The sequence below is a fragment of the Pseudomonas sp. Z18(2022) genome (assembly GCF_036346535.1).
Taxonomy (GTDB): domain Bacteria; phylum Pseudomonadota; class Gammaproteobacteria; order Pseudomonadales; family Pseudomonadaceae; genus Aquipseudomonas; species Aquipseudomonas yamanorum_A.
Window position 1 is genome coordinate 114,216 of the sequence record NZ_JAOTOA010000012.1, and the last position, 54,715, is coordinate 168,930.

Below are 54,715 nucleotides of genomic sequence, written 5' to 3' on the forward strand. Positions count from 1 at the left end.
ACATCGGCCTGACCGCGATCAAGCTGGGCGAAGAAGCCCGGGTCGACCTGAAACGCTTTGACCTGGAAGCCAAGGGCAAAGAGATGAAGGACCTGCGCTACACCTGGAACCGCGGGACCCGTGACGGCTTGTCCCTGGAGATCCACGAAGCCGGCCAGGCCCCGATGGAGGAGCTGAAAGTCATCTCCGACGCGTGGCTGACCGGCAAGAACGTGCGGGAAAAGGGCTTTTCCCTCGGACGATTCAGCGACGACTATCTCAAGCACTTTCGTATTGCGATCATTCGCTTCGAAGGGCGCCCGGTAGCGTTTGCGAACCTGCTTGAGACCTACAGCCATGACCTGGCCAGTCTCGACCTGATGCGTGCGCACCCGGACGCGCCGAAGTTGACCATGGAATTCATGATGGTCGGCCTGATTCAACATTATAAGAACCATGGCTACGCCCGCTTCAGCCTCGGCATGGTGCCGTTGTCGGGCCTGCAACCACGACGTGGCGCCCCGCTGACCCAACGCCTGGGCTCGATGGTGTTCCGCCGTGGCGAGCAACTGTATAACTTCCAAGGCTTGCGCCGCTTCAAAGACAAGTTCCAGCCTGACTGGGAACCCCGTTACATGGCCGTGCCCGCAGGACTTGATCCGCTGGTGGCACTGGCCGATACCGCCGCCCTGATTGCGGGCGGCTTGACTGGATTGGTGAAACGCTGATGATTCGACGCTCCTGGCGGTATGTATTGGCCTTTGTAGTGCTGCTCGCCCTGGTCCTGGGTGGCGGCTATTGGTACTGGAACCGCCCTGCCCCGCAGCCCGCCCTGGAGCAATTGCCCCAGGCCGATGGCTCGGTCATGACGCGGGTAACCCCCGGCACTACCCCGAAGGCCCGCGTGGCCGTGGCCGTACTGGCCGACGAAACCCTGACCGACAGCCAACTGATCGCCCTCAGCCAAGGCGGCGCGGCGCAGATCGTCCAGGTGATCCTGCCCAAGGACGACTGCAAGCTGCAGGAACAAGCCCTGCAAACCGCCCTGGGCCAGCTTGCCGGCCCGGCGACCCTGGTCAGCGGCATCGGCCCTGGCGCATCCCTGGCCTGGCGCTGGCTGGCCGCACAGAACGACGACAAGGCCAACGCCATCTCCGTCGGCTTCGCAATCGCACAGCCAGGCTGCAATGACCCGCTGCCGAAAACCTCGGCCCACGGCAGCTGGCTGGTCGCCTGGAACGACAACCCTGACGACGATGCCGCCAGTTTCGTACGCGATACACCGCGCGCCACTACCAGCATCAGCGACTACGACGTTCACTACCCGCAAGTGCTGAACAACGAACTGCGCAAACAGCTGGTAGGTTCGGACAACGGCGGCCTGGCGATCCCGGTGGTCGAAGTGCCGGCTGGCCAGGCCAAGGACACGGTCACCCTGTTCCTCTCCGGTGACGGCGGCTGGCGTGACCTGGACCGCGACGTGGCCGGGGAAATGGCCAAGATCGGCTACCCGGTGGTCGGCATCGACACCCTGCGCTACTACTGGCAGCACAAGACCCCGGAACAAAGCGCCAAGGACCTCACCGAGCTGATGCAACACTACCGGCAGAAGTGGGGCACCAAGCGCTTCGTGCTGACCGGTTACTCGTTCGGCGCCGACGTGTTGCCGGCCATCTACAACCGCCTGCCGGAAAACGAGCAGCAGCGTGTAGACGCAATCATCCTGCTGGCCTTTGCCCGCACCGGCAGCTTCGAGATCGAAGTGGAAGGCTGGCTGGGCAACGCCGGCAAAGAAGCCGCCACCGGCCCGGAAATGGCCAAGCTGCCACCGGCCAAAGTGGTATGTATCTACGGTGCCGAAGAAGTCGATGAAAGCGGCTGCACCGACAAGACCGCTGTCGGCGAAGCCGTGAAGCTGCCTGGCGGCCATCACTTCGACGAGAATTACCCGGCGCTGGCCCAGCGCCTGGTGGACATCATCAATAAGCGTCAAGGCACCCCCAAGGCCGAATAAGCGCCCACAAAAAAGCCCCCGCTGCCGCAAGGCACCGGGGGCTTTTTGTTGATTGCCCGTAGCAGCTGTCGAGCCCCGGCGAGGCTGCGTCGGCAGCACCACCGCTTCACGGTCAGACCTCTGGACCGGGTCGCGCCCCTCGCAGCCTCGCCAAGGCTCGACAGCGGCTACGGGGGGACGCTGCCAGGGCTTACATTTCTACCTGGGTACCCAGCTCGATTACCCGGTTAACCGGCAGCTTGAAGAAGCGCAGGTTGCCGTTGGCATTCTTGAGCATGAAGGCGAACAAGCCCTCGCGCCAGCGCGCCATGCCTTTGATGCGGGAAGCGATCACGGTTTCACGGCTGAGGAAGTAGGTGGTGCGCATCGGGCTGAAGTCCAGGTCATCCAGATGGCACAGCTTCAGCGCCTCGGGCACGTCCGGCTCGTCGGTAAAGCCGAAATGCAGGATCACCCGGAAGAAGCCTTCGCCGTAGGCATCCACCTCGAAGCGGCGGGCGACAGGCACCCGCGGAATGTCCTCGTAGACCACGGTCAACAGCACCACTTGCTCGTGCAGTACCTGGTTATGCAGCAGGTTGTGCAGCAGTGCATGGGGCACGGCGTCGGGCCGCGCGGTGAGGAACACTGCGGTGCCCTGCACGCGATGGGGCGGCTGCACGCGGATACTGCTGATAAAGATCGGCAACGGCAGGCCGCCCTCGTCGAGGCGGTCCACCAACAGTTGCTTGCCACGCTTCCATGTCGTCATCAGGACAAACAGCACAATGCCCGCAAGTACCGGGAAGGCGCCGCCCTGGACGATCTTCGGCACGTTGGCCGCGAAGTACAGCCCGTCCACCAACAGGCAGCAGACCAGGACCGGTACTGCAAAGATCGGTGGCCATTTCCACAGCAGCAGCATCACTGCCGACACCAGGATAGTGGTCATCAACATGGTGCCGGTCACCGCTACGCCATAGGCCGATGCCAGTGCGTTGGAGGACTCGAAACCCAGCACCAGCAGGATCACGCCGACCATCAGCGACCAGTTCACCGCGCCGATGTAGATCTGGCCCTGTTCGGCACTGGAGGTGTGCTGGATATGCATGCGCGGGATGTAACCCAGCTGGATAGCCTGGCGGGTCAGGGAAAACGCGCCGGAGATGACCGCCTGGGACGCGATCACCGTGGCCAGCGTGGACAACACCACCAGCGGGATCAGCGCCCAACTCGGCGCCAGCAGGTAGAACGGGTTGCGCGCGGCTTCAGGATCGCCAAGCAGCAGGGCACCCTGGCCGAAATAATTGAGCACCAGCGCCGGCAACACCAGAATGAACCAGGCGCGGGCGATGGGTTTGCGGCCGAAGTGGCCCATGTCGGCGTACAGCGCCTCGGCACCGGTCAACGCCAGCACCACCGCGCCAAGGATGGCCACGCCAATGCCCGGGTGAGCCTCGAAGAAACGCACGCCCCACATCGGGTTCATGGCGTTGAGTACTTCCGGATGCTGGGTGATGCCGTAGGCGCCGAGGCCACCCAGCACCAGGAACCAGGTCACCATCACCGGCCCGAATAACTTGCCGATGCGATCGGTGCCGTGTTTCTGGATCAGGAACAGGGCCACCAGCACGACCAGAGCAATCGGCACGACCCACTTTTCCAGGCCATCGAACGCCAGTTCCAGGCCTTCCACCGCCGATAACACGGAAATCGCCGGGGTGATCATGCTGTCGCCGTAGAACAGCGCCGCGCCGCACAGGCCACAGACCACCAGGAAACTGCGCAATCGCTTGCGCTCGCCCGCCGCTCGTCGCGCCAACGCGGTCAAGGCCATGATGCCGCCTTCGCCCTGGTTATCGGCGCGCAGCACGAACAGCATGTATTTGATCGATACCACCCAGATCAGCGACCAGAAGATCAGCGCCAGGATCCCCAGCACGCCGTCATGGTTGACCTGAACCCCATAGCCGCCGGTAAACACCTCTTTAAGGGTGTAGAGCGGGCTGGTGCCGATATCGCCGTAAACCACCCCCACTGCCGCCACCAGCATGCCGATCGGCTTTGCGTTGGACTGCTCGGCACCTGCCGCCTGACTACTTGCCTGACCCATCAACCACTCCTGCCCTTTGACCTGCGGTCTTTTATAAACAGCGCGCCTGCTGCGGGCGCCTATGCTGTGCACAGCATGCGCTGCTTTACTTCTCGTTACAGACGATTTATTGACCGAGGAAATTCACTCAGGTGCAACGGCGCGAAGCATAGCGCAGCACTCGTCGTATTTCCCTGCATAAAGCTGGTCAAGAGCGATTCCCGTCGCTAGAATTGCGCACTTTTTGATCAGAGGCACACCAAGTGCCCATCCGCAGCCTTTCGTGCACGACTGGCGGCGTCATTCAATACCGAGGTTAGACATGTCCACCACCATCGCAAAAGCCAACCCCAAGGTCGGCTTTGTATCCCTGGGTTGCCCAAAGGCTCTGGTCGACTCCGAACGCATCCTTACGCAACTGCGCATGGAAGGTTATGACGTCGTGTCCACCTACCAGGACGCGGACGTGGTGGTGGTCAACACCTGCGGCTTCATCGACTCGGCCAAGGTCGAGTCCCTGGAAGTGATCGGCGAAGCCATCAAGGAAAACGGCAAGGTGATCGTCACCGGCTGCATGGGCGTGGAAGAAGGCGCTATCCGCAACGTGCACCCGAGCGTGCTGGCCGTGACCGGCCCGCAGCAGTACGAGCAAGTGGTCAACGCCGTGCACGATGTGGTGCCGCCGCGCCAGGACCACAACCCGCTGATCGACCTGGTGCCGCCACAAGGCATCAAGCTGACGCCGCGCCACTACGCCTACCTGAAGATTTCAGAAGGCTGCAACCACAGCTGCAGCTTCTGCATCATCCCCTCGATGCGCGGCAAGCTGGTGAGCCGCCCGGTGGGCGACGTCCTTGACGAGGCCCAGCGCCTGGTCAAATCCGGCGTGAAAGAGCTGCTGGTGATCTCCCAGGACACCAGCGCCTACGGCGTCGACGTGAAATACCGCACCGGTTTCTGGAACGGCGCGCCGGTGAAAACCCGCATGACCGAACTCTGCGAAGCCCTGAGCAGCCTCGGCGTCTGGGTGCGCCTGCACTACGTCTACCCGTACCCGCACGTTGACGAGTTGATCCCGCTGATGGCCGCCGGCAAGATCCTGCCGTACCTGGACATCCCGTTCCAGCACGCCAGCCCGAAAATCCTCAAGGCCATGAAACGCCCGGCTTTCGAAGACAAAACCCTGGCGCGCATCAAGAACTGGCGCGAGATCTGCCCGGACCTGATCATCCGTTCCACCTTCATCGTCGGCTTCCCCGGCGAAACCGAAGAAGATTTCCAGTACCTGCTGGACTGGCTGACCGAGGCCCAACTGGACCGCGTCGGCTGCTTCCAGTACTCGCCGGTGGAAGGTGCTCCGGCCAACCTGCTGGACGCGGCCATCGTTGCGGACGACGTCAAGCAGGACCGTTGGGAGCGCTTCATGGCCCACCAACAGGCCATCAGCTCGGCGCGCCTGCAACTGCGCGTCGGCCGCGAGATCGAAGTACTGATCGACGAAGTCGACGAGCAAGGCGCTGTTGGCCGTTGCTTCTTCGATGCGCCGGAAATCGACGGTAACGTGTTCATCGACGATGCCAGCGGCTTGAAGCCGGGCGACAAGGTCTGGTGCACCGTGACCGACGCCGACGAGTACGACCTGTGGGCTGAAAAGCGTGCATAAGATGTAAAGAATTGAAAAAGCCCTGCCTCTGGACAAGATGCGGGGCTTTTTTAGGTCTATCGTTTTGCCCATCGGCGCCAATTATCGGCAAGGGGCAGCGGGCATGCGTCAGCATTCGGTTATCCACACACCCAAATCCTGCGACTATCAGGAACTGACCCGGATCTGGGAGGCATCGGTGCGGGCCACCCATGACTTCCTGCCGGACAGTTACATCGAGTTGCTGAAAACCCTGGTGCTGACCCGCTACCTCGACGCGGTGATGCTGATCTGCACCAAGGACTCACGCCAGCGCATCACCGGGTTTGCCGGAGTGGCGGCGGGCAAGGTCGAGATGCTGTTCATCGACCCCGCACACCGTGGCCAGGGCCTGGGCCGGCAGTTGCTGCGCTATGCCATCGAGTGCATGAACGCCGACCAGTTGGACGTCAATGAGCAGAACCCGCAGGCCTTGGGCTTCTACTTCAAGCAGGGCTTCGAGGTGATCGGACGCACGGAGCACGACGGCATGGGCCAGCCTTATCCGTTGCTGCACATGCGCCTTAAACAGGTACAACAAGCTCGCAGCGGCTGACACAACAAGGATCAAATGTGGGAGCTGGCTTGCCTGCGATGCGGCTCCCCCGGTATGCCAGATACACCGAGGCGATGCCATCGCAGGCAAGCCAGCTCCCACAAAAAGCCACAGCGCCAAAATGGAGCCGGGATTAACCGGCGCCACACAGGTACAATAGCCGCCCCCTTTTGTTTCGGCCCTTGTCATGACTGAACCCCTACGCCTCTCCAAACGCCTCATCGAACTGGTCGGTTGCTCCCGTCGGGAGGCTGAGCTGTTCATCGAAGGCGGCTGGGTCACGGTGGACGGCGAAGTGATCGACGAGCCGCAGTTCAAGGTCACCACCCAGAAGGTCGAGCTCGACCCTGAAGCCAAGGCCACCGCGCCGGAGCCAGTGACCATCCTGTTCCACGCCCCCGCCGGCGTGGACGCCGAGACGGCCATGGCGTCGATCAACGCCGAGACCCTGTCGGAAGAACACCGCTTCAGCAAGCGCCCGCTCAAAGGCCACTTCCTGCGCCTGACCGCCAGCAGCGACCTGCAAGCCAAGGCCAGCGGCCTGCTGGTGTTCACCCAGGACTGGAAGATCTTGCGCAAGCTGACCGCTGACGCGAACAAGATCGAACAGGAATACGTGGTGGAGGTGTCCGGCGACATGGTCGCCCACGGCCTGAACCGCCTCAACCACGGCCTGACCTACAAAGGCAAGGAATTGCCGGCGGTGAAAGCCAGTTGGCAGAACGAGAACCGCCTGCGCTTTGCGCTGAAAAACCCGCAACCGGGTGTGATTGCCTTGTTCTGCGAAGCCGTCGGCCTGAAAGTCGTCGCCATTCGACGCATCCGCATCGGCGGAGTGTCCATCGGCAAAGTGCCGGTGGGCCAATGGCGCTATCTGTCCGGCAAAGAAAAGTTCTAAGACTTTTTTCGCCGCCGAATCTCTCGATACCGCCTGCCTGGGCGGTGTCCACAGTTGAATGACCAGGATTGCCCACATGATTCACAACGACGTACTGCGCAGCGTGCGCTACATGCTCGACATCAGCGACAACAAGATGGTCGAGATCACCAAGCTCGGCGGCATGGAAGTCACCAAGGACGACCTGCTGACCTACCTCAAGAAAGACGAGGAAGAAGGCTTCGTGTTCTGCCCGGACGAAGTCATGGCGCATTTCCTCGACGGCCTGGTGATCTTCAAGCGCGGCAAGGACGAAAGCCGTCCGCCGCAGCCGATCGAACTGCCGGTGACCAACAACATCGTCCTGAAGAAACTGCGGGTGGCCTTCGAACTGAAGGAAGACGACATGCACGCGATCCTCAAGGCCTCCGAGTTCCCGGTGTCCAAGCCTGAGCTGAGCGCGCTGTTCCGCAAGTTCGGCCACACCAACTACCGCACCTGCGGTGACCAGCTGCTGCGCAACTTCCTCAAGGGCCTGACCCTGCGCGTTCGCGCCTAAGCCCGTGAACTACAGCGTCTCGCCCATCGGCTTTGTCCGCTCCTGTTTCAAGGAGAAATTCGCCATCCCGCGCCAGCCCCAACTGGCGCCTGCCGCCCGGGGCGTGCTGGAGCTGGTGGCGCCGTTCGACCAGGGTGAGGCGGTGCAGGGTTTGGAACAGGTCAGCCATGTGTGGTTGCTGTTCCTGTTCCACCAGGCGCTTGAAGACAAGCCAAGGCTGAAAGTGCGCCCGCCGCGGTTGGGCGGCAACAAGTCCATGGGCGTGTTTGCCACCCGCGCGACACACCGGCCCAACGGTATCGGGCAGTCGGTGGTCAAGCTGGACAAGGTGGAGGACGGCCGCTTGTGGATATCCGGCATCGACCTGCTGGACGGCACGCCGATTCTCGACATCAAGCCCTATGTGCCGTACGCAGACATCGTTGACACCGCGAGCAACAGCATCGCCAGCGCCGCGCCGCAGCTGATTCCCGTGCAGTGGCTGAAGACTGCTCTGCAACAGGCGCAAGGACACGCTGAGCGCCTTGGCGAGCCATTGGTGGCATTGATCGAGCAGTGCCTGGCGCAGGACCCACGGCCGGCATACCAGACGCCGGGGCCGGAGCGGGAATACGGGGCGCAGTTCTGGGATGTGGATGTGCGGTGGCACTATCCCGAGGCGGGGATGATTTGTGTGCTGGAAGTGATTGCCGCCAAGTAAACCCCGGAAATGAAAAAGCCCGCATTGCCTGTGAAGGCAACGCGGGCTTTTTATTCACACCACAAAAGCAAATCGGTTCGCTTATTTCTCGACGAACGCACGCTCGATCAAGTAGTCACCCGGCTCACGCATCCGCGGGGAAACCTTCAGGCCGAAGCTGTTCAGCACTTCGCTGGTCTCGTCCAGCATGCTTGGGCTGCCGCACAGCATGGCGCGGTCGTCTTCAGGATTGATCGGCGGCAGGCCGATGTCGCTGAACAGCTTGCCGCTGCGCATCAGGTCGGTCAGGCGGCCTTCGTTTTCGAACGGCTCGCGGGTGACGGTTGGGTAGTAGATCAACTTGTCACGCAGGGCCTCGCCGAAGAACTCGTTCTGCGGCAGGTGCTCGGTGATGAATTCGCGGTAAGCGACTTCGTTGACGTAACGCACGCCGTGGCACAGGATCACTTTTTCGAAACGCTCGTAGGTTTCAGGGTCCTGGATCACGCTCATGAAGGGCGCGAGGCCGGTGCCGGTGCTGAGCAGGTACAAATGCTTGCCAGGCTTCAAATCGTCAAGCACCAGGGTGCCCGTCGGCTTTTTGCTGATGATGATCTCGTCGCCTTCCTTCAAGTGCTGCAACTGGGAAGTCAGCGGGCCATCCGGCACCTTGATGCTGAAGAACTCCAGATGCTCTTCCCAGTTCGGGCTGGCAATGGAGTAAGCGCGCATGAGCGGGCGGCCGTTGGGCTGTTGCAGGCCGATCATCACGAACTGACCGTTCTCGAAGCGCAGGCCCGGATCGCGGGTGCACTTGAAGCTGAACAGAGTGTCGTTCCAGTGATGAACACTGAGGACACGCTCGTGGTTCATGTTGCTCATGTACGGGGGACTCCTGGAAATGGGTCTGCGCCAACTGTTGGATGCGCAATTGCACAGCATTCTAATGGCGGCGACAATATCTGTTAACTGGATTATTAAGATAAGGGTTATCGGTTATATCGATATGCGATTTACTCTACGTCAACTGCAAGTCTTCGTCGCCGTCGCCCAGCAGGAAAGCGTCTCGCGCGCTGCTGGCCTTCTGGCCTTATCTCAATCCGCCGCCAGCACCTCGATCACCGAGCTGGAGCGTCAATCCAGCTGCCAATTATTCGACCGCGCCGGTAAACGCCTGAGCCTCAACGCCCTCGGTCATCAGCTATTGCCCCAGGCCGTGGCGCTGCTGGACCAGGCCAAGGAGATCGAGGACCTGCTCAACGGCAAGTCGGGCTTCGGCTCCCTGGCGGTGGGCGCCACGCTGACCATCGGCAACTACCTGGCCACGCTGCTGATCGGCAGCTTCATGCAGCAGCATCCCGAGAGCCAGGTGAAGCTGCATGTGCAGAACACTGCGCATATCGTGCATCAGGTGGCGCACTACGAAATTGATCTGGGTCTAATCGAAGGCGACTGCAGCCACCCGGACATCGAGGTACAAACCTGGGTGGAGGATGAACTGGTGGTGTTCTGCGCGCCCCAGCATCACCTGGCCAAGCGCGGCCAGGCCACCATGGAAGAGCTGACCCATGAGGCGTGGATCCTGCGGGAACAAGGCTCCGGTACGCGCCTGACCTTTGACCAGGCCATGCGGCATCACCGCAGCGCGCTGAATATCCGCCTGGAGCTGGAACACACCGAGGCGATCAAGCGGGCTGTGGAATCCGGATTGGGGATTGGCTGCATTTCCCGGCTGGCGCTGCGCGACGCCTTCCGGCGCGGCAGCCTGGTGCCGGTGGAAACCCCGGACCTGGACCTGGCCCGGCAGTTCTACTTCATCTGGCACAAGCAGAAGTACCAGACCTCGGCCATGCGCGAATTTCTGGAACTGTGCCGTTCCTTTACCGCCGGTGTGCAACGCAGCGACGAGATCGTGCTGCCGACAATCGCCTAGATCAGGATGACGGCCCACACCAGGGTAATGATGGTCAGCGCGACAAACTGGGCCGCGCTGCCCATGTCCTTGGCGTTTTTCGACAAGGGGTGCAGGTCCAGGGAAATCCGGTCGATCGCCGCTTCGACGGCCGAGTTGAGCAACTCGACGATCAACGCCAGCAGGCACACGGCAATCAGCAACGCGCGTTCCACCCGGCTGACGTTGAGGAAGAAACTCAGCGGGATCAGGATGACGTTGAGCAACACCAACTGACGAAACGCCGCCTCGCCGGTGAAAGCCGCACGCAGGCCATCCAGGGAATATCCCCCCGCGTTGAAGATACGTTTGATACCGGTTTGACCTTTGAAAGGCGACATAGAGTAGGCAACTGAGCAAAAAGATGTGGGGAAACTAGAGCAAGCAAAGTCAAAAAAACGTGAATGAACAGCGTCTTAATGCTGCGAAATTGACTCAAGTTGTTGCAAGAGCAGCGCTGCCTGGGTTCGCGTTCGTACACCCAGCTTGCGGAAGATCGCCGTGACATGGGCCTTGATGGTCGCTTCCGACACGCTCAGCTCATAGGCAATCTGCTTGTTCAGCAGCCCTTCGCAGACCATGGTCAACACCCGGAACTGCTGGGGCGTCAGGCTGGCCAGGCCATCACGGGCGGCCTTGGCTTCGTCGGAGACATTGATCTCTTCAAAGGCTTGCGGCGGCCAGGAGACGTCGCCGTCCAGCACCGTACGCACGGCTTTCTGGATATCTTCCATGGAGCTGGACTTGGGAATGAAACCGCTGGCACCGAACTCCTTGGAGCGCACCACCACCGACGCTTCTTCCTGGGCCGAGACCATCACCACCGGAATCTGCGGGTATTGCCCGCGCAGCAGCACCAGCCCGGAAAAACCGTAGGCACCGGGCATGTTCAGGTCCAGCAGGACCAGATCCCAGTCGGATTTTTCGGTGAGGCGGGTTTCCAGCTCGGCAATGCTGGCGACTTCGACGAGGCGTACATCCGGCCCCAGGCCCAGCGTGACCGCCTGGTGCAGCGCGCTGCGAAACAGCGGGTGGTCATCGGCAATCAGGATTTCGTATGTGGCCATTTATTAAATGATCCTGTTTTTTAGGGGGCACTGATGGGTTCAGTGCTCGCCAACGCGCAAGGTGGCTGCCAGGCCAGCAGTCACCAAAGGGCGCGCTCAACGTCAAAACACGACGTATCCAATCTGTGACAGCGCCCCAATCGGCGCCAAGCATGCCCAGCGTAGCCTGGGTGGTCAAGCGCTACGCCCGCGGCCATTTTAGCGGGCTGCAGGTTTGCGCGGCCATCATGCAAAGGTCGGCTGGCCATGACCCCTATAGATAAGGTGCAAGGCGAGTATGGACGATGTCGGCCGGGTCCAGCGCCAACTGAAATTTAGCGGCCAGGTAATGGGTGCTGAACACGTCCAGATAGGCGTCGAGCACTTCGCTGGCCGCCTGATCGTCAGCGAGCTCCAGGCACAGGGCCGCGACTTCGGCGGTGCAGAAGTGATCATCACGCTTGGAGCGGCGCAGCTTGTAGCGCGACAGCTGCTCGGGGGCCAGGCTCAGCACCGGCAAATGCTCCAGGTACGGGCTTTTGCGGAACATCTTGCGTGCTTCACTCCAGGTACCGTCCAGCAGAATGAACAGCGGGCGCTTGCCCTCCTCCAGCCGGACCTGATTGACCACCCGCTCCGGCGCGACGAATTCGCCGGGAAACACGATGTAAGGCTGCCATTGCGGGTCGGCCAGCAAGGTCAGCAACTCCGGTTCAACCTCAGTTCGTGACCAGGGGAACGCGGTGGTGTCGTTGATCACATCGGCAATCAGCCAGCCGGTGTTGCTGGGCTTCATCGGTTCTACGTCATGCATCAGCAGGCACATGGCGGATTTGGCCTGGACCTTGGGCCGCCAGGCGCACAGGCAATACTCGGGAATTACCCGACAACCTGGGCAGCGCTCGGCGCGTGAACCCCGTGCCACAAAAGGCTTTACGGCGCGGGCCAGGCGCTGGGTGCGCAAACGGGAGACGGCATGGCTCATCGGGTGCGCCGCAGGAAAGTGGAAATCGACACGAATAGAACTCGGCAAGGCAAAAGTTGCCGCAGTTTACCAGAGGCGCCTGCGCCCACCTGCACTTCCCGGTAATACGCTGGCCGTAGTGGCAAGCGCTCACCTATAATCCCGCGCCACTGAACGCTCAGCGCAGTGGCTGGTCTATGCACCAGTAACCGAATCAGGAGAGTTTCATGCTGCGTCTTATGTCGCGTGTTGTAGTTCCGTCCGTCGCCCTGGCGCTGGTCTTGCCTCTGGGCGCCCAAGCGGCCTCGCTGCTGGAGGCTCAACTGAACAGGAAGCTGCAAAGCGTCGCAGAGGAAAGCAACAAGGACCTGCCCCGGGAAATCGACGACAAGACCCTGGAAGTGGCCTACACCGTCGAAGGTTTGCAACTGATCGATCATCTCAGCGTACAGCCTGATCGCGCCGAGCAAATGCGCGCCAATCCCAAGGCTGTGTATTTCCAGCTGGGGCAAAGCGTGTGCCTGAACAAGGGCTATCGCGAGCTGATGGCCAAGGGCGCGATCATGCGTTACGAGATTACCGAGAACAAAACCAACCGCCCGGTGGCCTCAGTGAAATTCCAGGAAGCGGATTGCCCGGCTCCGGCTGCGGCGAAGAAGAAAAAGTAAGCGATGCCTCCTTTCGCGCGCCGCTGACCAGCGGCGCGCAAAATGCCCCTCTGAACCATCCGCCCTTGCCCGCTCGCGGCAGCGTCTAAACTCCCTCACAAGTGATCAATAAGCGGTTGCCAGCCAAGACTTTATAGGCTCATGATCAATTCATCCCGAAAGCCTGAAACAGCGGGTTTTCACACCGTTTTGTAACATTTTCAGGGCAAAAGAGGGTTGCTCTCCTGTGCGTGCAGTGCAAAGGTTTTTAAACATAAGGAACATACAGAACCGGTTTCGCCCACCTCGTTAATCAGAGGCAACGACACATGCAGTGTCGTGGTCCCGACGAATTTCTCGCCGGCACCCAGGGTTCTGTGAAGAAGGAGAAGTTGAATGCCTTACGAACCGAATGAACTCCTGATCCGCCAATTTCAAGAAAACGGCACCGACCTCACGCAGCAGGTCGACGCGCAACTCCACCTGATTGCGCCCAACAGCCCGAATATTCCCCTTTATCGCGACATGATCTTCACCGTATTGCGCATGGCCCAGGACGACCGCAGCCGCTGGAACGCCAAGATCACCCTGCAAGCAATCCGCGAACTGGACCACGCCTTCCGCGTGCTCGAACAGTTCAAGGGGCGACGCAAAGTCACGGTGTTCGGCTCGGCGCGCACGCCGGTGGAAAGCCCGCTGTACGCATTGGCTAGGGAAGTGGGCGCGGTGCTGGCCCGCTCGGACCTGATGGTGATCACCGGCGGTGGCGGCGGCATCATGGCGGCGGCCCACGAAGGTGCCGGCCTGCAACACAGCCTGGGGTTCAACATCACCCTGCCCTTTGAACAGCATGCCAACCCGACCATCGATGGCACCGAGAACCTGCTGTCCTTCCACTTCTTCTTTACCCGCAAGCTGTTCTTCGTCAAGGAAGCCGACGCCTTGATCTTGTGTCCGGGCGGTTTTGGCACCCTGGATGAAGCGCTGGAAGTGTTGACCCTGATCCAGACCGGCAAAAGCCCGCTGGTTCCGGTGGTGCTGCTGGATGCACCCGGCGGCAGCTTCTGGCAAGGCGCCCTGGACTTTATCCGCAGCCAGCTAGAGGCCAATCGCTACATCCTGCCCACCGACCTCAAGCTGGTACGCCTGGTGTACAGCGCTGAAGAGGCGGTGGAAGAGATCAATCAGTTCTATGCCAACTTCCACTCCACTCGCTGGCTCAAGCGCCAGTTTGTGATTCGCATGCATCATCCGTTGAGTGACCGTGCACTGGCTCACCTGCAAGAAGCGTTTGCCAGCCTGCGACTGAGTGGCGACTTCCAACAAATCGCCTACACCGGTGAAGAGCATGATGAACCAAGCTTCAGCCATCTGACGCGGCTGGTGTTCAACTTCAACGGGCGCGATCAGGGACGGTTGCGTGAGTTGGTGGATTACATCAACTTGCCGGAGAACTGGGCCCAGGCCCAGGGAAAAACGCAGCAGCGGGTGACGGAGACGGCGTGATCTGCCCCTGAAACGCAAAAAGGCCCGCTATTTTCTTAGCGGGCCTTTTTGTTTTAACTGTGCCTGAACAAGCCACACACATTTAGTGTGGGAGCTGTCGAGCCTTGGCGAGGCTGCGATGCAGGCGCTGCGGGCTCTCAGGTACACCGAGGCGATCCCATCGCAGCCTCGCCAAGGCTCGACAGCTCCCACATATGATCTCTATATGCCTGGACCAAGCGCTCAGTTGGCTTAGTCATCCAGATCCTTACCGCTCAACAAGCGGCTGATCATCTCCATCGAAAAACCGCGATAACTCAGGAAGCGACCTTGCTTCGCCCGCTCCCGCGCATCAATCGGCAGATGACCGGCAAACTTGCGCCGCCAGGTATCTTCCAATTGCGCCTGCCAGTTGATGCCCGACTCACGCAAAGCGAGTTCGATATCAGCACGTTGCAGGCCGCGCTGGCTCAGCTCTTCACGAATTCGCGCAGGGCCATAGCCGGATCGGGCTCGGTAGGAGACAAAACTTTCGAGGTAACGGGATTCCGACAGCAGTCCTTCTTCCGTCAAACGGTCAAGGGCTGCGTCGATCATCTCGGGATCTGCGCCGCGCTGACGCAGCTTACGCGTCAGCTCGACTCGACCGTGCTCGCGCCGTGCGAGCAGGTCCATTGCAGTGCGCCTTACGGCGACGGGTGTATCGAGGACAACACTCATCGTTTGCTTCAGATGTCAGTGTCGACTTCTTCCACTTCTTCAACCGGCTCGCGGTTTGCGGCAGCCTTGACGTCAGGTGCCGGGGTCAGCAGCTTGTCGCGGATCTGCTTCTCGAGCGTAGCGGCAACATCCGGGTTATCCGCAAGGAACTTGGCCGAGTTGGCCTTGCCCTGGCCGATCTTGCTGCCGTTGTAGGCATACCAGGCACCGGACTTCTCAACGAAACCGTGCAGCACGCCCAGGTCGATCATCTCGCCGTTCAGGTAGATACCCTTGCCGTAGAGAATCTGGAACTCGGCCTGACGGAACGGAGGAGCCACCTTGTTCTTCACGACTTTAACGCGGGTTTCGCTACCCACAACCTCGTCACCTTCCTTCACCGCGCCGGTACGGCGGATGTCCAGACGGACCGAAGCGTAGAACTTCAGCGCGTTACCACCGGTGGTGGTTTCCGGGCTGCCGAACATCACGCCGATCTTCATCCGGATCTGGTTGATGAAGATCACCAGGCAGTTGGCGTTCTTGATGTTACCGGTGATTTTACGCAGGGCCTGGGACATCAGGCGGGCTTGCAGGCCCACGTGCATGTCGCCCATTTCGCCTTCGATTTCAGCCTTGGGTACCAGGGCTGCCACGGAGTCGACCACGATCACGTCGATGGCATTGGAGCGCACCAGCATGTCAGTGATTTCCAGCGCTTGCTCACCGGTGTCCGGTTGCGAAACCAGCAGGTCGTCAACGTTGACGCCCAGCTTGCCGGCGTATTCAGGATCCAGGGCGTGCTCGGCATCGACGAACGCACAGGTGGCGCCCATTTTTTGTGCCTGGGCAATCACCGACAGGGTCAGGGTGGTTTTACCGGAAGATTCAGGACCGTAGATTTCAACGATACGGCCTTTTGGCAGGCCACCAATGCCGAGCGCGATGTCCAGACCCAGAGAGCCAGTGGAAATAGCCGGGATCGCCTGACGGTCGTGATCGCCCATACGCATTACGGCACCCTTGCCGAATTGACGTTCGATCTGACCCAGGGCCGCAGCCAAGGCTTTCTTCTTGTTGTCGTCCATTAAAGTCCTCACGTAATCAATAAGGCCTGGCGGCCAACACCTGTATAAGTAGACAGTATTGTTCCACAAAGATCCGTGATCGCCTACCCCTGATTTTCTATTTCTGCTGCAGCTCGTCGCAACAAGCCCTCTAGCGCGGCCTTTACCGTTTGTCGGCGGACCTCGTCGCGGTTGCCGGGGAAGTGTTCGAGCTCGGCGGTCACCTCATCGCCAACCCCAAAGGCCAGCCATACGGTGCCCACCGGTTTGTCCGGCGAACCGCCATCGGGTCCGGCCACGCCGCTGACCGCCACTGCAAAACGCGCCAGGCTTTTCTCCTGGGCGCCGCGAACCATGGCTTCCACCACTTCGCGGCTGACGGCCCCGACTTTCGGGAACAAGGCTTCCGGCACATTCAACTGCCGGGTCTTCTGGCGATTGGAATACGTGACGTACCCGGCCTCGAACCAGGCCGAACTCCCGGGAATCCGCGTGATCGCCTCGGCGATACCGCCGCCGGTACAGGACTCGGCTGTAGTGACGTGGGCATTCAGAACCTGCAAGCGTCGGCCAAGTTCAGCGGCGAGTTGAGTAATTTCCTTCACGGTCGTCTCCTGGAGTGCGCGGGCGTTTGCCTACCCTACAGGAGCCCATGGACCATGCAAGTTACAAGAGACTAACGCGCGACGGCCCGGACATATGCCTGGCAGGCGCGCAAGGCGATCAGTGCGTTATCGCCGTCGTCGGTGATGGCGATAATTCGTTGAGCATGCGCCGGGTCAAGTCGGGCTCGCGGGGCTGCATGAACCACGCCGCCGGGGGCGGCGGTGGCTGGCATTGCGCAGCCGTTGGCGGGGTCGCTGGTGTCGAGAAGGACTGACAACCGCACATCAGCAGTGGCCAGGCGATCCCGCAGGTGAGCCTGATCACGTTGTGCATCGGAAAGCTCCCGGGCGTGTTGTTGGTCGCTGGCACTGAGTTGTTGCTCCAGTGCCAGCCGTTTGTCCTGTTCGGCCTGTTGTTGCTGGCTTTGCGCTTCGGCGTGCATAGCCTCCAGTCGCTCCAGTTGCGTGCCGTACCGCCAAGCCTGTACCTGCCATGCAATTGCCGCCGAAACCGCCAACAACAGGAAAAAGCCAAGCAGGCGGTACGACGTCAGGAAGCCCATAGCACCGCCTTTGCCCGCGCCCACAACTGCAGACGGTTATCCAGCCCATTAAGGCCGCCATTGATGCGCCGGGTGATGGTGGTGAACTGGTCGTTGTCGGCCAGCTCGTTCAAGCCATTGCTCTGCCAAAACCACGCAGCGGATTCGCACGCCCATTGCGGCTGCTCCAGCAACTCCGGTTGCTGGAGCAGCCGCTCATCACCGAACAATGCCTGGCTGCACGCCAGGTAGTTGCGCCGTCCGGTGATCTGGATCAGGCCGCGGCCACGATACTTCTGGCCGTCGCCGTCGACTTCGGGGGAGTTGCCCAGGCGGGCGGCCAGGGTGCCGGTGTCGTATTTGCTCAGGTATTGATCGCTGCCCAGTTCACGTACGTAACGCAGTTCGCCGGATTCGTGGCCGATTTGGGCGAGGAAGGCGGCGATCCGTTTTGGGGTGATGATCTGGAAAAGCGTAATAGCCTCATTTAAAGAAGCTAAAAAAATGCCCGCTCTAAGGCGGGCTCCAGGCATTACTCGGATAAGTTGAGGGAGTGTTATCAGCATCGTTTTTTACTCTCACACGCCCAGACATTTACTGAGCAACAGCGACCAACCAAGGCAATCCAGCGGGCCGTTTGGCTATCGAGGGGAAGCTCTCAGCCTGGGGCCAGTCACGCAATGCTTGAGTGTATTTGAGCAACTCTTTGAACTGCTCAGCAGAAAGCGTCGTTTTCAATCCCATGTCCAACTGATCACGATGACGATCGCGCACCCAACTGATGCGCTGAATTTCCGAATCACGCCACATGCGCTCATTCGCCTGGACTTCAGCATCGGAAATGACGGGGGCAACGTGCTCCTGGCACCGCTCACCCGAATCAATCAATAAACGCACTGCGCGATAAACTTCCGGTGTTTCTGCTTCAGTCACATGGTAGGGATAGCCATCCAAGGTGACTAAGTAACTACCGTCTTTTTTAAGATAGATGTCCTCTATGTTGTACTGCTCGGGACGTTGTTCGTTATCCATTACTGAATCCTCCATGCAAAACCGACGCTATTTCCGTTACCCACTGCGGTGCCTCCAGCGACCACGCCGCTGCTGCCCCCAAGTGCCTGACCATTGCCGTTGTAATTGGCACAGAAATAGGCCCAAGTTCCGCCGGCCGGGATCGCACCGCCCAACGAAATCCATTGCCCAGCTACTGGTTTTAAAAAGCTGGAAGCTGACAGCGCATCGGTAATCCCGTAACCCGCCAGCGTAGTAGCCACGTTCGCTTTACGCGTAGGGTCAAAATTCCCGGAAGTCCAAGCTGTCTGTGATCCCCACATGAGTTCGCCCCCAGAGTTCATAGCTAAAGACCTGGCAATCAGCCCCGCCCAGTGGAATAGGATTCGCGGTGCATAGTCAAAACCGGTCTGGCTATTACTGACTTCCTGCGCCTCACGAATTTCCAACGCACCACCAACACCATTGCCAAGTTCTCCCAAGACTTGCGCGGATAAGATAGGTCGTTGACGGCTGGTGCCCCCAACCACTAATGCATCAGTAATTCCATATCCCGCCAGCGATGTTGCTTTATCTGCTTTGGCTGCCGGATTGAAATTCCCGTCATGCCACAGCATACGCCATGCTCCACTGCCATCTTCAGCAAGCCTGCGCATACCAAACCACTCCCCCGTAACGCCTGAAAGAAGGTCAAAGCCATATTTTCTATCGGGGTACTTTATATGCAGCCCAGTGCCATAACTCACAGCAGCAGGTTTATCGGTAGTCGCCTCCGTTAAACTCACAAACTGAGAGACGGGGATCTCAGACACTTTACCCTTAACAATTGGCGCAGCCGCAAGAAGTCCTCCCGCCCCAGCAGGCATACCATCCGTAATCCCATACCCCGCCAACGTCGTCGGCTTATTCTTCAACTTCAACCAATCACTCAAAACGCTAAGCGCCTGCGCCAACTGATCGGTCTTCGCCTCATCCGGAACAATCCCCGCCGCCGCCAGCACATTCAAAATCTCCTGCGTAACCCCATTCCCCCACGCCGCCGGAATCAAACTCCCCGGCGTCCCCGTCACCGGGTTTTCATCCACAAACTTGCCATTCACCAGCCCAACGCTGGGCACACTCTTTGGATAATCCACGCTTCTACCCTCTAGTCATAATTGATGTGCACCTGCGTATGAGCAGGTGCGCTGCGATGAATCAGGCACTCCAGGGCATTCCCCGGGTTGACGCCAAACCGCTCCCCCCAATAACTCGCCCCAAACCGTCGGCCCAGGAGCTGGCGGCCGCCGGTGTTGAGGGTCCACATGAAGTGCGCCTGCCAGGTGCCGAAATGCGCGACACCAAACCGCGAGCGGCCCATGCGCGGGGCGCGATGCTCAGTGACACTGGCGTCCGGATAGCCCTGGCTGCGGGCGATTTCGATGTAGTACGCGGCGCGCTGGCTGCCCACCGCCAACAGGCGTCGACGCACCGCCAGGCGACGGTCGTCGTACAGCGGACTCAAGCCCAGGCAAGGGTCGGGCAGTTGCATCACCCTTTCCCACTCGGGCACCAGTTCGCTGACCGTCACCGGGTCCATTTCGTTTTGCAGGTCGCAGGCCCGGGCGTCGATGCGCGTGAGTTCTTCGGCGATGCCTTTGAGCACCGTCTCCAACTGCGGCACCGTCTCCAGATCCCAGGCCGGACCGCTGGGCAACAAGGCGATCAGTTGTTCTTGATACTGGCCAGCGGTCCTTACTCCAGCCATGTGATACCTCCGAACACCAGCAACTGATTCGTCGCTGCCGTAACGTCCGCCAGCGGGCTTGTCAGTGTGTGATCGGTCTCACCGGTCGCAGTGCTGATGGCTTCGGCGATATGGGTCAGCAACAAGGTCTCACCCAGCCCCGCCTCACGGTTGTGCAAGTCCCGCAGTTGCGCCTCGACCGCCGCACGCACGGCGCTGGTGTCGGGTGTCAGCCGCAGCTGATAAGCCACCGGCTTCATCACGGGCGCCAACACATACACATCAGCCGTCACCGGCCGCAGCGGTTCGATATGGGCTTGCACCTGCGCCAACTGCGCTGCATTCGGGATCGGTTGCGGGTCGTCATCACGCATCACGAACACCCCCACCGTCCCCGGCCCGAGGTAATTGCCGCGACACCACGCTCGGGTAATCCCGGGCACTTCGAGTGACCATGTCTCGTAATCCTGCGCCGAACCGCCCTGGGGAATAACCCGGTAGGAACGAATCACCCGCGCCCGCAGCGACTCCAATGTTTCTCGCGCCACACCGCCGGTCAGCCCCGGCGCCAGCACGGTAAAGGTCGAGCCAATGCCTTGCAGCGGCTGCACCGCGATCAGGCTCAACCCAGCATCAGCGTTGCCCAGAGTGCCGGCATCAATCGCCTGCACCGTGGTGGTGTTGAGGCCGGCGTGGGTCGTGCCGGCAGCAGTGACTTTGAAGCTGCGCCCATCACTGGCTTGCAGCACCGTGTCCACATCCAGCACCGCGCCCGCCGCGGCGGTAAAACTCACGCTGCCAGTGGCCGCCACCGCAGCCTTGCGCGCCTGGTTCAAGCGCAACGCGGCAATGCGCTCCAGGGTGGATTCATCAGCGGTATCCGGCAGGATCTGCTCAGCGATCCAATCGAGATAACCGTACAGGCCGAACGCCGCACCACTCAGGGTACGCGCCAGAACCTGGGCATCGGACTGGCGCAGCGAATCGCTGGCCAGGTCGCTTTGGGTGCGTTTGATCAGCACCGGCAGCGAAGGGGTTTCAAACGGCATAGATCACCTGCCAACTGTTATCAGGGTTGATGTCCAGGCGCTCGCCGTCGGCCAGGGTCAGCTGCATGCGCAGGTTGAGGCGCTGGGCGTCGAGGCGTTCACTGAGGACTTCGATGGCGCTGCAATGCCCATCGTCGATCAGCCATTGCAGGGCTTCGCGGGCATAGAATTCGGCGTCCAGTTGCGTCTGGCGGGTCAGCTTGACCCGGCGCAGCAGCCACAGCCTTGAGCCGATACGGTCGTCGGCCACGCTGGGAAAACTGTCGCCCCACCAGCCGAAGCGCTCGTCATCGTCAACGGCATCGTCCGGCGCGGCACGGCGCCAGGTGAACAGGCTGATCAGCACCGAACGGGTCAGGGCATTTTTCAGGTTGTCGGAGACAAACATCACTGGCCTCCCGCCGGCGCGCCGGTCTGGCCATTGCCCGGCTGTACGCCCACATGCACGTGCTGGATCTGGCTGATACCGCCGGCAATCTGGTCGCCCTGGGAGATGATCTTGCCGCTCTGGGTCAGGGTCGGCGTATCAATGTTCACGGCACTGCTGGCGCGGATGTTCAGGGTGGCGGTTTCAATGTCGATCACCCGCCCGCGCTTGAAGTGAACCTTGTCGCCTTCGTCGGTGTAGATCGCCACTTCACCCGGTGCCAGGGACTGCAACCGATAGCGCCGGTCAGCCACCACCAACACGATGGCATGGGAACGGTCGCCGCCCAGAAATGTGGCGATGCCTTCAGCACCGGCCAACGGGTTGCTGGTGAAACCGTAGGGTTCGAAGTGCTCCATGTCGTCGTTCACTTCGCCTGCGGTCAGGCGCATTTGCAGCGATTGCAGCTTGGTGGCCGAGTGGGCGAGCACGACAGTGCCGCGCGCCAGCAGGCGAGTCAGTAGGCTCATGGAAATTCCTTGGGGGTTAAGCAGAGGGCAACGGATTGGCATCAAAGGTGGACGGCGGCGCCACCTGCAGGGTGGTGATCGAACCTTGCTCGGAAAGCGAATAAGTAATCCTGGAAATCAGCAGGTCCCGGTCAAAACCCAGCACCGGATCGATCACTCGCACCAACAGGTTGTGGCGCCACAGATCGCCGTTGGACTGCCGCCAGCCTTGCACGGTGTAGGTGGTGGTCAGGGCTTTGCCAGTGCGGGTGGAGCGCTCCCAGTCGGCGCGTTGCTGGGCCAACTCAGGCGTCAACTGCGTCGGTTCGCTGATCACCGTGACGCGTTTTCGCGTGGCTTTTTCATCCCGGGAAATGCCTGAAACCTCACTCACCGCCGTCGCGCTTTTCTGATCATCGCCCTTGTGCTGGCCGATGACCCGGTACTCGGAAAACACCGAACCAAAGTCCCTCGAAGCATTCGCCGAAAGGATGTTCTTGCCCAGCTCCAGGCTGTCATTCGCTCGCCCTGCACTGCCGGGCAACGCCAACACCAGGCGTCCGTCCGCGTCGTCGGTGGAGAACACCCGATACAACGTCAGCAAGCGGTCGATGGATTGAAATACCGTCTCGCCGGGCACGATGCTGTGGGTATGCAAACGCGTGGTCTCGGCAATCTCGCTGAGCACCTCGACGCCATAGGTAGCCGTCAGTGCACGCACGATGCTCAGCACACTTTGCCCACGCCACTGACCGGGCTGGTTGATCGCGGCGCAGTCCACCAGGTCCTGGGTCAGCGAACCGCCCTCGATACTCAGGCTGATCTGTTTGCCGTCATAGCTGACCGGCACCTTGAACACAAAGCCGGTGAGCACCAGGTCGCAACCGATCCGTACCTGGCAGCGGGCACCCGGTTTGATGGGAACCGCCAGGGTTTGCCCGGGCCATTGCCAGGTGATGTTGAGGGTGAAGGTGCGAAACTGGCGTTCCAGGTCGGCGCTGATTTCGACGCTTTTCCAGCCGCCATAGTCCAGGCCGTCAACGGTCAGGGTGACGGCATTGTCCAGATCGTTCATGGGTTACTCCCTGACCACTTGCAGGTCGGCAGGCGGCAGGAAGCCCGGATGCGCCACCCGATTGCGCTGCACCACCTCGCCCACTCGCGTCGCATCACCAAAGCGCTGATAAGCCAACACCAGGGCCGGCATGCTGCGCATCGGCGTCAGGTTGACCAGTCGTACACCAGACGAAGCCACCGCCGTCAGATGCGTAAACATCTGTTGGCGCAAGTCGTTCAGTGCAACGTAGTGCCCGGCGTCGGCCTTCAATGCGGACTGCCACATGGCTTCGTTCAGAAGGTCACGCAGCACCAGCACATCGTCAGCCACCGGCACTTCACGGCGCTGCACCGGCTGTGCCGCCTGCTGCGCCAGGGACGGCGTGGTGCTGAGGGTCACCGCTTTGGTCGCCACCGGTACATCCGCCAGCCAATGGGCGATCTTCACCCACAACGCATCCTGTACCAGATTGGCGGTGGCCTGCACGGCGGCCACGCTGTCCTTGCCAGTGGTCAGCTTTGGCACGTCGATATTCCGAGCCGCTTCCACCTGCTGCGAGAGGTTGGCCAACATGCCGCGATAACCCGTGCGGGCAAACGCCTTCAGCTCCTTCACATCGCCGAGCAGGCCCTTGAACTCGGCGCTCAATTCCTTGGGCACGTCCTTGATGGCTTTGACCAAGGCATTCAGGTCGCCATACACCTGAATCAGTGGGGCAAACTGCTGCTCAATCACCTGGTAAACCTCTGCCAGGCCATTGCGCAACGCCTGGATGCCCACCCGCGCCTGCTTCACCAGCGCGACGGCCTGCTCAAAACGCAGTACTGCCGAACCCAGCAGACTGTCAGCCGACACCAGCAACAACTGGCGGGTATTGACCGCCGCAGTAGGAAACTTCAAGGGTTCGTCGGGATAGAACTTCAGGGCAAATGTCACCAGCCCGCCATCCTGACGGGTCTGGGTCATTTCGCACTCGCCGACCTTGACCTGCAACCTTCCCAGCCAAGGGTGCACCAGTTCGCCGGCGCCCTCCTCCAGGGCCTTGAGCAGCTTGTCGCGCTGCTCCAGGCAATCCTCGCCCACCACAAACGCCGTCAGCTCATGCACCCTGGATTGCTGGCCGAGCCCTTCAAAGAACGGCAGGTCGCGCTGAGGGTATTCGTGCAACTGGCCCTTCTTGCCGACCGGGACTTTTGCCTGGTCGACCCAAAACCTGACGCCACGAAACGACGCCGGCAACAAACGATCACGCCAGCTCATTGGAGCCTCCAAGGGACAGGGAACGGTAGCCGACACGCGGGGTGACACTCAGGCCGGGTTGGTTGGTGCGGGGTTGGTCGACCCGCAGGCCGGCCGGAGCATTGTCGAAACTCACCCGCAGGTCGCCATTGAGCTGGGTGCGGTTGTTGGCGGCGGTTTGTTGCAGCAGCGAACTGGAGCTGGACGCCAGCGGCGAAATCAACTCAGGCCCCTTGCGAAACCAGGATGGATTACGCGCGCTTTCGGCATTGCGCGCCTGCTGCTCAGTGGTCAACTCCACCACACTGCCGGTAGCCCGGTTGATCGCTTCACCCAGCCCACCATCAAACAGCTTGCGAATCGGCGCGGTGATCACCGCAAGCTTCTCCGACAACTCGGTGAACCAACTCAGTACCGGTGCCCACATGGCTTCGAGCTGCTCCATCGGATGCCAATCGTCGAACAGGCCACTCAACACCACAAAGGCATCCTGGGCCTGCCACTTGATATCGCTCCAGATCGAGGCAAATGCACCGGTGACGGTGCCCCAGACGGCAGAGATCTTGTCCAGGGGTGACCAGTCGAAGTAACTGCTGACGACGGTGAAGGCCGCCAGCGCGGTGAGCTTGAAGTCACTCCAGATCGCCGCAAACACCCCGCTGATCACGCCCCAGTTGGCAATGATTTGCCCCAAGGGTGACCAACTGAACAGGCTCTTCATGAACTCGACCACCGGCACGCTGAGCGCCTTGAGCAAGTCCCAAAGCGCGGCAAAAAAACCAGTGATCGGCCACCACAGGCGCATCAGTTGTTCCAGCGGACGAAACGCAAAGACCGTCTGAAAAAACTCGCCCAGGGTTCCAATCGCCGACATCACGCGCTCGCCAAGCCCGACAAAAAACGCCGATATCGGCTTCCAGTTGGCGACGATCAATCCCGCGGCCACCGCAATGCCGACGGCAACCAGCACAATCGGATTGGCGCTGAGCACCAGTTGCATCAAGCCGAGTGCCTGAGACACGCCGGTGACGGCCGCCTGTATCGCGGTAAACGCCACCGCGCCGGCAGCCAGGCCCTGCACCAGTTGCGGATTTTCAGTGAGCACCTGGGCCACCGACGCCAGCAACGGCTCCAGCCCGACCACCACCGCCGTGACGGCCGGCAACAGTGCGGTACCGAAAGCCACCGAGACCTTGTCCAGCGACGCGTTGAAATCCTTCATCCCCTGCGCCGCCGCTTCGGTAACGCCCTGCCCCACGGCGGCACTCACCCCGCCGACCTCAGCCTTGAACGCCAATGCCGATTTGATACCGCTGACAAACGGCGCCGCCAGCCCGCCGCCCTTCACCAAACCAGCGATGTCCAGCTTGCCGAGGCCGGTCTGTTCCAGGTTCTGCCGGAAGCGCCCGACGGTGGCCTGCAACGCAGCAAGCTTGGGCGACAGCTGGTCGATGCCGGTCAGGCGCACGGCGGTACTTTCTACTTTCTGAGCTTCTGCCATCACTGCACCTGCTGCATCGCATTGATCCGTTGCGCATGCTCCAGGGATTCCCGGAGCGTATCCAAAGGCCTGGCCAGCATCTGTTCGGGGTCAACCTTCCAGAACCAGGCCAGGTCATAGGCCACCGCAATCAGCTCGGCGACGGAGCCTGCGCCGCACTCATGAAAAAACCGGCGACGGCCCAGCTCAGCGCGTTGAAGTCCACCAGGTCGAGCTGGTTGACCGACGACGGCGGAATACCCGCGCACACCGCGATGTACTTGGCGGCCACATCGAGATCCAGACTCACGTCTTCGCCCTTGTCGATCTTGTACGGCAGCGCCTTGATCGCCCGCACTTCCTGCACCGTCGGGCGGCGCAGAGTGAGTTCGGTCAGCGGCTCGCCATGGGCCTCGATGGCCACTTGCAGCTTCACCGTGTCGGTCATTGCCAGGTCCCCTTGATGCCTTCGAATTTCAGCTCGATCACGGCGTCGTCGCCCTTGGCCACCGGTTCTTCCACCAGGTAGGCACCGGCCAGCACGTAGACTTTGCCGTTGTTGAATTCGCAGGTGACGGTCATGTCGGTGCCGGCGATCAGTTGCTTGAGCGGGAAGTCCGGGGTATGCAGCGCCGAGACTTTGAACGACGGAGTGATGTCAGTTTCCTTGTAGAAACCCGGTACCACGGTTTCCCGCTTGACGGCCATCAACGGTGCCTCGCAGCCGCCGTTGATGGTCAGTTGAGCGCCGTCCACTTTGACGTAGCAGGTGCCCGCAATCAGTTGACCCATGATGTTTCTCCCAAAAATATGCCCGCACGCGGCGGGCTGGAATCAGTTGCGAAAAGCGCGGGGGTTACACCGCCGCGTCGTACTGCAAACGGAACTGGTTGAGCAGCGCAAACACCCGCAGCCCATTGACGTAATCGGGCGGGAACAGCACGTTGACCCGGCTTGGGTCCTGGCTGTCACGCTCGACAATCAGGTGCTCGGCGAACAGCTCGGCGTTCTCCACATGGCCTTCCAGTTCCAGCTTGGCGTACTGGGCGATCAGCTCACCGCGAATAGTGCTCGGGGTCACGATCGGCTGGCCGGCGCCAAAGCGCGTGCCGTCAGCCGCGAGTTTGTGGCGCCCGTACTTGCTGGTGATCACGCTTTGCAGGCGGCGCACGATAAAGGCCGACTGGTGCAGGGTTTCGCTGTCCAGGTAGGAGTTGTCCGCCTGGCCGAAGGCGTTCTTCTGGTAGGTGGTGATCGCCCGCTGAATGCGCACGTAGCCGCCTTCGTAGTAAGCCGTGGCGATGCCGTAGTTGAGCAGCGATTGGCGCTCGGTCAGAGTGAAGCGCTCGCTGGCGTCGGCCGGGTCGAGGCCTGGCAGGCTGCCGCTTTGGGTCGGACGGCTGGCATCGGCGGAGATAAACACCGCGGTGCGCGCCGCCAATGCAGCGGCCTGAACCCAGAACGGTTGCGGCACGCCCGGCTCCATGGCCTGGATGGTCACGTGCTGGTCGTTACGCCCTTGCCCGGCCGCCACCAGGGTGCCGATGGTGCCGCGCTTTGCGGTATAGACGTGGCCGAACAGTTGCTTGGCCCACGACCAGCGACCGCTGTTGTCATCCATCACTGCCTGCCAGGCATTGAGGCTGGTGGTGTCGGCCCAGGGCATGCAGATGAATTCAAACGGCTCGTCGCCCAGTGCCGCCAGCGCTGCGAGTTGGTCTGGTACACCGGCGCCCGCCGCCATTTTGCCGATCACGGCGGTGAGGCCGTCGGGAATTTGTTCGCCGTTACTCTGACCCAAACGGTTGAGTTGCAGGCTGATGTCGTTGCCGCTGTCACCGGTCCATTTGGCGGTCAGGGTGACAGTGCCATCGGCGGCTACCGCACTCACCGGCAGGTCGGCACTGGCGTTGATTTTCAGCGCCAGGGCGGTGGCGGCAACGGCTGCCGTGGCGCCATTGATCACAGTCGTTTGAACCCGGGTGCCGCCGACGTACAGGCTGAGAATGCCGCCCTGGTTCGCGGTGCCGGTCAGCTTGAGATCCGCCTTGGCGGCACTGCCTTCGGTGCTGTGCAGCGGCAGGCACCAGATCTCGCCCACCGGGTCACTCTTGCGGAACGTCTCGTACATCGACGCCAGCATCGAACCCTGGCCACCGATGCGCTTGGCCATGGCCGCGCTCGACACCAGCACCAGGCTGCCGATTTCCGGGCTGGTGACGTTGTCGTTGACCTGGGCCACGATCAGCCGGCGCAAGGCCGACGACGCGCTATTGGCCGCCGAATTGTCCATCTCGGCGTAGAACAGCGGCACACGAATGTCCGCCGGAATATGACTGAATCCAATCGCCATTATTTGGCTCCCTGTAGTTTTGCCGCCTTGACGGCTTTGGTGGTGATGTCGCCATCGGCCAGACGTCGACGCCACCAGGCGTTGTCCGGGACTTCGCGACCTTCGGCCGGCAGCAGATCGCCCGCCTCCGGGTCAGGTACGGCACGGCCGGAAACCGGCAGTACGGTGATGCGTTTGCTCATGGTTTTACCTCGGCAGAAAAGGTCATTTCCAGGCGCCCGTCGGGGCCTGGGCGTTGCAGATTGGCGTCGGCCGGGTCGATGGCATCGACCCGCACCGTCACCCCGGTGAAGGACGGCAAAGCGTCCAGCTCAAGCTCGGGCCAGGTTTCGGCTGGCTGTGTGCTGAGGTTGCGTCCCAGTTGGAACTCGGCGAAAAAGCGCAGCCGGTACAGCCCGCGGGTTTTCGTCAACAGCAGCCAGTCGCCGCCTTCGTACTGGATGGGTTCGTAGAAACGCTCGGGCCTGAAACCCACCAGGGCACGCCAGACTTCGGCGCGCAGGGCGTGGAGTTGGTCCATCGCCATGGCTTGTTGGCCGTCCGCCAGATCGAGTACCAGCACCACGCCGAAATGCTCGCGCAGGGTTTGTCGGGTGGTGTTTTGTGAGCTGTTGGCAGCGGCTTCGTCGGCGATCGGCGTGATGACCGCAGCAGGTGCGTCAGGCAGGGTTTGCAGGGCATCGAGATCAAGGCCGGCATGGATCTGTTGGTTGAAGCCTTGGCAGTGATCACGCAGGTGATTCAGTAACGGGGTGATCTTCATGGGTTCACCGGGCAATAAAAAACCCGCTCGGGAGCGGGTTTGGTTGAGGGGGCGCGGCTAGACAGACAACCCGCCAGCAACAATCGAACTTCGATACCCCGTCGCCGGGTCGCCAACATGCGTCACCTTGCTGATCGACCAACGTCCCTGCATGTACGACGGCCAGGTTTCATCCAGCAGCAGCAAGCCTTCGGCGGATAGCAACGGGTTGCCGGGGCAATCGATCAGCAACTGCAAATCTTCACGGCCAACACGGCGCAGCTCACCTTCGGCCACGGCACGCGCTTCCGCTTCGTTCTGGCAGCGTTGGCGCAAGGTTTTGAACGGGGCATTGCCGACCTGAACCACGCGCTGCTTGCCCGCCGCCGCATCCCACCAGGCGACGCGGCTACCCTCGTATTTCGCCCGGGATTTCTCATCGAGCCTGGCGGTGATAAAGGCCTGGTCACCGGGGCGATTGTCAGCCGTGATGGATAATTTCACTTCCGGCAGTTGCTGGAGGGACAGCGATTTGACCTGACCACTTTCAGCCAGCACATACAGCTCGTTGATCGGCTTGCTGACCGCGCAGTAACGCTTGGCGAGGCGTGTGATAAAGGCCATGTCGCTTTCGTTGGACTGGTCGATATGGGGAATCACAATCCCTTCCAAAGACGGCGCCACACGGGGTGAATAACCGTGACGACCCACCAGTTGGCGAAACAACGCCCCCAAGGTCGTCGGCCCATAACTGGCAGATCGGCGCTGACGGTAGCCTGTTTTGTCGACCACGCTGAAGGGCGCCGCCGTGGCGACGATCATCAGGCGCATGGGGAACAGCACCGGGGTTCGCTGAGTGACGACGAACTCGCCTTTTTCCACCAGCCCCGACTCCTGGTACCCGACTCGCAAGCCGATTTTTCCACTGAGACTCGGCAGGCCTTCCAGGCCCTCGAGATTGAGGGTCAGTTCAAGTCGGTCGGACTCAATGCCCGCCGCGTCGGTGTGGCTCCAGTGCATCAGGCGTTGATTGAGCAGCGCCGCATTGGCGCCGTAAAACTCCACGATCGGGGTAAATCCCTGGGCCATGCTGCCTCCTTAATCCCAAGCCGAAACGGGGCGCACGGCCGTTGGCCGCGACTCCAGTTCGGGCACACTTACCCACACACCGGCTGGCAACACCGGGCCGTACTCTGCGAGGCCGGGGTTCTGGCGCCAAAGGGTTTCTTCAGCTGCGTCATCGCATCGTCCTAGCTCGCGATAGAGCAACAGGTTGACCGAATCACCGGCAATACTTCGGGCTCTACGCATTGACGAATTCCTCCAGTTCCAGGGTCCAGGTCATGACCATGGCGGTGCCGTCATCGATCACATTGCCCTGGGTTTCCACGACAGTATTAATCCGCCACAGGCCCCAGTTGCGCCCGACACCATCGACCAGGGGCAACGGCACCCGCGCATTTTGCAGCGCGCGCAGTTCGTCGAGGCGCTGCATGCCGACGGCGTACATGGCCGTGCCGCTGAACGTGAGTTTTTCCAGTTTCTGACCGTTTTGTCGCGACTGGGGCTTGCTGGCAATAATCGTCAGGTCACTCCAGCCGCCGTCGCTGTTACGCACCAGCGAGGAATAGGTAAAGCCCCGGGACAGGCCAAAGATGAAATCGCCGAGTACCATTTGTTGTCGCATCAATCACCTCCTGGATCGGCCAGTGCTGCGTTGCGCCGGATACCCAGCGTGTCAGTGACCATCGGCATGCATTGGAATTGCAGGGCCTGAATCACCTGGTTGACGACTTGCTGAGCGTCAGCGGGGTTGACGCCGGTGATCTGGATACTCGGGGCAATCGTGACCTGGACATTGTCCGTGCGGGCACTGTTGAGTTCCTTGCTCACCGCATTGGGTGCGGGCAAGCGATCACTTGGACCGAACAGTTTGTCACCGAGCCAGGTGCCCGCCTCACTGCCCAGCAAACCACCGATTGCGCCGCCGACAGCAGTACCGACACCGGGGAAAATCAGGGTGCCGATAGCGGCGCCGGCGGAAGCTCCTGCCCAGGCACCGCCCGCGGTGCTGAGGCCGGAGGCAACAGCTTTTGCGTCGCCATTGCGTACGCCCTGGACCACATCCATCGCGGTGTCGACGTACTTCAACGGGCCGAGGCGGCGGGTGCCTGCCGATTCCAATTTGGCAAACGCCCCCGACAAACTCGCGGCCAGGCCTTTGCTCGAACTGCCCGGCATACGCCGATTTGCCGGCGGCGCCGCGTAGGAGGCAAACGAATTGCCAGGGAGATGGGTCGACGCCTGAGCCGCCTGCTTGGCCGAGAAAGGAACAAGCGGCTGGCCCATTGCATTGAGCTGGGGTGTGGCATTGGCCAAGCGAGGAAGACGTTGCGGCTTGAGATCCGCCAACTTGCCCTCGACGGCCGCCGTAGGTCCACGTGGAACCGTTTGTCCTGGCTTGGGAAGCTTGACGCGCCGCTTCTTCATATTCCCGGGGGTGCGAGCTTTATCTTTCTTCCGGACCGTCTCTCCAACGCTTTCGGGTAGCTGTGCAGCCGCCGTTTCAAGTAGGCCGGCGGTACCAGGGCAACATTGCTTGTCGCCGCCCTTGTCCTTGTCCTTGTCTTTATCGAGCCCCCCGTCCTTGAACAGTTTCCCGACTCCCGGAATCTTGCCAAGCGTCACATCGACCATATTGCCGGCCACTCGGGTCTTGACCGTATCCCACAGGCTCGAACCCAAATCCTTCCCGAGATCTGCCCCTGCCTTGAGGCCCTTGTCCACCCAGGAATCAGAGGCCGTTGCCGGGTCCTTCTGCTCGCTCTTCGGCGCGCCAACGGCGGCATCAGCCGTCTTGGTCGCCAGCGAACCCCCGTTAATGAACAACGTGCTGTTGAGGGTTTCCAGGGTCTCGCGCAGCCGCACCTGCTCCAGGGTCAAGCCGTTGATTTCCAGGCTGGCATTGGCCAGCGCCAGGCCAAGATCCGTCTGCCCGGTAGGCACCGCATCTAGGGAGGAGGGTCCAGTCAAATCCTGGGCCGCCGGTGACAGGTCCGCTGAAAGCTCTCGGTCATACGTCTGCCCGGCAAACGCCAGTCTGTAGTTCATTTGCATCCCGCTCTACTCCTGTTTGACGCCAAGGCGAGTGATCGCGATGTCGTAGCGGCGTAATGCTTTTCCGACTTCCCAGTCCAGGATTTCCGCTTCGTTTACCGAGTAAACCAGCGGCACGACGTCGAGGATTACGTCGATGTCGCGCTCCGAAAGAAGGCCGCCGGTTGATTTAAAAAATCGTCGATGCGCTCCTGCAGTTCGGTCCAGTCGGGCACGGTGAGGTCCGCCAGGTCGGGGATCATCAGACCGGAGCAATGGGCGGTGATGAACTCGGCGCGCTCTTTGGCCGTGGTGAGTTTTTTCATCACTTTGGTGGCGCGCAGGGCCGGCATTTCCAGGGTCACTGCAGTCAGGGTGCGGCCGGCGGCGTTGAGCGGCAGCAGCAGTTTCACCTGCTCGGTGGTGGCCGAATCGCTGGGCTCGCGGGCTGCGTCCAGGAAGAACGAGGCCGGACGGGTCGACATGTCATGCACGTACTGGGCGATGGTCACGTAGTCCGGGCGCTTGAGTTGGTCGAGCTCTTTTTCCGACAGGCCGGTGGCGAGTTTCGCCAGTTCAAAAAACTGGTCATCCTCGTCATCACCGGCCCGGACCAGCGCGTCTTTTTGCGCGGCGTAGTACAGCGGCTTGAGTTGCACCTGCTCGATTGTCGCGCCGGTGTCGGCGGTGATCGGGGACAGCAGGATGTGCAGCGGAGGCATCCAGGCCATGAGTCAATTCCTTGGTCAAACGTTGTTGAAAAGCACCGCACCTCTCGGGGCCAGCGCGATCACTGTGGGAGCCGGGCTTGCCCGCGATGGCATCGCCTCGGTGCAATGGATACACCGAGTCGCCTGCATCGCAGGCAAGCCAGCTCCTACAGAAATCGCAAGGGGCTTACGGCATCAGCACCGCGCGGCGGGCATCACCGAGGATGTCGACGCCGTTGAGCACGAATTTCTGGGTGCGCACGTCGATGTCGATCACCGGGATGCCGTTTTCCAGGCGGTTGTAGGTGCGGCAGGACAGCTCCAGCGTGGTAGTCGCCTTCTCGCCCATCTTCAGCTTCGCTTCCTCCAGGGATTTGAGCTTGCCGCCCACGGTGTGATAAGTGAAATAGGTCCGGCCATCCTGGTCCTGGCCCGCTTCACGCACGTTCAGCAGGATGTCGTCACCCAGGCGCACGCCCAAGGCCAGCATGATTTCCGGGCCGGCACCTTGCAGGATCAACTTGGCATTCAACACCTTGCCGCTCTTGGCCATTTCCTCGGCGATGAACCGCCCACCGGACATGGGTTCCATGTCGAATTCAATCTTCGGCGGGGTGAACTCTTCCACAGTGGCCGACAACGGCAAGCCCTGAAGGGTGGCCGCAATGGCCTGTCTGACTCGGTTGGTAAACATTAGAGAACGTCCTCCAGGAACTGCTCGATGATTTCATCGCGGGCGTTGAGTTGATAAATCATGTGTTCGTTCGGCGCGTAGCGGCCGTAGTCGATGACGATGAACCAGGTGCCGTTCTTGTACTTCTCGACACTGTTCAATTCCGGGTGCAGGTACACGCTGCCGCCGGGGATGGTTTCGTCGGCTACCAGGGTTTGCAGCCAGTCGTTGATGCGCTTCACCTCCTGGTCCATGAACGACTTGGTGAGGTTCTTGGCCATGGCTTTCTGGCCGGCCTTGACCAGCTTGCGGCTGATCGCATCTTCCAGGCCCACGTAGCTGATGAACTTGCCGGTGATGGAGCGGTTACCCAGCAGCGAGAAACCGCCGAGGATGGTGCGGGCGTAGTAGCTCACGCCGTAGCGGTTGAGCAGGTCGCCTTCGGTGGAGGTGTCGAGGATGTTGTACTCAACCACGCGGGAAACGTCTTCGGCGAAGGTCACCTGATTGCCCGGGCTTTCCCACTGCTTGACCTTGGCCAGTGCCGCGATGGCCAGGGACGACGGCGCCAGGAACACGTTTTTCTTCGCGGCCTTGGAGTACACCGACGGCATGTTGTGCACCAGCAGGCAACGGTCGAAACCGAGATCGGCGCCGCCCAGTTCGCCGCTGTAGGTCACCTGGTCGGCGACGGTTGCGTCCTTGCCATCCAGCACCACACGGGCCTTGATGCGCTTGCCAAAGGAAGCGAATTCGCCGGCCACGGCCTTGGTGCCGGTGAAGCCAGGGGCGCCGATGATGGTCAGGTCTTCGGGGACGCTGGCCAGGGCGGCGAGGCCCAGTTTGCGCCCGGTTACCGGCTCTTCACCGCCGATTACGTTATTGAGGGTATCGGCCGGGGTGGTGCCCTCGTCGACGATCACCACGTAGACCGGCACCTTGACCACTTTGAGGATCTGGTACACGGCGTGGAACAGCGTGCCGGTCTCGGCGCCGGTGGGATCCAGCAGCGCCTGGGTGGTGAAGCTGTTGATGCGGAACGGGGCGTTTTTCGGGATCGACGCATGGGCGTTGGGGGCAGTGCCCACCAGGCCGATGACGTTATCGCCCAGGCCACCCATGGCCTCGGGGGATTCGGTGGCGTTCACGGTGATGCCGTTGTGCTCGAAGTTCAAAACCTCAGCCATGGTTATTCAGCCTTCTTCGGGGTGGAATTGAGGACGCTGGTGAGTTCCAGGCGGCCAGCGGTGCGCAGGGCGGATGCTTCGACGTCCAGCAGTTCCAGTTCCTCGCCGGCGGTAGACCAGTGGCCGTTGCCGGTGGGGAATGGAATGAGGACGGTGTAGGTTTGGCGATTGGCCATAGGTGGATCTCCAGGCGAAAAAAAAACCGCCAAGGCGGTTTTGTGTGACTGTCACGAGAATGGAACATGGGGCCGTTAGGCGATCTGCTAACGCTCTTTTTACGGAAGTGCTAGTTGTGGTAATTCAGAAACGAGATCTTGCGGACTGAACACCTCGCGCGTCTCCTGCTCGACGGCATCAAACTGCTCATAGCAGTAAGCCCAGCACAGCGACCGCCAGGAACGGAAGGCCTGGCCCTGAGCCTGAAAGCGCGGTACTGCCGGCTCATCGGCATAGCTAATCGCATTCTTGATATCGTCATATCCTGCGGACTTGGCCGTCTGATCCAGAAACGCCCGAACTACCGCAACACACTCAAGCTTGCGCTGTTCCCACGTCAATTCGGGCGGTTCCAAAATAATGGGGCGATTACCATCGGCCCCGATCACTTTGCCAGAGGCTTGAGCTGCGAAAAGTGCTTGGTACTCTTCAAGACTGACTTCCCGCAGCTCTCCTGCGAGCGGCAGGCAGCAGTCCGGATTTGCCACTTCAATCAAGGGTGGTTCTGCCGTGACATCTGCAATGCCAACGGTAGGCCGTTGCGCTTCAGGGGCGTTGGGATCAACTTCCCAAGCGGGATCCGGAATGTTGACCATAGGCCTTTCCCACGTCGGATCGGGGATCCGAAGTGTCCGCTCGCCATGGGCTCGGGTATCGTAAAAACCTAATGTTTGGGCATGAAAGAAAATCGTCATAGTCAGTAGCCTGTGGCTTCCCAGTAAATATCATCAGGTGAGTTGAACGGCCCGGAAATAACCGAAAACTGCGTATTGCTGACGATCAAGGTATTAGTGCCCGTTGCGGCATCGGAGTAAAAGAGACTCGTCCGGCTTGCTACAAGCGATGCACACCGATTGGGGAACGCGATAGGAAAACTGCGATGGGTGACGGTATCCGAAGCGCCCAAGGTAATTCCCCACTGCTTGATCATTCCCGTCTGGGCACACTTCCACCAACCATTGGGCCCAAGTGAGGCCGTATTTTTAAGCACGGCTCCCGGCACGTCGGCTGTGGCCGGCGGCAGGTTTGTCAGGCCGGCGGCGTTGCCGCTATAGATGCCTGAGATCGACAAATGCCCCCCTTCGGTAAGGGTCATGGCGTTATTCGTGCCGCCCACATGAGTGACGACCTGTGGCGGCGAGGTGCTGGTTCCGCCGGAATAAGCCTCCATTGCCGCTAGGTGTCGCTCATTCCAGCACGTTGCCCGCCACACCAGGTATGCCAAGTAGTTTGCCGGCGCATTGATCTGCACAGCCGGAGAGCGGCCTCGCCATGCGACAAATCCCCCGCCCATGTCAGGTAGCTCAAAGCTGGCGGTGCCTGACATCAAGCCACCCGTGGTGGGTAACTTGGAGTTGTCGGAAATCGCGATGTTGGCCGTGCCATCGAATGACACACCATTGATTTGGCGTGGAGTCGCCAGCCGGGAGGTTGTTCCGGAGTTTCCGGACACATCAATATTGTAGGAACCTTGCAGTCGTGCAGCAGGTACGGTCCCCTGAGTCAGGGCGTTCGCGTTAAGGTTTAGGAGTTGGCTACCCTCGCCGAGGTAGGCGCCCTTGATGGTCAAGTTACCTTGGCCTTCAAATAGGAAAGCGCTCGGCACAGCCCCCATATGAAGTGCTACTACCGGGAGCGAGGTCGAAGTACCACCAGAGTAAACATCCATGGACGCCAGATGACGTTCCCCCCACATCGTCCCCTTCCAAATAGAGTAACTATACGAGTTGATCGGACAGTTAATCTGGAGGGCGGGGATACGTTTTTGCCAATCGACAAAAGCCCCTCCCATGCCAGAAAACTCTGCGCTGATTGCGCCAGTCATAGTTCCGCCTTTTAGGGGCAACTTCGACTCATCGGTCAGTTTCCCGAACATCGACGCAATTTCATCTTTCGTATAGGCATCCCTGATGCCCATCTCAGCCAACGTTCCAGGGTTCGTGCCGCCTATGGTTCGACCATATTTGTCGACAGTCAGGACTTTGTAGGTGCCCGCCTGAACACCACTCCTTCCCGCCAGCATCTCGAATGCCAGCGGGGTGGAGCCCAACGCGATAACCCCTTTGCTGACCGACTGCCACAAAGAGCCTCCATAGGCAGCGCCCTCTTCAACAATGACGCTAAGTCCAGGAGAGACTCTTTGACTGGAGCTGGCATCCATCGAGCGCGACCAGGCACTATTGGCAACAATATAAATACCGTTGTCCTTCGCCAACGTCTGACCTGCGACCAGTACGCGTTGGCCAGCAATCACTGCAACCCCATCGATTTGCTGCGCGCCACTCAAGACGATATTTGCCGTAGCCGCCACACGAACCGACTGCTTGCTATCAAGCTTGGCCAGCTCGTCGCCGAGATAATCAACGACCCACGCCCGAGTTGCCTTGACGACGGTGTCATCAATCAACAATGTCACCAGGGACGCATTACTCGTTTCGAAAATCGAACGGATGTAAAACTCTTTGCCCGACCCAGATGTCGCCAGTACGGGTTTGAACGACTCCGGGTACTTGACGATGGCGTACAACACGCCGTTATCGGTCCAGATACCCGCCTCGCGCACATACCACCCACCGACATCAGACGGAATCGTCACCTCTGCCAGGAGCCAGCTGGGATTTTTCTCGTCTTGGAAAAGGGCATTCAATGGCCCCCTCCATACCTCGCGCTTCAATGCTTTGGCGGTCGCATCCGGGTTATAGACAGCGCCGTTGCCATCACCAACCGAAATTTGTGCAAGCTTGATCGGAAGCCCAGCGGCCTTGCAGGCAGTTTCGTAGGCAATTCCATCATTGGTAAGAAGAGTATAAAAGTCGGCCATTTAGAACCTCTGAGGATAAATAGTGAGCGTCTCGACGCTATAAAGGCCGGCGGCAGAGAATGCGTTGCCGGCGGCTTTCAGTCCGTCGATAACAATCGGATGGACAATGGTAAGTTCGCCACATACCGTCGCGGCAGCGATGGAATGGGTACCAAATGCGCTCAATCCCACAGAGACCGACAGGATGTCGCGTTCGCTTTTTGCAGCGGCTAATCGCTGGTCCAGTCGAGCGTCCATTTCTTCGCTGTAAGCCAGGCTTGTGAACGCTCTCACTGAGAAGCTGTAAGGCGCACCGATTGGCGTTTGCTCGTACCACGAGCGAACCTGCGGGACCAACTGCAGGCCTGTAGCGGCGTTTTCCAGCGCTTTCCGTGTACCGGACTGGCGAGCGATCGGCCAAGCGAGCTTCACCGTGCCCCTCTTTTCAGCCTCAGGAGCACTGGAACTCCATTCAGTAACACCACGATCTGCCGCCAGGTACGGTAAGAAGTCCACTGGTGTTAGCAGCGGGTTCATTAAGGCGGGAAAGGGTGGCGTCACCCGGTCGAGCAACTGCCCGAAACCCAAGTCCAGCGCCTTCTCCAACGGCGAACTGTTGGCGGGCAGCAAGCTGCCTTTTGGTTCGTTCATAACGTGCGCACCTCCACCTCGACACCCGTGCAATACGGCGCCTGAAACGCCGTGGTGACGATCGGTTCCAGCGGTTCAAGGATTTGCAGTTGCGCAGCGCCCGCCGAGTGGATGGCGTAGTCGATCCAGCTCGGGTCCACCCGCCCTTCCAGGCGATGACAAGACTCGGCGTAGGTTTGCAGCAGCTGCTGCGCGGCCACTTGGGTCAGCCCGGAGTCCGGGCCGGCGTTGATCTTGGCCACCACGCGAATTTTGTAACGTAGGATCTGTGCACCCTGCACCGTGACAAGATCCGTTTCCGGCCGCACATCAGGCCGGGCGAAATGCCGGCGCACACCGTCAAGCAGATCAGCAGGTGGCGTGCCATCCCCGTCTCGGGCCAAGACCGTCACCATCACTTCACCCGGTGCAGTTCGGCGGCCGTTGCCATCCTTGACCCGAGCCGCGTAGCCGTCCGGGTCGAAGGTATAAGTGACCGTCACCACCCCGGGCGTGGCGCTTTGTACTTTCACTGACGGACGCTCACCAAGGGTGAAAACCTCCCGGCGATACTGCATCCGCGAGCCCGCCGCCGGAGCGTGAGGCGCGAGGTAATAACGCAGGCGGGCGTCATCGTCGCTTTCCAGCGTCGGCGGCACTGGCGGGAAAGCCGCCGGATCGCCGGGATCAAGCACCTGGCGCTCCAGGCCCATGTCGGCAAGCCGCGCATCGAGGTTGCTGTCGGTGGCCCACCACGCCAGCATCTGCTTGATTCGGGCGTTGTATTTGCGCTCGTGGGTTTGCAAGCGAACGCAAAAGGCCTCCAGTGCCAACGTCAACAGCTCGCTTTCATTCTCAAGACTGACCTTGAGCTTGGCCGCATTTTCCGGCGCACGCGTAGCGACGTAATCCACGACAAACGCCTTGAACTCCGCCAGCAACGGTTCGAACTCATCGACGGCAATGATCGCCGGCTCGGCCAACTGGTTCTGGCCGGGTATCAGCATGCTCATGTCACCACCTCGAAAGATTGTTTGCGGTTTTTCCAGGTGCCGGCGAAGCGCAACAACAGGCCGGCGCCCTGGCGGTTGGCGACGATGACTTGCGGCTCGAAGTCGGCGATGCCGTTCTGTGGGTTGTAGAACGCTTGGGCGGCATGGCTCTGGGCGAGAATCAGCAGGTCGTCGCCGAGGTTCTGCCCGAGCAGTTGCGGGATCATCGAGCCGTACAGCGGGCGCTTCTGGCGGGTGCCCAAGGGTGTGGTCAACGCTCGGGTGGCGCGCTGTACGAATTGCAGCCAGTCATCGACGGCCGCCCCGGTGTTCCGATCGATTCCAATCATGGGATGTCCTTGTCAGGGGCTGATGACCCGGCCCTGGTGGTCCACCACCGGGCCGCTGAAGTGCGCGCCGCCGGCATCCAGCAACAGGTTGGTGCCGCCGACTTGCAGGGAGATGCTCTGGGCGCTCATCGTCAGGCTGGCGGGGCCGACCTTGAGATTGACCTGTTCGCGGGAGCCGACAAGCGTGGTAGGGCCATTGACCCAGTTGAAGGTATGACTGGCGTCGTCATAGTCGGTTTGCGTGCCGTCCTGATGGCGGCGCCGGGTCAGCGTCGGGACGCTGGAGACCGGCGGAAAACGGTCGCTGTTCAAGCCGAACAACGCCACCGATTGCGCCCCGCCCTCCCCGCCGCCGTAGTTGAGCAACAAGCACTGCTCGCCCACGGAAGGGAGGCGGGTTTCGGTTTGCTCTCCGGCACTGGGGTTGAAAAAACGAATCGCCGGGGTGAGCAAGTCGCCGTGGCTGACCTTGCAGGTATTACTGGCGGCGTCGACCTCCTGGCACACGCCGATGCGGCAGAAACTTTCGGCGCGGCGATAGAGGTCTTCGAGTTGGGATTCCATTTCTGCCAGGCGCTCGATGATCGGGCCCAGTTGCATGCGTAACAGCGCGTCGAACATGGGCTACTCCGCCAGGGGTTTGTATTGGTCGGGGTCGTCGATGTCCGTGACTTCCCAGGTGCAGGCAAACAGAGGCTTGCCGGTGGGATCGTTGAGCAACGGCGGTCCGATATAGAGGGTTTGGGTGAAGGTGACAGCCCAGGTGTCGTAGTCCGTTTCTGCGGTGGCCCGTATTGAGGGTGCAGCGACGATATTGATGGGCAAATCGCATTGCGCCTGCGGCAGGTTCCAGCGGTTATCCAGCACCAGGTCCATCAGTTGGCTGGCCAGGTCGCAGGCATCAAACGGCAATGCACCCGGAGCGACCATGGCCTTGAGTGAAATCCCCAGGGCATGGGCCTTGCGCCCTTCACGGGAGCGGATACCCGGGCCATTGCCTTCGACGGTGATCAACACACCGGTGTTATCCCCGGGGCCCTGAAAATCCTGGTGATTGCCGACCTTCAGGTCCGGAAAGGCAATATGCAGCGCCTCGCTGATGGCCTGGGGGAGTTGGGAAGGTTTTTCGATGAGGGTCATTTAAGTAGCGTCCTTGCAACGGTTACTGCGGGTCCTGACGGGTGCCTTCGTTGACGCCGATGCGCTTGGCCGCCCAACGCTCATACAGGCCGATGGCCACGTCGGCGCCGGCCATGGCGGTCAGGCAACCAATGGCGCCGGCCGTCCAGATCGACATGCCGGCGGCGTAGCACAGCATCAGGGCTGATACCCCGCACACCATGCAGGCCCCGGAACGCAGGGCCAGGCGCCGCACCAGCGACCAACCGCGGGCGCCTTCCTTGTCGGCGCGCCACATTTCGCCGGAAACACCGCCGATCAGGGCCAGTACGATCACCAGCCAGATAGGCATTTCCGCTAACGCTTGCTGCTCGTTTGTCATGTCACGCCTCCTGGCTGAGCATTGCCGGCGCAGTGCCGGGTCTTGGGTAATTCCATTTATAGGTAGGCATTCCAAAAAGCCCGGTTGCCCGGGCTTTTCAGTAATGATTTCCTCGGTCTTTCGGCGCTACTGGCGCGGTACGGACCTTTCCTCAATGTTTTTCCGACCACGATCCCTGTCTGCCGGATAACTGCTTCTGGTGCTTTACGCTGCACACCCGGGCCAGTTGCCAACCCTCTGAACCGTTAAGGCCGGTTCATCGCTGCCTGTTCTTGAAACGGTTTGAAACTAAAGAGCGTCGGCATCCTTGCCGGTGTTGCCTGGCATCCCTGCCATCGCTTCGATGGCGTCCTTGCCGGTGTTGCGTAACGTCCTTGTCTTCCTTGGCAGCATCCTTGCCGCCTCCACCAGGCCTTCTTGGCTGGCTTGAGATGGAGAATATGCATGTATGCATATACAGTCAATGCGCAAATGCATTTATTTTTGCTCGATATATGCATTGGTGCATTCGCGGCCTTATAGGTACGGGGTTTGGTGGTTTTGCGCAGGCGAAAAAAAGCCCGCTCATTGGCGGGCTTTGTCTTACGCAGAAGGATCAGCGGGCGTACATGCCCCACCAGAAGACGTGACCGAGGATGCTGATCTGCTCTTCCTGGATGTCCTGGAAACTGTAGTCCTCATCCGGGTGTTCATCACGGTTGAAGCTGCGCAGGCGAATCCCGGAAGGCAGGCGGTAGAGCTGTTTCACCCGCAGCTGGCCGTTGTGGTTGATGGCATACAAATCGCCGTCGACGATGTCACCAATCCCACACTTGCCGGCGTTGACGCCTACGGTCGCGCCGTCACGCAGCACCGGCAACATACTGTTGCCGCGCACCGTCACGCACTTGGCCTGGTCGAACTGCACACCGTTATGCCGCAGGCTGCGCTTGCCGAATCGCAGGCTGGCCTTCTCGCTTTCCTCGATGACGAATCTTCCTGATCCAGCAGCCAATTCAACCTCGCGCAGAAAGGGGATCGACACCTCGTCATCATTAACGGGTGTGTCGTCGTCCCACAGGCTTATGTCCTTGAGTTCCGAATGCATCGGGTCGCGCTCCTCCAACCGCGCCGGCACCAGCGCCGCGCGCCCGCGCAACTGATCCGTGCTGACCTGGAAGTAATCGGCGATGCGCGAGATGTGCTTGTCCGACGGATCAACGATCTTGCCGCTGAGGATCCGGGACAGCGTGGATTGAGGCACGCCGGTACGCCGGTGAAGCTCCGTGGGGGAGATCCGGTCGCGGTCCAGCAGCTCTCTTAAGACGATAGAAACGTTGCGTTTTTGCATAACGCGGATAGTGCAGGCAGTTTTGATGCTTGGCAAATGCTAATTTGCATATTTTATGCGTTATCGGTGAGTTTTAATGTCTCTCATGCATAACCTCCCTATACAGCCGCGGAACTTCTGCGCAAAACGATGTCAATTTGATATCTAGGCGAAATACTCGTCGAGATTGAATCATTCAGCGCCAGGCTGCGTCCGGGTAAACCAAGGAAGAAAGTAATGAGATTCGTGCTTGCGATGTTGTTGATGTTCAGCGGTTACACCTTCGCCAACTGCTCCAACATCACTGACTCTGATCAGCGTAACTACTGCAATGCCAAGCAAAGCGGCAGCAGTTGCTCCTACATCAGCAACTCCGATCTGCGTGCCGCCTGTAATGCAGAGGTGGGTGGAAGTTCTTGCAGCTATATCAGCGACAGTAATTTGCGCACGCAGTGTGACTCCATGAAGCGCTGATGCGTTGAAAGGGAGCTTGCCCGCGCGGGGGCGCAGAGGGGTCCCCAAAAAAGGGACTGCTGCGCAGCCCAACGGGAGCAAGCTCCCTCGCCACAGTTACAATGTTCATCCTGAACCAGCTGGCAATAGGCACCTCCCTCCGTTTAGTTTTTACCTATCCGTTTGTGAACTGCGAAGCCCCGACCTCGCGTGTTAACCTTGCGCCCATTGCAAAAAATGCTGGGCCAAGCGCCCCCTTTGCCCCATCACTTTCAACGAATTTGCCAACTATCCAATGAGTAAAAACACCTCCGATCTGTCCTCCCACACCCCGATGATGCAGCAGTACTGGCGCCTGAAAAACCAGCACCCTGATCAGTTGATGTTCTACCGCATGGGCGACTTCTACGAGATCTTCTATGAAGACGCGAAGAAGGCCGCCAAGTTGCTGGACATCACCCTGACCGCGCGCGGGCAGTCGGCCGGGCAGGCAATTCCGATGTGTGGGATTCCTTACCATTCGTTGGAAGGCTATCTGGTCAAGCTGGTTAAGCTGGGCGAGTCGGTGGTGATCTGTGAGCAGATCGGCGACCCGGCCACCAGCAAGGGCCCGGTGGAACGCCAGGTGGTGCGCATCATTACCCCGGGCACGGTGAGTGATGAAGCACTGCTGGATGAGCGTCGCGATAACCTGATCGCTGCAGTATTGGGGGACGAACGCCTGTTCGGCCTGGCGGTGCTGGATATCACCAGTGGCAACTTCACGGTGCTGGAGATCAAGGGCTGGGAAAACCTGCTGGCGGAACTGGAGCGCGTCAACCCGGTGGAACTGATGATTCCGGATGACTGGCCAAAGGACCTGCCGGCGGAACGTCGTCGTGGGACCAAGCGCCGCGCGCCGTGGGATTTTGAGCGTGATTCGGCACTGAAAAGCCTGTGCCAGCAATTCTCCGTGCAAGACCTCAAGGGCTTCGGTTGCGAAACCCTGACCCTGGCCATCGGCGCCGCCGGTTGCCTGCTCAGCTACGCCAAGGAAACCCAGCGTACCGCCCTGCCACACCTGCGCAGCCTGCGGCATGAACGTCTGGACGACACCGTGGTGCTGGATGGCGCAAGCCGTCGCAACCTGGAACTGGATACCAACCTGGCCGGCGGGCGCGATAATACCCTGCAATCGGTGGTCGACCGCTGCCAGACCGCCATGGGCAGCCGCCTGCTGACCCGCTGGCTGAACCGTCCGCTGCGGGATTTGACGGTGCTGCAAGCCCGCCAAACCTCTATTACTTGCCTGCTGGACCGCTACCGCTTTGAAAAGCTGCAACCGCAGCTCAAGGAAATCGGCGACATCGAGCGGATCCTTGCGCGGATCGGCCTGCGTAACGCACGGCCCCGTGACCTGGCGCGCCTGCGGGACGCGCTGGGCGCCCTGCCGCAACTGCAAGCGGCGATGACCGAACTGGAAGCGCCACACCTGCAACAACTGGCAGTCACCACCAGCACCTACCCGGACCTGGCGGCCTTGCTGGAAAAAGCCATCATCGACAACCCGCCCGCGATCATCCGTGACGGTGGCGTGTTGAAGACCGGTTACGACACCGAACTGGACGAACTGCAATCCCTGAGCGAGAACGCCGGGCAGTTCCTGATCGACCTGGAAGCCCGTGAAAAAGCCCGTACGGGCCTCGCCAACCTGAAAGTCGGCTACAACCGTGTGCATGGCTACTTTATCGAGTTGCCAAGCAAGCAGGCCGAGCAGGCGCCGATCGACTACCAGCGCCGCCAGACCCTCAAGGGCGCCGAGCGCTTTATCACCCCGGAACTGAAAACCTTCGAAGACAAGGCGCTGTCAGCGAAAAGCCGCGCCCTGGCTCGGGAGAAGATGCTCTACGAAGCGTTGCTGGAAAGCTTGATCGACAAGCTGGCGCCGTTGCAGGACACCGCCGCCGCCCTGGCCGAACTGGATGTGTTGAGCAACCTGGCCGAGCGCGCCCTGAACCTTGACCTGAACTGCCCGCGGTTTGTCAGCGAGCCGTGCATGCGCATCGTGCAAGGCCGCCACCCGGTGGTGGAGCAGGTTCTGACCACGCCGTTCGTCGCCAACGACCTGTCGCTGGACGACGACACCCGCATGCTGGTGATCACCGGTCCGAACATGGGCGGTAAATCCACCTACATGCGCCAGACCGCGTTGATCGTGTTGCTGGCCCATATCGGCAGCTTCGTGCCGGCGGCCAGTTGCGAGTTGTCCCTGGTGGACCGCATCTTCACCCGGATCGGTTCCAGTGATGACCTGGCTGGTGGCCGTTCGACCTTTATGGTGGAGATGAGCGAAACCGCCAACATCCTGCACAACGCCACCGAGCGCAGCCTGGTGCTGATGGACGAAGTGGGACGCGGCACGAGCACCTTCGACGGGCTGTCCCTGGCGTGGGCCGCAGCCGAGCGGTTGGCGCACCTGCGAGCGTATACGCTGTTCGCGACGCACTATTTCGAGCTGACCGTGCTGCCGGAAAACGAGCCGTTGGTGGCCAACGTTCACCTCAATGCCACCGAGCACAACGAGCGCATCGTATTCCTGCACCATGTGCTGCCCGGCCCGGCGAGCCAGAGTTACGGCCTGGCCGTAGCGCAGTTGGCGGGTGTGCCGGCGGAGGTGATCACCCGCGCCCGCGAGCACCTGAGCCGCCTGGAAGAAACCGCCCTGCCCCACGAACTTCCCGTGGCCAGCCCGGCCAAAGCCAGCAACAAACCGAGCACGCCGCACCAGAGCGACATGTTCGCCAGCCTGCCTCATCCAGTACTGGATGAGTTGGCTAAACTTGACCTGGACGACTTGACGCCGCGAAAAGCGCTCGAAATGTTATATGCACTTAAGACTCGGATATAACGCAGACGCTTGCAAGCTGGTAGACTCTCGCGCGGTTTGGGATGCTGCGGGCTTTTAGCCTGGCCTGCAGACTATCGCTCCCGAACCTCGCGAGCCCTGCCACAAAGGGTTTCGCTGCCGCCGCCTGAGGAGAAAATTAGAAATGACCTTCGTCGTCACCGACAACTGCATCAAGTGCAAGTACACCGACTGCGTAGAAGTGTGTCCGGTGGACTGCTTCTACGAAGGCCCGAACTTCCTGGTCATCCACCCGGACGAGTGCATTGACTGCGCCCTGTGTGAGCCAGAATGTCCGGCCGTCGCGATTTTCTCCGAGGACGAAGTCCCGGCAGAGATGCAGGAATTTATTCAGTTGAACGTTGAGCTGGCGGAAATCTGGCCGAATATCACTGAGCGCAAAGACCCGATGCCGGATGCGGCAGAGTGGGATGGCAAAAAAGGCAAGATTGCAGACCTCGAGCGCTGATAGCGTCGATGCCCTCCAAAAGGCCCCTTGCGGGCCTTTTTGCATTTCTGCGGGGCGGGTTTCACTTTTCTACAGGCAAAAAAAAGGGGCGGTATGACCCGCCCACATTTTTTCCCTAGTCCCTGTGTTCCTTTTCATCGTCCTGATGAATCGCATCCTGCGAGGTTCCCTGAATCATCGTTCCGTGATGACTGTGTCAATCCGTGGACACAGGGCTGATCTTAGAGAGTTCCCGGGGAAGTTCAACGGGATCCAAATCGCTGGACTACAGGTTTCGATGTTCAGACACGAATAAATAATTGTTATATTTCAATTAGATAGAATTATAGACGGCCGATTCGAGACGTCCGCACCAGCGAAAAAACCCAAACGCTTACGAAAAAGTAAGTGAATGCTTACACCAGCAATTACGCAAAAGGGTAACAAGCGCATCCTGCGTGTTCGCCAGACAAGAAAAAGCCCCGACGCAGTCGAGGCTTTTTTCCCATCGGGTGGGTCAGTCGTCGCTGACAGTGATGGTCGGCATGGCCTGGGCCGCGGCTTCCTGCAGGACGATTCGTGCGCCTACGTGACGGGCCAGTTCCTGGTAGACCATGGCAATCTGGCCGTCGGGCTCGGCGACGACCGTCGGCTTGCCGCCGTCAGCCTGCTCACGAATCCCCATGGACAGGGGCAACGACGCCAGCAGTTCAACCCCGTACTGGGTAGCCAGCTTCTCGCCGCCACCTTCACCGAACAGATGCTCGGCGTGGCCGCAGTTGGAGCAGATGTGCACCGCCATGTTTTCCACGACGCCCAGCACCGGGATGTTGACCTTGCGAAACATCTCCACGCCCTTGCGGGCATCCAGCAGCGCCAGGTCCTGCGGCGTGGTGACGATCACCGCGCCAGCCACCGGCACTTTCTGCGCCAGGGTCAGCTGGATATCGCCGGTGCCTGGGGGCATATCGATCACCAGGTAGTCCAGGTTGCCCCAGTCGGTCTGGGTGACCAGTTGCAGCAAGGCGCCGGAAACCATCGGGCCGCGCCAGACCATCGGCGTGTTGTCGTCGGTCAGGAAGGCCATGGACATCACTTCAACACCATGGGACTCGATCGGCACGAACCATTTCTGGTCCTTGATCTTCGGCCGGGTGCCTTCGGCGATGCCGAACATCACGCCTTGGCTGGGGCCATAAATGTCGGCGTCGAGAATGCCGACGCGTGCGCCTTCGCGGGCCAGAGCCAGCGCCAGGTTGGCCGCGGTGGTGGATTTGCCCACGCCACCCTTGCCGGAGGCCACGGCCACCACGTTCTTGACGTTGGCCAGGCCCGGGATCTGCGCCTGGGCCTTGTGCGGGGCGATCACGCACTGGATGTCGACCTTGGCCGAACTGACGCCGTCCAGGCCTTCAATAGCCATTTGCAGCATCTGCGCCCAGCCGCTCTTGAACAGGCCTGCGGCGTAGCCCAGCTCAAGCTGGACCGAAACCTTGTCGCCCTGCACGTCGATGGCGCGTACGCACCCGGCGCTGACCGGGTCCTGGTCCAGGTAAGGGTCGGTGTATTGGCGAAGAACGGCTTCCACCGCTGCGCGATTGACGGCGCTCATGGGCTACTCCCGAAAAAAGACTGACTAAAACAGGCGGCTATCCTAACCGTTCCAGCGCCCCAGCGGCACGCTTTCGGCCGACGGGAAAATCCTGAAACAGCCGCACGGGGTGAAATAAATTTCCCGGCGCTTTATAGTGGCCGACCTCCGTTTCATCAAGTAGCCGAGCCCCATGTCCGAGCCACGCAAGATCCTCGTCACCAGCGCCCTGCCCTATGCCAATGGTTCCATCCACCTTGGCCATATGCTTGAGTACATCCAGACCGATATGTGGGTGCGCTTCCAGAAGCATCGCGGCAATCAATGCATTTATGTCTGCGCGGACGACGCCCACGGTTCGGCCATCATGTTGCGCGCCGAGAAGGAAGGCATCACCCCGGAACAACTGATCGCCAACGTCCAGGCTGAACACAGCGCCGACTTTGCCGAGTTCCTGGTGGATTTCGACAACTTCCACTCGACCCACTCCGACGAAAACCGCGAGCTGTCGAGCCAGATCTACCTGCGCCTCAAAGACGCCGGGCACATTGCCACGCGTTCGATCACCCAGTATTTCGACCCGGAAAAGAAAATGTTCCTGGCCGACCGCTTCATCAAGGGCACCTGCCCGAAATGCGGCACTGAGGACCAGTACGGCGACAACTGCGAGAAATGCGGCGCCACCTACGCGCCTACCGACCTGAAAGATCCGAAGTCGGCCATCTCTGGCGCCACCCCGGTGCTCAAGGATTCCCAGCACTTCTTCTTCAAGCTCCCGGATTTCCAGCAGATGCTGCAAACCTGGACCCGCAGCGGCACCCTGCAGGACGCCGTGGCCAACAAGATCGCCGAATGGCTGGACGCCGGCCTGCAACAGTGGGACATCTCCCGCGATGCGCCGTACTTCGGCTTTGAGATTCCGGGCGAACCTGGCAAGTACTTCTATGTGTGGCTGGACGCGCCGATCGGGTACATGGCCAGTTTCAAGAACCTGTGCGACCGCACGCCGGAGCTGGACTTCGACGCGTTCTGGGCCAAGGACTCCACCGCCGAGCTGTACCACTTCATCGGCAAGGACATCGTCAACTTCCACGCGCTGTTCTGGCCGGCGATGCTCGAAGGCTCGGGCTACCGCAAGCCCACCGGCATCGCGGTTCACGGCTACCTGACGGTCAACGGCCAGAAAATGTCCAAGTCCCGTGGCACCTTCATCAAGGCGCGCACCTACCTGGACCACCTGTCGCCGGAATACCTGCGCTACTACTACGCCTCCAAGCTGGGCCGTGGCGTCGACGACCTCGACCTGAACCTGGAAGACTTCGTACAGAAGGTCAACTCGGACCTGGTGGGCAAGGTCGTCAACATCGCCAGCCGTTGCGCCGGTTTTATCCACAAGGGCAACTCCGGTGTGCTGGTGGCGGAAAATGCCGCGCCCGAGCTGACCGAAGCGTTCCTGGCCGCTGCGCCAAGCATCGCGGACGCGTATGAAGCCCGCGACTTTGCCCGCGCCATGCGCGAGATCATGGGCCTGGCCGACCGTGCCAACGCCTGGATCGCCGACAAGGCGCCGTGGTCGCTGAACAAACAGGAAGGCAAGCAGGCTGAAGTCCAGGCTATCTGTGCCACGGGCGTCAACCTGTTCCGCCAGTTGGTGATTTTCCTCAAGCCGGTACTGCCACTGCTGGCGGCCGACGCCGAGGCGTTCCTCAACGTGCCGCCGCTGACCTGGAACGACCACGCGACCTTGCTTAGCAAGCATCAGTTGAACGAGTTCAAGCCGCTGATGACCCGTATCGACCCGGTAAAAGTCCAGGCCATGACCGACGCTTCGAAAGAAGACCTCGAAGCCAGCAAGACCGACACCGGCGATGCAGCCCCTGCGGGCAATGGCGAATTGGCGAAAGATCCGTTGTCGCCGGAAATCGACTTCGACGCCTTTGCCGCGGTAGACCTGCGTGTTGCGCTGATCATCAAGGCCGAAGCCGTGGAAGGCGCCGACAAGCTGCTGCGCCTGACGCTGGACATCGGTGACGAGCAACGCAACGTGTTCTCCGGGATCAAGAGCGCTTATCCGGACCCGTCCAAGCTCGATGGTCGCCTGACCATGATGATCGCCAACCTCAAGCCACGAAAAATGAAGTTCGGCATCTCCGAAGGCATGGTGATGGCGGCCGGCCCTGGCGGCGAAGAGATCTACCTGTTGAGCCCGGACAGCGGTGCCAAGCCAGGTCAGCGCATCAAGTAAACTGCCTGTAGTGAGCGGGCTCCCAAACGAAGCCAGTTGAATGTGGGAGCTGTCGAGCCCCAGCGAGGCTGCGATGCTGGCGCTGAGGTTCGGCAGGTGCCGTGCGGTGATCCCATCGCAGCCTCGCCGGGGCTCGACAGCTCCCACATTTTGATCTTCGATGGAGCCCGCTCGCCACAACAGGCCCTGTTTGCTTAACCCGGCACGACCATGACCGATATGCTTCTCACCCTTGTCAGCACAGCCTTGATCAGCAACCTCGTGTTGCAGATGCCGCTGGCTGTCGACCCGGTGCTGGCATCCACGGTTGACTCACGCCGGCGCGTACATGCGCTGGGCATCGCCACCACGGTGTTGATGCTGCTGAGCAGCCTCCTCGGCTATCTGCTCGATCACTATCTTTTGCAGCCCTTGGCGCTGACGTCTTTGCGGCTGTTTGTGTTTTTGCCGGTGACAGTGCTGCTGATCCATCCGCTGCTGAGGGTGCTGTGCCGCCAGTTACCCAAGCTGCCGTTCGATGGCCTGTGGCCTTTGTTGCTGGGGAATGCCGGGGTGTTGGGGGTGGTGGTGCTGGGTACGCAAGACGATAAAGGGCTGGTACACATGGCTGCACTGAGCCTGGGCGCCGGGCTGGGTTTCTGGCTGGTGCTGAGCCTGTTCAGTGACCTGCGCCAACGTATTGCCGACAACGACATACCACTGCCCTTCCGGGGGCTACCGGTGGCGCTGATCAGCGCCGGGCTGATGGCCGTGGCTTTCCTGGGTTTCAACGCAATGATCAAACCATGAGCCTGATTCAACGTATCGATGCCCTGCTGCCGCAGACCCAATGTGGCAAGTGCGGGCATCCTGGCTGCAAACCGTACGCCGAAGGCATTGCCCAGGGCGAGGCGATCAACAAGTGCCCGCCCGGCGGGCAGGAAACCATCGCGAGCCTGGCGCAATTGCTGAAGCTCCCGGTGCTGGAACTGGACACCTCCCGGGGTGAGGCGCCCGCGCAGATCGCGTTTATCCGTGAGGCAGAGTGCATCGGTTGTACCAAATGCATCCAGGCCTGCCCGGTGGACGCCATCGTCGGTGCCGCCAAATTGATGCACACGGTGATTATCGACGAGTGCACCGGCTGCGACCTGTGTGTAGCACCATGCCCGGTGGATTGCATCGAAATGCGCCCGTTGACCATGGTGTTGCCGATTGTCGGCGGGCTGGCCTCCAACGATGCCGAGCGCCAGGCACGCAGCCTCAAGCGCGACCGCGCCCGGCGGCGGTTTGAACAGCGCAACGCCCGACTGCAACGAGAGGAAGAACAGAAGCTCGCCGAGCGTCTGGCCCGTGCCAAGCGTGCGGCGCCGGTGGCCGAGGTCACGACCAACCCGGTCCAGGCCGCCATTGAGCGGGTGCGTGCGCAAAAGGCCGCTGCCATGGACGCCGCCCTGAAAAAGGCCAAGATCAACCTGGCCATGAGCCGTGCCCAGCTGCATAAATCCCTGAAAGCCTTTGGTCACCCACCGACCTTTGAACAGCAGTCCCAGTTGATCATCCTGCAACAGCACTTCGAAACAGCAGAGCAGGCGCTGGCGGCGCTGGTGGGCGACGATGCCCGTGCTTGAAGCCGTTGATCGTCAGCAGCACGCGATGAAGCGTGTGCTGCTGGCGACGGTGCCGGGCTTGCTGGCGATGTTCTGGCTGTATGGCTGGGGCGTGTTGATCAATTTATTGCTGGCAGCCAGCTGTGCACTCGTCGTGGAAGCTGGCATTCGGCGGCTGCGCGGGCATTCGGCCCGCGATCTCGGCGGCCTGGTCACGGCCACACTGCTGGCGCTGGCGCTGCCACCTTATTGTCCATGGTGGTTATGCGTGGCCGCCGTCACCAGTGCGTTGCTGCTGGGCAAGCACCTGTACGGCGGCAACCAGAACCCGTTCAACCCTGCCATGGTCGGTTACGCACTGATGCTGGTGGCCTTTCCCCAACCCATGACCCACTGGCCTGCCTCCCACGGCATGGACCTGCTGGCCGGCCTGCAACAGGTGTTCGGCGTGCAAGGTAATGCGCCGGACGCCTGGGCCCAGGCGACAGCCCTGGATGCCCTGCGGATCAACAAGAGCCTGACCATGGATGAGCTGTTTGCCAGCCACCCGGCTTTTGGGCATGTCGCCGGCAAAGGCAGTGAATGGGTGAACCTGGCCTTTCTGGCGGGCGGGCTGTGGCTGTTGCAGCAACGGGTGTTCAGTTGGCACGCGCCGGTGGGCATGCTCGGTAGCCTGTTCGTGATCAGCCTGCTGTGCTGGAACGGCTCGGGCTCTGATTCCCACGGTTCACCGCTGTTCCATCTGCTGACCGGCGCCACGATGCTCGGGGCGTTTTTTATCGTGACCGAACCGGTGTCCGGCGCCAAAAGCCCGCATGCGCGCCTGATGTTCGGTGCCGGCGTGGGCGTGCTGGTTTACCTGATTCGTACCTGGGGCGGTTACCCCGATGGCGTGGCCTTTGCGGTGCTGCTGATGAACCTGGCGGTGCCGATGCTTGAACGCCTGACGCCCACCAGACAGCCTGCGGTGAGTTCATGAGAACCACCCGGGGCTTGATAGTGCTGGTGTTGATCGCCGCCGCAGGGATCGTGCTGACGCTTGGGGTGCAACAGTTGACCGCCAGCCGTATCACCGAGGCCCAACAAAACATCCAGCGCCGGGCCTTGCTGGATATCCTGCCCGCCGGCATTTACGACAACCAGCCCCTGCAACATCCACTCGCTCTAAACCCGCAGGCATTGGCAAACAGCCAATTGCTCGGCGGCTACCTCGCCACCTTGAACGGCCAGCCCGGCGCAGTACTGCTGCGTTCGCAAACCAATGGCTATGGCGGCCCCATCGAGCTGCTGATCGCCATCGCCCACAACGGCAAGCTGCTGGCGGTGAAAACCCTGAGCCATTCGGAAACCCCAAGCCTGGGCGGGCATATCGCCGAACCGGGCAACACATGGATGGCGGCATTCAAGGGGCTAACCCGTGACGATCCAAAAGATTCGGACTGGGCCTTGAAGAAAGACCATGGCCAATTCGATCAAATGGCGGGCGCGACCATCACGTCCCGCGCGGTGGTCAGTGCCGTTCACGATGCCCTGCGGTACTTTGATGATCACCGGCAACTGATGTTGGAGTCGCCTGCTCATGACTAAAACCCTGGCCCGCTCGCTGATGCTTGCGCCGTTGATTGGGGTGAGCGATACGTTGCCCAAGGCGTTGAGCTTCTGGGTACTCTCGGTGCTGATCGGGGCGCTGTATGGCCTGGGCATGCACGGCCTGCGCAACCGCCTTGGCGAACACATGCGACTGATGGCCAGCCTGCTGATCGCGGCGACACTGGTCAGCTGCATGCAACTGCTCTTGCAAGCGTTCGCGTTGCCCTTATATCAACAGTTGGGTATTTACCTGGCGCTGACCAGTGTTCAATGCGTGCTGCTGGAGTATTCAGGCTTTTTCGAGCCTGGCCAGGGCAAGGCACGCGTGAAACTGTTCGGGCTGTTTGGCGTACTGCTGATTACCCTGGGCGTTATCCGAGGGCTGGTCGGCGACGGTTCTGTCACCACACTGGCGCCCACCGGGTTTATCCTGCTCGGGTTATTACTGGCCGGCCGGCAAGCCTGGGTCCACTTTTCAAAACCACACTGACTGTCTGCAAGGAACCGCTCGCCCCATGAACGCCGCAAAACGCCTGGAAATTTTCCGCCGGCTTCACGAAGACAATCCGGAACCGAAAACCGAACTGGCCTATTCCTCGCCGTTCGAGTTGCTGATCGCCGTGATTCTCTCGGCCCAGTCCACAGACGTCGGCGTCAACAAGGCCACCGCCAAGCTGTATCCGGTGGCCAACACCCCGGAAGCGATCTACGCACTGGGGGTGGAGGGGTTGTCCGAATACATCAAGACCATCGGCCTCTACAACAGCAAGGCGAAGAATGTCATCGAGACCTGCCGGCTGCTGGTAGAGCTGCACGGCAGCGAAGTGCCCCAAACGCGGGAAGCCCTGGAAGCGCTCCCGGGTGTCGGTCGCAAAACGGCCAACGTGGTGCTCAATACCGCATTTCGCCAATTGACCATGGCTGTAGACACGCACATCTTTCGGGTCAGCAACCGAACCGGCATTGCCCGCGGAAAGAATGTGGTCGAGGTAGAAAAACAACTGATGAAGTTTGTGCCCAAGCCCTATCTGCTGGACTCTCATCACTGGTTGATCCTTCACGGACGCTATGTGTGCCAGGCTCGCAAGCCGCGCTGTGGCAGTTGCCGCATCGAAGACCTGTGCGAATACAAGGAAAAGACTTCCGACGATTGAGCCATCATTGCTTTTATCGATGAGTCGATTGAAAAAATCTTTTTTACCAGGCCCGAGATTATCGTTATAAGGAGCGCCAACGGCAGTCTTAGCCTGGAGTTAACCTTATGAGCACTGGCAAAGAACAACTGGATGTAGAAGACGACGTTGTTGGCGCTGAATCCGACGATGATGCAGCAGAAGCACCGGTTGAGGTGGCCAAGACCAATTTGAGCAAACGCCGCACCATCGACAACCTTCTGGAAGAACGGCGCTTGCAAAAACAGTTGGCCGATTACGACTTCGATCTCTAATCGACCCAACGACAAACAGAAGCCTCCCTTGCGGAGGCTTTTTTCTGAC

The 54,715-nt window shown here is 60.6% G+C and carries 63 protein-coding genes and 1 pseudogene (1 of these 64 running past the window's edge); 21 read left to right on the forward strand and 43 right to left on the reverse strand.

What is annotated here, in order from left to right; all coding sequences use genetic code 11:
* Together mprF and V3W39_RS22035 are read left to right on the forward strand one after the other, a co-directional pair.
* Positions 1–707 carry the final stretch of a bifunctional lysylphosphatidylglycerol flippase/synthetase MprF gene (mprF, locus tag V3W39_RS22030; protein ID WP_177046793.1) on the forward strand. Its footprint begins 1,936 nt before the window's first position, so 707 of the gene's 2,643 nt are visible here — the last part of the coding sequence; its start codon lies off the left edge, out of view; it ends in the stop codon at positions 705–707.
* Positions 707–1,993, forward strand: coding sequence for a virulence factor family protein (locus tag V3W39_RS22035; RefSeq protein WP_330213339.1), 1,287 nt, complete (start codon positions 707–709; stop codon positions 1,991–1,993). Before mprF ends, V3W39_RS22035 begins: the two co-directional genes overlap by 1 nt.
* 190 nt (positions 1,994–2,183) lie before the next feature.
* On the opposite strand, the gene V3W39_RS22040 is transcribed toward V3W39_RS22035, so the two are convergent.
* The gene (locus V3W39_RS22040; RefSeq protein WP_177046797.1) at positions 2,184–4,085 is read right to left on the reverse strand and encodes a potassium transporter Kup; all 1,902 of its coding nucleotides are present in this window, start codon (positions 4,083–4,085) and stop codon (positions 2,184–2,186) included.
* A gap of 301 nt (positions 4,086–4,386) precedes the next feature.
* On the opposite strand from V3W39_RS22040, the gene rimO reads away from it, so the two are divergent.
* The 5 genes from rimO (at position 4,387) to tsaA (ending at position 8,437) form a co-directional block, all read left to right on the forward strand.
* Positions 4,387–5,727 (forward strand): 30S ribosomal protein S12 methylthiotransferase RimO, encoded by a 1,341-nt coding sequence (rimO, locus tag V3W39_RS22045; protein WP_442968421.1) that lies wholly within the window; start codon positions 4,387–4,389, stop codon positions 5,725–5,727.
* A 103-nt stretch (positions 5,728–5,830) separates the two neighbouring features.
* Positions 5,831–6,301: a GNAT family N-acetyltransferase gene (locus tag V3W39_RS22050; RefSeq protein ID WP_330213340.1), complete on the forward strand. Its 471-nt coding sequence runs from the start codon at positions 5,831–5,833 to the stop codon at positions 6,299–6,301.
* A gap of 187 nt (positions 6,302–6,488) precedes the next feature.
* The gene (locus V3W39_RS22055) at positions 6,489–7,199 is read left to right on the forward strand and encodes an rRNA pseudouridine synthase (protein WP_003208627.1); all 711 of its coding nucleotides are present in this window, start codon (positions 6,489–6,491) and stop codon (positions 7,197–7,199) included.
* A gap of 76 nt (positions 7,200–7,275) precedes the next feature.
* Positions 7,276–7,737 (forward strand): DUF1456 family protein, encoded by a 462-nt coding sequence (locus V3W39_RS22060; RefSeq protein WP_010170047.1) that lies wholly within the window; start codon positions 7,276–7,278, stop codon positions 7,735–7,737.
* 4 nt (positions 7,738–7,741) lie between these two features.
* Positions 7,742–8,437, forward strand: coding sequence for a tRNA (N6-threonylcarbamoyladenosine(37)-N6)-methyltransferase TrmO (gene tsaA, locus V3W39_RS22065; protein WP_177115594.1), 696 nt, complete (start codon positions 7,742–7,744; stop codon positions 8,435–8,437).
* Positions 8,438–8,518: 81 nt separating this feature from the next.
* Here tsaA and fpr read toward each other — a convergent pair whose 3' ends face one another.
* Positions 8,519–9,298: a ferredoxin-NADP reductase gene (gene fpr / locus V3W39_RS22070; RefSeq protein WP_003189055.1), complete on the reverse strand. Its 780-nt coding sequence runs from the start codon at positions 9,296–9,298 to the stop codon at positions 8,519–8,521.
* Positions 9,299–9,422: 124 nt separating this feature from the next.
* Here fpr and V3W39_RS22075 point away from each other — a divergent pair, with 124 nt between their 5' ends.
* Positions 9,423–10,349: a LysR family transcriptional regulator gene (locus V3W39_RS22075; RefSeq protein ID WP_003208633.1), complete on the forward strand. Its 927-nt coding sequence runs from the start codon at positions 9,423–9,425 to the stop codon at positions 10,347–10,349.
* On the opposite strand, the gene V3W39_RS22080 is transcribed toward V3W39_RS22075, so the two are convergent.
* The 3 genes from V3W39_RS22080 to V3W39_RS22090 all read right to left on the reverse strand — a co-directional run bounded on the left by V3W39_RS22080 (position 10,346) and on the right by V3W39_RS22090 (position 12,398).
* Positions 10,346–10,708: a diacylglycerol kinase gene (locus V3W39_RS22080; protein WP_177046803.1), complete on the reverse strand. Its 363-nt coding sequence runs from the start codon at positions 10,706–10,708 to the stop codon at positions 10,346–10,348. The two genes, V3W39_RS22075 and V3W39_RS22080, sit on opposite strands and share 4 nt — an antisense overlap.
* Before the next feature lie 75 nt (positions 10,709–10,783).
* Positions 10,784–11,434: a response regulator transcription factor ErdR gene (erdR, locus tag V3W39_RS22085; RefSeq protein WP_003208636.1), complete on the reverse strand. Its 651-nt coding sequence runs from the start codon at positions 11,432–11,434 to the stop codon at positions 10,784–10,786.
* A gap of 253 nt (positions 11,435–11,687) precedes the next feature.
* Positions 11,688–12,398 carry a tRNA-uridine aminocarboxypropyltransferase gene (locus V3W39_RS22090; protein WP_177046805.1) on the reverse strand — a complete coding sequence of 237 codons (711 nt, stop codon included), beginning with the start codon at positions 12,396–12,398 and terminating at the stop codon, positions 11,688–11,690.
* 206 nt (positions 12,399–12,604) lie between these two features.
* On the opposite strand from V3W39_RS22090, the gene V3W39_RS22095 reads away from it, so the two are divergent.
* Both V3W39_RS22095 and V3W39_RS22100 read left to right on the forward strand, forming a co-directional pair.
* Positions 12,605–13,045, forward strand: coding sequence for a PA3611 family quorum-sensing-regulated virulence factor (locus V3W39_RS22095; RefSeq protein WP_177046807.1), 441 nt, complete (start codon positions 12,605–12,607; stop codon positions 13,043–13,045).
* A 375-nt stretch (positions 13,046–13,420) separates the two neighbouring features.
* Positions 13,421–14,530: a TIGR00730 family Rossman fold protein gene (locus V3W39_RS22100; protein WP_177046809.1), complete on the forward strand. Its 1,110-nt coding sequence runs from the start codon at positions 13,421–13,423 to the stop codon at positions 14,528–14,530.
* Positions 14,531–14,761: 231 nt separating this feature from the next.
* On the opposite strand, the gene recX is transcribed toward V3W39_RS22100, so the two are convergent.
* The 37 genes from recX to V3W39_RS22285 form a co-directional block, all read right to left on the reverse strand.
* A complete protein-coding gene (gene recX / locus V3W39_RS22105; protein ID WP_177115592.1) occupies positions 14,762–15,229 on the reverse strand; it encodes a recombination regulator RecX in 468 nt (155 codons plus the stop codon).
* An 8-nt stretch (positions 15,230–15,237) separates the two neighbouring features.
* Positions 15,238–16,296, reverse strand: a complete 1,059-nt coding sequence (gene recA / locus V3W39_RS22110) for a recombinase RecA (RefSeq protein WP_003208645.1) — start codon at positions 16,294–16,296, stop codon at positions 15,238–15,240.
* 83 nt (positions 16,297–16,379) lie between these two features.
* Entirely contained in the window at positions 16,380–16,880 is a 501-nt protein-coding gene (locus V3W39_RS22115) for a CinA family protein (RefSeq protein WP_010170066.1), read from the reverse strand.
* A gap of 71 nt (positions 16,881–16,951) precedes the next feature.
* Positions 16,952–17,443 carry a lysis system i-spanin subunit Rz gene (locus tag V3W39_RS22120; RefSeq protein WP_330213341.1) on the reverse strand — a complete coding sequence of 164 codons (492 nt, stop codon included), beginning with the start codon at positions 17,441–17,443 and terminating at the stop codon, positions 16,952–16,954.
* Positions 17,431–17,988, reverse strand: coding sequence for a glycoside hydrolase family 19 protein (locus V3W39_RS22125; RefSeq protein ID WP_330213342.1), 558 nt, complete (start codon positions 17,986–17,988; stop codon positions 17,431–17,433). The genes V3W39_RS22120 and V3W39_RS22125 overlap by 13 nt, the downstream gene beginning before the upstream one ends.
* A 28-nt stretch (positions 17,989–18,016) precedes the next feature.
* A complete protein-coding gene (locus V3W39_RS22130; protein WP_330213343.1) occupies positions 18,017–18,454 on the reverse strand; it encodes a phage tail assembly chaperone in 438 nt (145 codons plus the stop codon).
* A complete protein-coding gene (locus V3W39_RS22135) occupies positions 18,454–19,569 on the reverse strand; it encodes a hypothetical protein (RefSeq protein ID WP_330213344.1) in 1,116 nt (371 codons plus the stop codon). Before V3W39_RS22135 ends, V3W39_RS22130 begins: the two co-directional genes overlap by 1 nt.
* Positions 19,570–19,580: 11 nt before the next feature.
* Positions 19,581–20,180, reverse strand: a complete 600-nt coding sequence (locus V3W39_RS22140) for a YmfQ family protein (protein WP_177079731.1) — start codon at positions 20,178–20,180, stop codon at positions 19,581–19,583.
* A complete protein-coding gene (locus tag V3W39_RS22145; RefSeq protein WP_177046820.1) occupies positions 20,168–21,208 on the reverse strand; it encodes a baseplate J/gp47 family protein in 1,041 nt (346 codons plus the stop codon). Before V3W39_RS22145 ends, V3W39_RS22140 begins: the two co-directional genes overlap by 13 nt.
* Positions 21,198–21,596, reverse strand: a complete 399-nt coding sequence (locus tag V3W39_RS22150; protein WP_259196934.1) for a phage GP46 family protein — start codon at positions 21,594–21,596, stop codon at positions 21,198–21,200. The genes V3W39_RS22145 and V3W39_RS22150 overlap by 11 nt, the downstream gene beginning before the upstream one ends.
* A complete protein-coding gene (locus tag V3W39_RS22155; protein ID WP_177132906.1) occupies positions 21,596–22,105 on the reverse strand; it encodes a phage baseplate assembly protein V in 510 nt (169 codons plus the stop codon). The genes V3W39_RS22150 and V3W39_RS22155 overlap by 1 nt, the downstream gene beginning before the upstream one ends.
* Positions 22,106–22,121: 16 nt before the next feature.
* On the reverse strand, positions 22,122–23,159 hold the full coding sequence (locus V3W39_RS22160; protein ID WP_330213345.1) for a phage baseplate assembly protein: 1,038 nt from the start codon (positions 23,157–23,159) through the stop codon (positions 22,122–22,124).
* 3 nt (positions 23,160–23,162) lie between these two features.
* Positions 23,163–24,401, reverse strand: a complete 1,239-nt coding sequence (locus V3W39_RS22165) for a DNA circularization protein (RefSeq protein WP_330213346.1) — start codon at positions 24,399–24,401, stop codon at positions 23,163–23,165.
* Positions 24,388–25,881 carry a hypothetical protein gene (locus V3W39_RS22170; protein WP_330213347.1) on the reverse strand — a complete coding sequence of 498 codons (1,494 nt, stop codon included), beginning with the start codon at positions 25,879–25,881 and terminating at the stop codon, positions 24,388–24,390. Before V3W39_RS22170 ends, V3W39_RS22165 begins: the two co-directional genes overlap by 14 nt.
* Entirely contained in the window at positions 25,881–26,006 is a 126-nt protein-coding gene (locus V3W39_RS22175) for a hypothetical protein (RefSeq protein ID WP_010170085.1), read from the reverse strand. The genes V3W39_RS22170 and V3W39_RS22175 overlap by 1 nt, the downstream gene beginning before the upstream one ends.
* A gap of 5 nt (positions 26,007–26,011) precedes the next feature.
* Positions 26,012–26,308, reverse strand: coding sequence for a phage tail assembly protein (locus tag V3W39_RS22180; RefSeq protein WP_017480155.1), 297 nt, complete (start codon positions 26,306–26,308; stop codon positions 26,012–26,014).
* Complete coding sequence (locus V3W39_RS22185) at positions 26,305–26,652, reverse strand: phage tail tube protein (RefSeq protein WP_177132914.1); 348 nt, start codon at positions 26,650–26,652, stop codon at positions 26,305–26,307. Before V3W39_RS22185 ends, V3W39_RS22180 begins: the two co-directional genes overlap by 4 nt.
* Before the next feature lie 64 nt (positions 26,653–26,716).
* Positions 26,717–28,213, reverse strand: a complete 1,497-nt coding sequence (locus tag V3W39_RS22190) for a phage tail sheath subtilisin-like domain-containing protein (protein ID WP_330213348.1) — start codon at positions 28,211–28,213, stop codon at positions 26,717–26,719.
* Positions 28,213–28,395: a DUF2635 domain-containing protein gene (locus V3W39_RS22195; protein WP_177046832.1), complete on the reverse strand. Its 183-nt coding sequence runs from the start codon at positions 28,393–28,395 to the stop codon at positions 28,213–28,215. Before V3W39_RS22195 ends, V3W39_RS22190 begins: the two co-directional genes overlap by 1 nt.
* Complete coding sequence (locus V3W39_RS22200) at positions 28,392–28,976, reverse strand: phage tail terminator protein (protein ID WP_330213349.1); 585 nt, start codon at positions 28,974–28,976, stop codon at positions 28,392–28,394. Before V3W39_RS22200 ends, V3W39_RS22195 begins: the two co-directional genes overlap by 4 nt.
* A gap of 57 nt (positions 28,977–29,033) precedes the next feature.
* Entirely contained in the window at positions 29,034–30,044 is a 1,011-nt protein-coding gene (locus tag V3W39_RS22205; protein ID WP_330213350.1) for a phage late control D family protein, read from the reverse strand.
* Positions 30,045–30,053: 9 nt separating this feature from the next.
* A complete protein-coding gene (locus tag V3W39_RS22210; protein WP_177046838.1) occupies positions 30,054–30,266 on the reverse strand; it encodes a tail protein X in 213 nt (70 codons plus the stop codon).
* Positions 30,259–30,642 (reverse strand): phage tail protein, encoded by a 384-nt coding sequence (locus V3W39_RS22215; protein ID WP_177079724.1) that lies wholly within the window; start codon positions 30,640–30,642, stop codon positions 30,259–30,261. The genes V3W39_RS22210 and V3W39_RS22215 overlap by 8 nt, the downstream gene beginning before the upstream one ends.
* Complete coding sequence (locus V3W39_RS22220; protein ID WP_330213351.1) at positions 30,642–32,072, reverse strand: tail tape measure protein; 1,431 nt, start codon at positions 32,070–32,072, stop codon at positions 30,642–30,644. The genes V3W39_RS22215 and V3W39_RS22220 overlap by 1 nt, the downstream gene beginning before the upstream one ends.
* A gap of 128 nt (positions 32,073–32,200) precedes the next feature.
* Positions 32,201–32,782 (reverse strand): phage tail assembly protein, encoded by a 582-nt coding sequence (locus V3W39_RS22225; RefSeq protein ID WP_177046844.1) that lies wholly within the window; start codon positions 32,780–32,782, stop codon positions 32,201–32,203.
* Between the two features lie 166 nt (positions 32,783–32,948).
* The gene (locus V3W39_RS22230) at positions 32,949–33,455 is read right to left on the reverse strand and encodes a phage major tail tube protein (RefSeq protein WP_177132926.1); all 507 of its coding nucleotides are present in this window, start codon (positions 33,453–33,455) and stop codon (positions 32,949–32,951) included.
* Positions 33,455–34,621: a tail protein gene (locus tag V3W39_RS22235; RefSeq protein ID WP_010170109.1), complete on the reverse strand. Its 1,167-nt coding sequence runs from the start codon at positions 34,619–34,621 to the stop codon at positions 33,455–33,457. Before V3W39_RS22235 ends, V3W39_RS22230 begins: the two co-directional genes overlap by 1 nt.
* A gap of 2 nt (positions 34,622–34,623) precedes the next feature.
* Entirely contained in the window at positions 34,624–34,797 is a 174-nt protein-coding gene (locus tag V3W39_RS22240; protein WP_177132930.1) for a hypothetical protein, read from the reverse strand.
* A 99-nt stretch (positions 34,798–34,896) separates the two neighbouring features.
* Complete coding sequence (locus tag V3W39_RS22245) at positions 34,897–35,532, reverse strand: hypothetical protein (RefSeq protein ID WP_177046850.1); 636 nt, start codon at positions 35,530–35,532, stop codon at positions 34,897–34,899.
* 2 nt (positions 35,533–35,534) lie between these two features.
* Positions 35,535–37,658, reverse strand: a complete 2,124-nt coding sequence (locus tag V3W39_RS22250; protein ID WP_259196966.1) for a phage tail protein — start codon at positions 37,656–37,658, stop codon at positions 35,535–35,537.
* Complete coding sequence (locus V3W39_RS22255; protein WP_259196968.1) at positions 37,659–38,288, reverse strand: phage tail protein I; 630 nt, start codon at positions 38,286–38,288, stop codon at positions 37,659–37,661. It lies immediately after the preceding gene.
* Positions 38,285–39,280, reverse strand: a complete 996-nt coding sequence (locus V3W39_RS22260) for a baseplate J/gp47 family protein (protein ID WP_259196970.1) — start codon at positions 39,278–39,280, stop codon at positions 38,285–38,287. Before V3W39_RS22260 ends, V3W39_RS22255 begins: the two co-directional genes overlap by 4 nt.
* Positions 39,277–39,609, reverse strand: coding sequence for a phage baseplate protein (locus tag V3W39_RS22265; RefSeq protein ID WP_003208675.1), 333 nt, complete (start codon positions 39,607–39,609; stop codon positions 39,277–39,279). Before V3W39_RS22265 ends, V3W39_RS22260 begins: the two co-directional genes overlap by 4 nt.
* A gap of 12 nt (positions 39,610–39,621) precedes the next feature.
* A complete protein-coding gene (locus V3W39_RS22270) occupies positions 39,622–40,230 on the reverse strand; it encodes a phage baseplate assembly protein V (protein WP_330213352.1) in 609 nt (202 codons plus the stop codon).
* A gap of 3 nt (positions 40,231–40,233) precedes the next feature.
* Positions 40,234–40,749, reverse strand: coding sequence for a hypothetical protein (locus V3W39_RS22275; RefSeq protein ID WP_177046857.1), 516 nt, complete (start codon positions 40,747–40,749; stop codon positions 40,234–40,236).
* A 22-nt stretch (positions 40,750–40,771) separates the two neighbouring features.
* On the reverse strand, positions 40,772–41,110 hold the full coding sequence (locus V3W39_RS22280; RefSeq protein ID WP_330213353.1) for a phage holin family protein: 339 nt from the start codon (positions 41,108–41,110) through the stop codon (positions 40,772–40,774).
* 595 nt (positions 41,111–41,705) lie between these two features.
* On the reverse strand, positions 41,706–42,440 hold the full coding sequence (locus V3W39_RS22285) for a LexA family transcriptional regulator (protein ID WP_177046861.1): 735 nt from the start codon (positions 42,438–42,440) through the stop codon (positions 41,706–41,708).
* A 216-nt stretch (positions 42,441–42,656) separates the two neighbouring features.
* Here V3W39_RS22285 and V3W39_RS22290 point away from each other — a divergent pair, with 216 nt between their 5' ends.
* From V3W39_RS22290 to fdxA, 3 genes are all read left to right on the forward strand, one after another.
* Positions 42,657–42,893 carry a hypothetical protein gene (locus tag V3W39_RS22290; RefSeq protein ID WP_177079718.1) on the forward strand — a complete coding sequence of 79 codons (237 nt, stop codon included), beginning with the start codon at positions 42,657–42,659 and terminating at the stop codon, positions 42,891–42,893.
* 274 nt (positions 42,894–43,167) lie between these two features.
* Positions 43,168–45,759 (forward strand): DNA mismatch repair protein MutS, encoded by a 2,592-nt coding sequence (gene mutS, locus V3W39_RS22295; RefSeq protein ID WP_330213354.1) that lies wholly within the window; start codon positions 43,168–43,170, stop codon positions 45,757–45,759.
* A 142-nt stretch (positions 45,760–45,901) separates the two neighbouring features.
* Positions 45,902–46,225: a ferredoxin FdxA gene (gene fdxA / locus V3W39_RS22300; protein ID WP_003208688.1), complete on the forward strand. Its 324-nt coding sequence runs from the start codon at positions 45,902–45,904 to the stop codon at positions 46,223–46,225.
* Positions 46,226–46,721: 496 nt separating this feature from the next.
* Here the strand turns inward: fdxA and apbC are convergent, their stop codons facing one another.
* Complete coding sequence (gene apbC / locus V3W39_RS22305) at positions 46,722–47,816, reverse strand: iron-sulfur cluster carrier protein ApbC (RefSeq protein ID WP_177046864.1); 1,095 nt, start codon at positions 47,814–47,816, stop codon at positions 46,722–46,724.
* Between the two features lie 172 nt (positions 47,817–47,988).
* Here apbC and metG point away from each other — a divergent pair, with 172 nt between their 5' ends.
* From metG to V3W39_RS22345, 8 genes and pseudogenes are all read left to right on the forward strand, one after another.
* Positions 47,989–50,040 (forward strand): methionine--tRNA ligase, encoded by a 2,052-nt coding sequence (gene metG, locus V3W39_RS22310; RefSeq protein WP_259196983.1) that lies wholly within the window; start codon positions 47,989–47,991, stop codon positions 50,038–50,040.
* 210 nt (positions 50,041–50,250) lie between these two features.
* Entirely contained in the window at positions 50,251–50,829 is a 579-nt protein-coding gene (locus V3W39_RS22315) for an Rnf-Nqr domain containing protein (protein ID WP_330213355.1), read from the forward strand.
* Positions 50,826–51,626 (forward strand): annotated as a pseudogene (gene rsxB / locus V3W39_RS22320) (electron transport complex subunit RsxB); the annotation flags it as partial. The gene V3W39_RS22315 and the pseudogene rsxB, both read left to right, overlap by 4 nt.
* Before the next feature lie 10 nt (positions 51,627–51,636).
* Complete coding sequence (locus tag V3W39_RS22325) at positions 51,637–52,608, forward strand: RnfABCDGE type electron transport complex subunit D (protein WP_330213356.1); 972 nt, start codon at positions 51,637–51,639, stop codon at positions 52,606–52,608.
* On the forward strand, positions 52,605–53,216 hold the full coding sequence (locus V3W39_RS22330) for an RnfABCDGE type electron transport complex subunit G (protein WP_330213357.1): 612 nt from the start codon (positions 52,605–52,607) through the stop codon (positions 53,214–53,216). The genes V3W39_RS22325 and V3W39_RS22330 overlap by 4 nt, the downstream gene beginning before the upstream one ends.
* Positions 53,209–53,709 carry an Rnf-Nqr domain containing protein gene (locus V3W39_RS22335; protein ID WP_177046873.1) on the forward strand — a complete coding sequence of 167 codons (501 nt, stop codon included), beginning with the start codon at positions 53,209–53,211 and terminating at the stop codon, positions 53,707–53,709. Before V3W39_RS22330 ends, V3W39_RS22335 begins: the two co-directional genes overlap by 8 nt.
* 25 nt (positions 53,710–53,734) lie before the next feature.
* Positions 53,735–54,373 (forward strand): endonuclease III, encoded by a 639-nt coding sequence (gene nth, locus V3W39_RS22340; RefSeq protein ID WP_010170146.1) that lies wholly within the window; start codon positions 53,735–53,737, stop codon positions 54,371–54,373.
* Between the two features lie 107 nt (positions 54,374–54,480).
* Positions 54,481–54,666 (forward strand): PA3496 family putative envelope integrity protein, encoded by a 186-nt coding sequence (locus V3W39_RS22345; protein ID WP_003208696.1) that lies wholly within the window; start codon positions 54,481–54,483, stop codon positions 54,664–54,666.
* Positions 54,667–54,715: the final 49 nt, after the last annotated feature.

Coding starts and splice junctions, on each gene's coding strand:
- V3W39_RS22035 (WP_330213339.1), top strand. CDS start 707: ATGATTCGACGCTCCTGGCGGTATGTATTGGCCTTTGTAGTGCTGCTC.
- V3W39_RS22040 (WP_177046797.1), bottom strand. CDS start 4,085: ATGGGTCAGGCAAGTAGTCAGGCGGCAGGTGCCGAGCAGTCCAACGCA.
- rimO (WP_442968421.1), top strand. CDS start 4,387: ATGTCCACCACCATCGCAAAAGCCAACCCCAAGGTCGGCTTTGTATCC.
- V3W39_RS22050 (WP_330213340.1), top strand. CDS start 5,831: ATGCGTCAGCATTCGGTTATCCACACACCCAAATCCTGCGACTATCAG.
- V3W39_RS22055 (WP_003208627.1), top strand. CDS start 6,489: ATGACTGAACCCCTACGCCTCTCCAAACGCCTCATCGAACTGGTCGGT.
- V3W39_RS22060 (WP_010170047.1), top strand. CDS start 7,276: ATGATTCACAACGACGTACTGCGCAGCGTGCGCTACATGCTCGACATC.
- fpr (WP_003189055.1), bottom strand. CDS start 9,298: ATGAGCAACATGAACCACGAGCGTGTCCTCAGTGTTCATCACTGGAAC.
- V3W39_RS22075 (WP_003208633.1), top strand. CDS start 9,423: ATGCGATTTACTCTACGTCAACTGCAAGTCTTCGTCGCCGTCGCCCAG.
- V3W39_RS22080 (WP_177046803.1), bottom strand. CDS start 10,708: ATGTCGCCTTTCAAAGGTCAAACCGGTATCAAACGTATCTTCAACGCG.
- erdR (WP_003208636.1), bottom strand. CDS start 11,434: ATGGCCACATACGAAATCCTGATTGCCGATGACCACCCGCTGTTTCGC.
- V3W39_RS22090 (WP_177046805.1), bottom strand. CDS start 12,398: ATGAGCCATGCCGTCTCCCGTTTGCGCACCCAGCGCCTGGCCCGCGCC.
- V3W39_RS22095 (WP_177046807.1), top strand. CDS start 12,605: ATGCTGCGTCTTATGTCGCGTGTTGTAGTTCCGTCCGTCGCCCTGGCG.
- V3W39_RS22100 (WP_177046809.1), top strand. CDS start 13,421: ATGCCTTACGAACCGAATGAACTCCTGATCCGCCAATTTCAAGAAAAC.
- recX (WP_177115592.1), bottom strand. CDS start 15,229: ATGAGTGTTGTCCTCGATACACCCGTCGCCGTAAGGCGCACTGCAATG.
- recA (WP_003208645.1), bottom strand. CDS start 16,296: ATGGACGACAACAAGAAGAAAGCCTTGGCTGCGGCCCTGGGTCAGATC.
- V3W39_RS22120 (WP_330213341.1), bottom strand. CDS start 17,443: ATGGGCTTCCTGACGTCGTACCGCCTGCTTGGCTTTTTCCTGTTGTTG.
- V3W39_RS22125 (WP_330213342.1), bottom strand. CDS start 17,988: ATGCTGATAACACTCCCTCAACTTATCCGAGTAATGCCTGGAGCCCGC.
- V3W39_RS22130 (WP_330213343.1), bottom strand. CDS start 18,454: ATGGATAACGAACAACGTCCCGAGCAGTACAACATAGAGGACATCTAT.
- V3W39_RS22140 (WP_177079731.1), bottom strand. CDS start 20,180: ATGGCTGGAGTAAGGACCGCTGGCCAGTATCAAGAACAACTGATCGCC.
- V3W39_RS22145 (WP_177046820.1), bottom strand. CDS start 21,208: ATGCCGTTTGAAACCCCTTCGCTGCCGGTGCTGATCAAACGCACCCAA.
- V3W39_RS22150 (WP_259196934.1), bottom strand. CDS start 21,596: ATGTTTGTCTCCGACAACCTGAAAAATGCCCTGACCCGTTCGGTGCTG.
- V3W39_RS22155 (WP_177132906.1), bottom strand. CDS start 22,105: ATGAGCCTACTGACTCGCCTGCTGGCGCGCGGCACTGTCGTGCTCGCC.
- V3W39_RS22160 (WP_330213345.1), bottom strand. CDS start 23,159: ATGAACGATCTGGACAATGCCGTCACCCTGACCGTTGACGGCCTGGAC.
- V3W39_RS22165 (WP_330213346.1), bottom strand. CDS start 24,401: ATGAGCTGGCGTGATCGTTTGTTGCCGGCGTCGTTTCGTGGCGTCAGG.
- V3W39_RS22170 (WP_330213347.1), bottom strand. CDS start 25,881: ATGGCAGAAGCTCAGAAAGTAGAAAGTACCGCCGTGCGCCTGACCGGC.
- V3W39_RS22180 (WP_017480155.1), bottom strand. CDS start 26,308: ATGACCGACACGGTGAAGCTGCAAGTGGCCATCGAGGCCCATGGCGAG.
- V3W39_RS22185 (WP_177132914.1), bottom strand. CDS start 26,652: ATGGGTCAACTGATTGCGGGCACCTGCTACGTCAAAGTGGACGGCGCT.
- V3W39_RS22190 (WP_330213348.1), bottom strand. CDS start 28,213: ATGGCGATTGGATTCAGTCATATTCCGGCGGACATTCGTGTGCCGCTG.
- V3W39_RS22195 (WP_177046832.1), bottom strand. CDS start 28,395: ATGAGCAAACGCATCACCGTACTGCCGGTTTCCGGCCGTGCCGTACCT.
- V3W39_RS22200 (WP_330213349.1), bottom strand. CDS start 28,976: ATGAAGATCACCCCGTTACTGAATCACCTGCGTGATCACTGCCAAGGC.
- V3W39_RS22205 (WP_330213350.1), bottom strand. CDS start 30,044: ATGGCCCAGGGATTTACCCCGATCGTGGAGTTTTACGGCGCCAATGCG.
- V3W39_RS22210 (WP_177046838.1), bottom strand. CDS start 30,266: ATGCGTAGAGCCCGAAGTATTGCCGGTGATTCGGTCAACCTGTTGCTC.
- V3W39_RS22215 (WP_177079724.1), bottom strand. CDS start 30,642: ATGCGACAACAAATGGTACTCGGCGATTTCATCTTTGGCCTGTCCCGG.
- V3W39_RS22220 (WP_330213351.1), bottom strand. CDS start 32,072: ATGCAAATGAACTACAGACTGGCGTTTGCCGGGCAGACGTATGACCGA.
- V3W39_RS22225 (WP_177046844.1), bottom strand. CDS start 32,782: ATGGCCTGGATGCCTCCGCTGCACATCCTGCTGTCCCCGATCACCGCC.
- V3W39_RS22230 (WP_177132926.1), bottom strand. CDS start 33,455: ATGTTTACCAACCGAGTCAGACAGGCCATTGCGGCCACCCTTCAGGGC.
- V3W39_RS22235 (WP_010170109.1), bottom strand. CDS start 34,621: ATGGCTGAGGTTTTGAACTTCGAGCACAACGGCATCACCGTGAACGCC.
- V3W39_RS22240 (WP_177132930.1), bottom strand. CDS start 34,797: ATGGCCAATCGCCAAACCTACACCGTCCTCATTCCATTCCCCACCGGC.
- V3W39_RS22245 (WP_177046850.1), bottom strand. CDS start 35,532: ATGACGATTTTCTTTCATGCCCAAACATTAGGTTTTTACGATACCCGA.
- V3W39_RS22250 (WP_259196966.1), bottom strand. CDS start 37,658: ATGGCCGACTTTTATACTCTTCTTACCAATGATGGAATTGCCTACGAA.
- V3W39_RS22255 (WP_259196968.1), bottom strand. CDS start 38,288: ATGAACGAACCAAAAGGCAGCTTGCTGCCCGCCAACAGTTCGCCGTTG.
- V3W39_RS22260 (WP_259196970.1), bottom strand. CDS start 39,280: ATGAGCATGCTGATACCCGGCCAGAACCAGTTGGCCGAGCCGGCGATC.
- V3W39_RS22265 (WP_003208675.1), bottom strand. CDS start 39,609: ATGATTGGAATCGATCGGAACACCGGGGCGGCCGTCGATGACTGGCTG.
- V3W39_RS22270 (WP_330213352.1), bottom strand. CDS start 40,230: ATGTTCGACGCGCTGTTACGCATGCAACTGGGCCCGATCATCGAGCGC.
- V3W39_RS22275 (WP_177046857.1), bottom strand. CDS start 40,749: ATGACCCTCATCGAAAAACCTTCCCAACTCCCCCAGGCCATCAGCGAG.
- V3W39_RS22280 (WP_330213353.1), bottom strand. CDS start 41,110: ATGACAAACGAGCAGCAAGCGTTAGCGGAAATGCCTATCTGGCTGGTG.
- V3W39_RS22285 (WP_177046861.1), bottom strand. CDS start 42,440: ATGCAAAAACGCAACGTTTCTATCGTCTTAAGAGAGCTGCTGGACCGC.
- V3W39_RS22290 (WP_177079718.1), top strand. CDS start 42,657: ATGAGATTCGTGCTTGCGATGTTGTTGATGTTCAGCGGTTACACCTTC.
- mutS (WP_330213354.1), top strand. CDS start 43,168: ATGAGTAAAAACACCTCCGATCTGTCCTCCCACACCCCGATGATGCAG.
- fdxA (WP_003208688.1), top strand. CDS start 45,902: ATGACCTTCGTCGTCACCGACAACTGCATCAAGTGCAAGTACACCGAC.
- apbC (WP_177046864.1), bottom strand. CDS start 47,816: ATGAGCGCCGTCAATCGCGCAGCGGTGGAAGCCGTTCTTCGCCAATAC.
- metG (WP_259196983.1), top strand. CDS start 47,989: ATGTCCGAGCCACGCAAGATCCTCGTCACCAGCGCCCTGCCCTATGCC.
- V3W39_RS22315 (WP_330213355.1), top strand. CDS start 50,251: ATGACCGATATGCTTCTCACCCTTGTCAGCACAGCCTTGATCAGCAAC.
- V3W39_RS22325 (WP_330213356.1), top strand. CDS start 51,637: ATGCCCGTGCTTGAAGCCGTTGATCGTCAGCAGCACGCGATGAAGCGT.
- V3W39_RS22330 (WP_330213357.1), top strand. CDS start 52,605: ATGAGAACCACCCGGGGCTTGATAGTGCTGGTGTTGATCGCCGCCGCA.
- V3W39_RS22335 (WP_177046873.1), top strand. CDS start 53,209: ATGACTAAAACCCTGGCCCGCTCGCTGATGCTTGCGCCGTTGATTGGG.
- nth (WP_010170146.1), top strand. CDS start 53,735: ATGAACGCCGCAAAACGCCTGGAAATTTTCCGCCGGCTTCACGAAGAC.
- V3W39_RS22345 (WP_003208696.1), top strand. CDS start 54,481: ATGAGCACTGGCAAAGAACAACTGGATGTAGAAGACGACGTTGTTGGC.